The organism is Metabacillus idriensis, from assembly GCF_009674765.1.
GTDB lineage: Bacteria > Bacillota > Bacilli > Bacillales > Bacillaceae > Bacillus_P > Bacillus_P idriensis.
In genome coordinates, this window is the sequence record NZ_WKKF01000009.1 from 57,672 (window position 1) to 115,342 (window position 57,671).

The window sequence follows — 57,671 nt, forward strand, 5'->3', positions numbered from 1 at the left end:
TCACCTGTGGACTTGTATAAATGAGAGTCAAATAGTAAACACGGAAACTGTAGATCGTTGTTTGCAGCTGGGCGTCTATAGTCTCTATTATTTGACCAAAGCTATTTTGCACCAAGAAATAAAAGATATTCTAAATATACGTATAGTATCGAACCTTGCATATAAAATTTCAAATGAAAGCATTATATCTCCAGAAAAAGCACCTATCTTTGGTTTGGCGAAGGTAATATCTCAGGAGCATCCAAAAATTCAATGCTTCGGTCTAGATATTGACACAAATGAATATTCTTCTGAGCAGATAGCTACAACAATTTTAAATGAAATAAATGAAAATAAAACAGATTACTTGGTTGGGATTCGTGATCAACGGTTTGTTCAAGAAATGATTCAATTCAAACCTAATCAATCACCTCGTCAAGACATTTCTATACAGAAGAATGGGGTTTATATTGTCGTCGGAGGTGCTGGAGGATTAGGATTGGAGGTAAGTAAATATCTTGCACAAAAATGTCCTATTAAGCTAGTGATTATTAACAGAACAGAATTACCTAACAGATCAGAGTGGGCCAAACTAATAATTCAACATACTCATAATAAATCTAAGGAATCAGTAACACACAAGCTAAAAGCTTTTTTAGACATAGAAAGTAATGGTTCAGAAATAAATTATTATCAAGGGGATGTCAGTGATTTTAATCGAATGAACTTCATTTTTGATGATGTGCGAGACAAATATGGACAAATTAATGGAGTCATTCATTGTGCCGCAGCCTCTGGAGAGACAAGTAAACCCCTAGCGAATCAATCGATTGACGATTTTAGGAAAGTCCTTTTGCCTAAGATTCATGGGACAATAGTTATGGACAGACTATTAGAGGAAGAACAGTTAGACTTTTTTGTTTTATATTCTTCAGTCGCATCCCTTTGGGGAGGAGCTGGGGGAGGCGACTATGCTGCTGCGAATGTGTTTATGGATGTATTTAGTGCTTATCGCAACATGCAAGGGAAAAACACATTATCAATAAATTGGTATGCGTGGGAAGGATTGACAGGTCCTGGATGCATGGCTTACATGTCTCCAGCTGAAGCATTAGAAGCATTTGACATGAGTTTAACACATGAAATGGATCAAATTGCAATTGGAAAGTTTAATAGGGACCTCTTAGCTGAGTGGGCTCCTATGATGAAAATTCAAATTGCAGATGACATTTTACAAACTGAAATCATTGAGACAAAGATGCCTGATCAGGATATTAATCACTTAAGAGGATTCTCTAAAGTAGATGTGATTTTAAAAGGGAAAAAACTTGAAAACGTATCTGATTTAGAAAGAAAAATAGCTCAAGTTTGGGCAGAAGTATTAGGATATGAAGAAATCAATGTATATGATAATTTCTTTGAGATTGGCGGAGACTCACTACTTATTTTAAAAGTGCTAAATTTGCTTAATGATCGAGTTGATGCAGAGTTGGAGGCTGGTGATTTGTTCTCGTATGGAACGATTGATAAATTAGCAGCATTCATTGAATCTAAAAGAAATGAAAATGAACTCACTAATTCAATAGGTATTAGTGAAAATGAGAATGACGATGATTTGAAAAGATTGATTAAAAGTGTAAAGGAGGATGCAATATCTATAGAAGAGGCAATGAAAGGATTTGAAAAACATGAACGATAAGTTTGTTGAACATATACTAAAACTTGTATCAAAGGGTGAAATATCTGAGAAAAATGCATTTACTCTCATCAAACAGTATCAATCTACTTCAAAAAGTTCTTTAACATTAAATTCAGAAAAAAATGAGAAGAACCATAAGGATATTGCAATAATTGGAGTAGCTTGTCGCTTTCCTCAAGCAAACAATAAAGATGAGTATTGGACAAACTTAGTTAACGGTTATGACGCAATTAGAGAATTTCCTGAGTCACGTATGAAACGTGTTCGACAGTATTTATCTAAAAAGCGAGAAGGAACTTATATATCGGCAGGATATCTTAATGATGTGGAAACTTTCGATGCTGAGTTTTTCAACATACTACCTGGCGAAGCAAAATATATGGATCCCCAACAACGAATTTTTATGGAAACTGGATATGAAGCTATTGAAGATGCAGGCTATGGAGGAGAACGTATCAAAGGCTCAAGGGTAGGCATATATACTGGATTTAGCGAAGCAAGGTACAGGGAATTAATTGAAGACAATTCACCAGCAGCTTTCGTAGGGAACTTTCCACCTATCATTGCAAGCCGTCTTTCATATGCTCTTAATCTTTCTGGTCCAGCTTTAAGCGTTGCAACTGCTTGTTCTTCATCATTGGTAGCACTACATTTGGCGTGTAAAGGAATCTTCTCAGGTGATTGTGAAATGGCGCTCGTTGGGGGAGTGGCAATTGGTTCTTTACCTGGAGAATTAGAAGAGGGCAACCTTGGCATAAGTTCTTTAGACGGTAAATCACGCAGCTTTGATGCTAAAGCTAATGGTACCGGATGGGGAGAGGGATGTGGGGCTGTTCTCATCAAACCACTTAAACAAGCTATAAAAGACAACGATTGTATTTATTCAATAATTAAGGGTAGTGCGGTAAACCAAGATGGAACCTCAAACGGAATTGCTTCTCCTAATGCGCTGGCTCAAGAAGAGGTTCTTTTAGCAGCGTGGAAGGACGCAGGAGTCGATCCTAAGAGTATTTCTTATATAGAAGCTCATGGTACAGGGACCAAGATAGGTGATCCAATTGAAGTGAAAGGCATTACTAATGCCTTTCGCAAGCATACTAATCATAAACAGTTTTGTGGTCTTGGGTCAGTTAAGAGCAATATTGGACACCTTGATTCAGCTTCAGGTATGGCGGGCTTAATCAAAACTATCCTAGCTCTTAAGAACAAACAGATTCCACCAACGTTACACTTTACCAATCCTAACCCTTTAATGAATTTATACCAATCTCCTGTCTATATAAATACAGAACTAGCAAAGTGGAAAAGGTCAGGTGATTTACCACTGAGGGCAGGTGTAAGTTCTTTTGGTCTTAGTGGAACCAATTGTCATGTGGTTTTGGAAGAATACCGAGACAATCGATTAATTGATTCCGTATCAACATCAACACAGGGAAGAGTTTTTACAATCTCCGCTAAAACTAAAAATGCTCTCCATCGTTTGATTAGGAAATATATAGAATTTTTGAAAGGGAACAATAAATATCAAATAGATGATATTTGTTACGTTCTTAATACAGGTAGGGAACATTTTAGGCATCGATTAGCTATACCTGTCTATAACCTAGATGAACTATTAAAAAAACTTCAATTAACATATGATTTCTTTAACAATCAAAACGGTGCACGCTTAGAGGAACAAGGAATCTTTTCTTCACTATTTAATGTGGATGGTGAGGTCCCGGGTGAATTGGATAGGAGTCATTATCACGGTCATACGTCTTTAAAAAGTCTGGAGAAACTAGCTCAGAACTATGTTGAAGGCCAAAAAATCAGCTGGTCTGCTCAGTATCAAACAGGAACATTTGTTAAAATCCCTCTTCCTACTTATTCTTGGGAAAAAAAGCATTTTTGGATTGAACCATCTGCTCAAAGAACCAATACTCTTTTATTAAAGGACAGACAAGAGTCTAACGATAACGCAAACAACTTTTCCTCTTCTATGGATAATCTAAATGATACTGAATTGCGTATTGGATACATATGGAGTGATGTGTTGGGTCTTGAAGAAATAGATGTTTATGCTGATTTCTTTCAACTGGGTGGAGATTCATTACTAGCGACAGACCTTATTACTCGAATAGAAAAGGAATTCAATGCAAAAATAACGCTTACCGAATTCTTTGAAAAACCTTCTATACGAGAACTCTCAGTCTTACTTGGAGAAATGAAAAATATCCAGAGGGGCGAGATCATATCAGTTGAAGCTAAAGATTTTTATCCTGTATCTAACGCGCAGCGTCGGCAATTTATTTTAAATCAAATGTCAAAAGATAACCTAAGCTATAATATGCCTGGTTCAGCGACTATCTCTGGAAAAATTGACTTGAAACGATTTGAAAGAGTTTTCAATATGCTTGTTGAACGTCATGAATCATTTAGGACTGTTTTTGACATTGTTAATGGGGAAATTGTTCAGACAGTACTTCCTATGAAGAAGTTTGAAATTGAATATTGCGGAACCGGCATATCAAATATAAACGATTCATTTAAAAAATTTATTCGTCCGTTTAAGTTAGATGAGGGCCCACTTTTACGAGTTAGACTCGAAAAGATAATTGAGGATCCTATCTCTGATAACAAGCACTTGTTTATGTTTGATATGCATCACATTATTTCAGATGGTGTTTCAATGGAAGTTCTCTTAAAAGAGTTCGCCGCCCTCTATGCTGGGGAGCAACTAACTCCATTAATAATTCAATACAAAGATTTTGCTAATTGGCAGAACCAATTATTGAACAGTGAAGTCATGCAAAATCAAGAAGTATTTTGGCGTGAAGTATTAAGACAAGAAAAAGAAACAGATCTTCAGGTACTAGATATTCCTGCGGATTATCCACGCCCACCAAAAATGACTTTTGAAGGAGGTGTTCACTCTTTAAGTATTGAAAAGGAAATAGTACATCAGCTTAAGGCAATTGGTCAAAAGCAAGGAGCTACGTTGTATATGACACTTTTAGCTATCTATAATATATTTCTTCATAAATATACTGGAAAAGAGGATATTATCGTTGGTTCTCTTGTTGCTGGCAGGCGAAATTCAGGAACAGCGAATACTATTGGTCTTTTTACTAATTATTTGCCTATGAGAAATTTTCCAGATGGTAGAAAGAAGTTTATAGATTTCTTAAATGAAGTCTCACAGCGGACCGTAAAAGCTTTTGATAATCAAGAATTTCCATTTGAAAAAATGGTTGAAATTTTTGATAAAAAAAGAGATATTTCACGAAACCCGATATTTGACAGCATGATAATTTTGCACAATCAAGGGTTTCAAAATAATCAAATGCAAATACAAAATTTGAATTTAGAGATGATCGATTGGGAAAGTGAAAGCTCAACAATGGATTTGAAATTTGATATTTTTCAGCGGCCGAATGGTGAACTGAACCTTAAAATTGAATATTATTCTCAGTTGTTTAAAAAACAGACGATTATTAAAATGGCAAATCATTTTGTTTCACTTATCAAACTCATTGTAAGTGAACCAAATAAGAAGATCGATGAATATAATTTTTTCACACCGAAAGATGTGGAAGAACTTGAGAAAAGGAAAAAAATTACTCAAAGTTATTCTGTTTTATCCAAATCTATTACAGCTCTAAACGAAAATCTGTATCCCCTATCTGCATTTCAAAACTACATTTGGAATAACAGAGATAGAGTAAATAATTGTATTATCCAAGCAAAAGTACAAGGCAAGATAGAACAAGTCAAGCTCATTAAAGCCTTAAAAGAAATGCAATCCTTAGATAGTTCTCTAAGAACAAATTTTGAAAAAAAATCTTCATTTTTATACCAAAAAATACATGAACAACTTCCAATAGACTATGTTTTTTTAGCTTTAAAAGACATGAATATGGGAATTGAATTGTCTGAAATAATAGCTTCTGAATATAGCAATCCCTTTAATATTTATCAAGGATCTTTATACCGAGTACGATTAGTATACATTGGAGGTGATATCTATCATTTAATAATTACTATTGATCCGTTGATTTCAGAGTTACTGGAAATGAACAATTTCTTGTCACATTTGTTTAACATCTATTCTTTATTAACAACAGGTGAGGTTGTTAATTATAAAAGTTACAAAACATTGTCGATTCCCGAATCAGCAGTTAGACAAGATAAGATGGTTAAAGAAGAAACTTTTGAATACCGAAATGATTATTGGAATAAAACATTATTAAAACCTTATCCGCAGGTTAACTTTCCAATTAAACAGACAACAGAGACAAATAGTAATCAAATTAATAGTTCTTATCATTTTTCTCTGAAAGATGAAGAGGTAAGATACCTGTTGAAATTCGCTGAGAATAATAATTCAAGTCTGGTAGAAGTTATTATGGCATGCTATTTTCTTCTATTAAAACAAGTAACTAATTCTAAAGAAATAATAGTAAGTATCATAGATCTTCCGATTAAAGAGAATAGTAAGCAGTTAGTGCCTCTGAGCGTCAATTACCCAATTCCTTTAAGGATTTCAATGGAAGATATGACATCTTTTAATCATTTATTAAACGCTGTTAAAAACAGTTTTCGGGAACTTAGTCAAATGAGCATGTATCCTTTCAATCATTTATTTAATCAAAGTATACTCGAAGATGACGAATTACATTCCTCTATATATAGTGTGCTTTTTGCAGAGGAAGACTGGACATCCAATTTACCTGAGCTTGATATTCTTGACATTCATCACTACCGTGCTAAAAATTCACTTTTAAAATTATCATTGGTGAGAGAAAACAGTGGTAGGGGCTGTGTATTTTCTTGGGATTCAAACTTATTAGAAACGACCTATGTGAATTCTTTGATAGAGAGGTTTAAGAAAATTATTCAGACAGTTGTGAAAAGTGCGTCCAACTATAAGGAGGAATTATAAATGCAATTGAGATCAGATATTAAATTTTACGAAAACCGATTTTTAATGTTCGTTTTGGATCAAATGGCATATGAATATGAACAGAATGGTTCAACAGAAGTTATACGTATGACCTTGGGAAAATCAGAATTACCTTTACATGAAGAAATTATTGAATCAATGAAAGATGCTTTGGATACATTTGAAAAGAGTTCACTTGTCTTTCCACAAGGTCTGCCTGAACTGAGAGAAGCCTTAGTCCAGGATTATAAGCAAGCTTATGATTTAGATATCAACCCTAACAACGTAGTAATAAATGTAGGAACCAGTGCTCTTTTTAGAAACTTATTTTACTTGCTGGCCAAAGAAGGAGATGAAATTCTTCTCCCTCATCCATACTACTCCCTTTATAACTTTTGTGCTCAATTGGTAGGAGCTAAGGTACGTTATTACAATATTAATACTGATACTTTGAGGTTGGATTTAGATTCTTTTAAAGAGAATTTCAATGAAAAAACAAAAATTGTTGTCATTAATTCTCCAGGAAATCCACTAGGAAATATTTTGACTGAAGAGGAACTATACGCTATTGACGAAATTATTGATGGCAAAGCCGTTGTTATCAACGACGAAATTTATGCGAATGTTTGTTTCGATAAGAGAAGTACTTCTGTATTAGAACTGCAAAACACAAAATCCACATTTATAACGACGAATGCTTTTTCAAAAGGATATCGTATGTATAGTCGACGAGTAGGTTATTGTATTGTACCTGAGGAGCTAGTTACACCCCTGACTGTAATTCAACATCACACTTTATTAACTGCGGATCCAGTTGTGCAATTTGGAGCTATAGAGGCTTTACGCCATCAAGAAGAAATTGACAAACTTGTAGAACTCTATCGTGACAGACGTGACTATACAATAGAACAATTTAATAACGTCCCACTTGTCCGTGCACTGCCAGCAGAGGGAAGTTTCTATTTTACATTAGACTGCGAAAAGTACATGGATGAAAATGGGATTTCGTCGAGTCTAGAACTAGCAGAACAAATAATGAAATCAAAACAAGTTGCTACCGTTCCAGGTTCTGACTTTGGTCTTCCAAAAATGTTACGTCTTTCATATTCCAATACCCGATATAAGGAAGGTATTGATAGAATGGTAGATTTTTTCACTTCTAAATCACCATCTCTTCTCGTGTCTGCATCAACTGATTCAGTAAACGAATAAATGAAAATTCTGCATTAAATATATCTGCTTCCATGATTGGTCTATTATGCTTTGAAAAATTAGTAAAGTAGGTATTGCGAATGGAACTAGACTTTCAAGCATTTGAAATTTTGTCCCAAGATGATCAAGAGTTAATAGATGAGATAAATAGAACTGAAATAAAATATGAACAATTTACTACGTTACCTGAGTTATTTTCAAAACAGGCTGCAACTACTCCTGAGAGAATTGCAGTAAAAGAATTATCAAATACTTTAAGTTATTCTGAACTAGACAACAAGTCAAATCTTATTGCACGAGTCTTACACTCAGCTGGAATAAATGGAAATGAATTAGTTGGTATTATGCTTGATAGAAGTATTGATTTTTTACCCTATGTCTTTGGGATTTTAAAAGCAGGTGGTGCATATGTACCAATTGATCCTGGATACCCTAAAAAGCGTATTAGATATATGTTGCATGATAGCGCCTGTCGCGTTCTAGTGACAGATACTCCTAAATTAAAAACAATGCTGAACGATTTACCAGAAAGTATTAGAGTAATTGTTTGTATTGATGAATTAGATTCTATCGATTCAATACCTGAAAATTTGACAATTTTTCAGCGATCAGATCTTGATTGCCAGAGTAGTGAACCATGGAAAAGCCCAACTAAAGAAAATGACATTGCATATGTTGTATATACATCTGGTTCTACCGGTGATCCTAAAGGGGTAGTCATCACTCATAAGGCAATACTGAATACACTCTTTTGGTTGCAAGATACTTTTCCACTAAATGAACATGATGTTATTGCTCAGAAAACATCAATTAGTTTTACTGATTCTGTATGGGAGTTTTTCTGGCCCATGATTCAGGGAGCTAAACTTTCCATCTTTAGTCCTGATACGGTGAGAGATCCAAATAAACTATTAAGGCAGTTGTGTGATGATGAAATTACGATAACACAATTTGTACCTGCTCAAATGAGTATTTTTTTAGAGGCAGTGAGAACAGAGAGAAAGAATGATCCACTTCCAAGATTGAAATGGGTTTTTAACGGTGGAGAGGCTTTACTCGTAAATACAGTTAGAGATTGGTACAGCATTTTTACAAATGCTAAAATTGCAAACATTTATGGCATGACTGAATCAGCCATTTATGCAACAAATTATATCATTGATGAGAAACCGGCCGAACAAGAGTTAAGTATTCCACTTGGTAAGCCTATTGCTAATACACAAATATATATACTCAATGAAAGTGGAAAAATATGTCCGCCAGGGGTTAAAGGCGAAATTTGCATTGGTGGTATAGGATTGACAACTGGTTATTGGAATAAAAAAGAACTTACAGACAAGGCTTTTATTACTCAACCTACTACAGGTAAAAGACTATATTGCACTGGTGATTTAGGCTTATTACGCACTGACGGGATCATAGAATATTTAGGCCGGAAAGATGATCAAGTTCAAGTAAGAGGATATAGGGTTGAACTAAAAGAAGTTGAGAGAGCGGTATCCAGTTATCATTTAATTAAAGAAACTGCAGTTATCGCTCAGAAAGATGCTTATGAAGTAACTAATCTTCTATGCTATTTTATTTCTTCAGAAAAAGGACTTGAAATAGACGAGTTAATAGATCATTTAAAAGAAATTTTACCAAACTATATGATTCCTGGATTGTTCATGGAATTGATTGAGATGCCCTTGACTCCAAATGGAAAGATCGATCGCAAAAATCTTCCAAAACCTTCAGTAAGAACAAAGCGGTCAACAAATTATGTTGCACCTCGAAATGAAAAGGAACAAGGATTAGCGAGAATTTGGGGAGAGATTCTAAATATTCCTGAAAATGAAATTGGAATCCATGATAGTTTTTTTGAAAGTGGAGGAAACTCCATTTCAATTATACGATTACAACGGAAAATGAAAGCTATGGGTTGTGAAGTGACTGTAGCAGAACTCTTTTCATATCCTACTATAGCTACGTACATGAACCAATTTGAAAATCAAAACAGAAATCAGGATAAATTGGATGGAGATTTAATGAGTTTGCTTGATCAAATTGAGGACGGCTCTATAGATATAGCCCAATCTATGAAGGCTTTAAATGACTTAAGGGGGGGAAATTAGTGAAATTATTACAAAATTATATTCTTTCTCAGGCAGCTGCTAAAAACCTATCAAAAGAAGAGGCAGTACCTCTTTTAAAAGAACTATTTGAAAATCAATCAAAGACAGTTAAAACGGATGATATTGCTATTGTTGGTATGTCCTGCCGCTTTCCAGAAGCGGATAATTTAGATCAGTTCTGGATGAATATGGTTAATGGAGTAGATTCGGTTAGAGAATTTCCTGAAAGTCGTAAAGCGGATGTCGACATGCCTATTAGGGATTACTTTAAGAGCAAACGCAATGCTCCTGAAATAAATTATAGAAAGGGAGCTTATTTAGATCGAATTGATCTTTTTGATGCTGAATATTTCAATATAACACCAGCGGAAGCACGTTGTATGGATCCTCTTCAGCGAATATTTCTTGAAGTAACCTGGGAAGCTTTAGAGGACGCCGGGTACGCTGAAAAAGAGCTTTATGGATCTCGAACAGGAGTTTATGTGGGTGATACTGATGCAGATTATATACAATTGATGCAGACTATGGAGCCATATGCACTTCCAGGGAACACAATTTCAGTTATAGCAAGCAGAGTTGCATACCTTCTAAATTTGGCTAGTGGAAGTCATCTAATAGATACCGCTTGTTCAGCTTCTCTTGCTGCTGTCCACCACGCAGTTAGAGGGTTAATGACTGGAGATTGTGAAATGGCTGTAGCTGGGGGATTAAACCTTACTTTGTTTCCTATAGATGAGGGTCTAACAGACATTGGAATTGCTTCACCTGATTCTATAGCTCGAACTTTTGATTCAAGTGCAAACGGTACAGTTTGGGGAGAAGGATTTGGTGTAATTGTTCTCAAAACCTTGGAAAAAGCCAAAAAAGATAATGATCATATCTACGCGGTAATCAAGGGGAGTTCAATGAATTCTGATGGGAAATCAAATGGGATAACTGCACCAAGTGCATTAGCACAAACGGAGCTGATTAAAGAGGCTTGGCGTAATGCAGGAATTTCTCCCAAAACAGTATCATACATTGAAGCACATGGAACAGGCACTAGATTAGGAGATCCTATTGAAATAGAAGGGATTACAAATGCATTTCGTAGCTTTACTGACGAAAAGCAGTTTTGTGCATTAGGAGCAGTAAAAACAAATTTGGGTCATCTTGATACTGCTGCAGGAATCGCTGGCCTAATCAAAACGGTATTGTTATTGAAAAATAAGGAAATACCAGCTACTTTGCATTTTAATGATCCAAATCCTCATATTAATTTCATGGAATCTCCGGTATATGTTAATACAGAACTGATACCTTGGGAAACAAAAGAAGGAACTTTGCGGCGAGCAGGAGTAAGCGCTTTTGGTCTGGCAGGGACGAATTGCCACGTAATATTGGAAGAATATGAAGAGAGTTCGGAAGTAAAGATAGCAGAACAATCCGAACAAGAAAGATATATTTTCACTTTGTCTGCAAAAAGCCAAGAATCCTTTAAAAAGCTCATAAAACGGTATCTCGCATACCTTCCTAACACCAAAAATGCACTAACTGATATTTGTTATACGAGTAATATTGGTAGAGGTCATTATGCATACAGATTAGCAATACCTGTTTCAAGTGTCAGTGAACTGCAAGAATGCCTAGAGCAATTTAGCAAGTTTAGTGAAGAAAAACTAAGTTCTTCAATTGAAGATAGTGTTTATTACAATTATTTATCTAAAAGAATAGAAAGAAGCTTTGAGATTGATAAAACGACAGAACATAAGACCATTTTACAAGAGTACATTGCTGGAAGCGAAATAAATTGGGAAGCGATGTATGATCGGAATAATAGGAGGCGAGTTCCTTTACCGGTTTACCCGTTCTCTGGAAAAAGACACTGGATAAACTATACGCCAGAACAAAAACTCCCCCAAGAATCTTCTCAGAAGAATATAGACCAGTGGTTTTATCAACTTAATTGGGTAGAAAAACCTTTAGATAACTTAAAAGAGAAATTCACTAAGAAAAAAAGGTGGTTTATCTTTGCAGATGAAGAAGGTGTGGCTGCTGCATTATGTGACCTAATGAGGAAAGAAGGACACGCGCCTATTCTTATAGAAAAATCAAATTGTTACAAAAAAATTAATTCTGATCACTATCATATTAGACCTAGTGCACAGGAAGATTATTTGGAGTTATTAAACTTATCTAAAGAGGACTCGACAGAGCTTGACGGTATAATACACCTCTGGACGACTACGGAAATTAGGAGCAGTCTTCGAAACCTGAACGATCTTAATAATAGTCAGGATGAGGGTGTGCTTAGTTTATTGCTTCTCCTTAAAGCCTTAAAATCATATGATGTCAGTCAATCTATAGAAATAAAGGTTATCTCTAATTATGTGAATTTAGTTGCTCCTGAGGATTCTTACATATATCCAGAAAAATCAACATTGTGGGGACTTATGAAAGTAGTGGCACAGGAATTTAGCACTTATCGTTGCAGTTGCTTGGACATTGAAACAATTGGACGTGAGGTTTTAGACGTTGCATTTGAAGTATATCAGGAATTAAAGGATGATACTGCTTTTAAAGATCATGTCTCTGCATGGCGAAATGGCAAAAGATATACGCAACAATTAGATAGAATGAAAATTTCCGATTTTCCCAAAAGAGATATAAAAGTGAGAAATGATGGTGTGTATCTTATTGCAGGTGGAGCAGGTCACGTAGGCTTTGAAACATGTCGATATTTAGCAAAACAAGCTAAAGTTAAACTAGTTCTTATAAATCGTTTGCCCCTTCCAGAACGCAATAAATGGGAAGAAACTTTAATACAACATACGGATGATAAAACTGTTAATAGAATTCGGAGCTTGATAGATTTAGAACAAACAGGAGCAGAGGTATATTATTATTCATCAGACATTTCTAATCTTGATGAAATGAAAGAAATTGTAAAAGACATTGAGGTACGACATGGGCAAATACACGGAATAATCAATGCCACAATGGATCTTGATGAATCTTTCCTTGAGCATCAAGAAAAAACAAGGTTTTTACAAACTATGAAATCGAAAATACACGGTACGTGGGTCTTAAATGAAGTTACAAAAGAACAGGAACTAGACTTTTTTCTGCTTTTTTCATCCGTTTCTTCTTTCTTAGGGGGAGAAGGGCTTGGTAGCTATGCGGCTTCTAATGCTTTTATGGATCAATATGCAAAGTATCAAAGTCTTCGTGGACGTGACATTATGGCTATTGATTGGTCTTATCTTGAAATGGGTGCCACTACAGAGCAGCTCGCTGCTACTAATGCTCTATCTAGACCAATATCTTCTGAAGAATATGGGCAGGTCCTAAACAGAATATTTAAATACCATTTGACTCAGCCTGTAATTGCAAATATAAGAAGTCATGATCTTGCACAAGTCCTCACTCTTTTGAATATACGTTTCTCTGCTAGTTTGACTCAAGAATTAAATCAAAGTGAAAGTATGCTATTAGATGCCGAAACAGCTACTAAGATACTCGCATCATTTCATGAATTAAAAAAATTAATAACTTCAAATGATGAAATAAACGATATTCTCAAACGGAATATTGAGTTGGGAGCAAGTTTAGTTTCATTTGAAGAAGATTTGCATAATAGTTTTAAAGCAGAATCAGCATCCTCAAAAGAGATAGGAAATGAACGTTTAAAAATAAAGGTGACTTTAAAGGGTAGCGAAAACGGAAAATATAATGAAACAGAGAATAGGTTGGGCCAAATATGGGCAGAAGTCTTAGGTTATGAGGAAATAAATATACACACTGATTTCTTTGAAAATGGCGATTCTTTAATGTTAATGAGTGTAATAAACCAAATCAAAGATCAATTTGACATAGAAATACCAATTCAAGTCTTCTTCCAAGAACCAACAGTTTTTGGGTTGAGTCAATGGATAGACGAATTAAATGAAAATGATAATAGTGAAGAAGATGAAATTACAATTTTGCCACGCGAATTTGCAGAAAAATAATAACCATAATTAAAATTGGTCAGGAGTGGCATTGATATGTTAATTTGTGGACTTAAATTAACACATGATGGTTGTGTAGCATTGATAAAAGACAATCGTCTTATTTTTAGTTATGAAGTTGAAAAATTTAATAATAACAAACGATATAGTGAAATTCCAGACTTAAACTTCGTTAAGGATGCTCTTTACAGTGAAGGATACATTCCTTCTGATGTAGATCACTATACTATTGACGGCTGGGCCGGTCTAAAAGAAAGTGAAGTTGAAACAAGGTCAAATGGTAAAGAGTATTCTATAGCTGTTGCGCCTTACCGTGAGACTTCATTATCTGCTGATTCACTTAAGACGTTTGAAGGACAAGGATTATTGATTGCAGATAAAAGTTTTAATTATACTAGCTATCTGCATTCTACCACCCATATCTTTAGTGCTTATTCAGCCAGTGAATTTTCAGAAAAAAAAGAACCTTCATATGTGCTCGTTTATGACGGGGGAATGTATCCTAGATTGTATTTTTTTGATCCTAGTAGAAATTTTCTGGAAAATTTAGGTCCTCTCTTTATGTTTATAGGAAATATATATTCACTTTTCTCATTGCATTTCGAACCATTCTATTCTGCTGGCAAAGGACCAAGAGTTGATGACTTGTCGGTAGCCGGAAAAGTGATGGCTTATATCGCCATGGGAAAGGTAAGGCCAGAACTATTGGCTCAATTTGATATTATTTATCAAGAGCATTTTTCTCCATCTATGGAGTTCAATTGGAAATTCTCTCAAGCTGTTAAGGTTTTTGTCGAAAACCATAATATTCCTCATGAGGATGTACTTGCATCTTTCCATCAGTATATTGAGAACCTACTTGTTTCTTCTCTAAAAACTCGTGTTAAGAAGCATGGTCAAAAATCCAATAATTTCTGCTTTGTAGGCGGATGTTCGCTAAATATCAAATGGAACAGCGCTATTCGTCAAAGCAAGGTATTCGAAAATGTATTTATCTCACCATTTACAAATGACACAGGTTCAGCCATTGGTGCAGCTTGTTGCGAGATGTACAAACAGACAGGGAATTTACACCTAGAATGGTCCGTTTATAGTGGTCCTAAGATAATTAAAAATCAGCCTGCAGAAGGTTGGTCAACTAAAAAATGTTCTATTAAGGAATTAGCCGAACTGCTTCATTCTAAGAATGAACCTGTGGTTTTCTTAAATGATAAAGCGGAATTGGGTCCTCGAGCTTTAGGGAACAGAAGTATAATTGCAACTGCAATTCAGCCAGAAATGAAAGATCGGTTAAATCGTATTAAACGCCGCGAAAGCTATCGTCCGGTCTCACCAATTTGTATAGAAAATCGTGCAGCAGAAATCTTCTCGCCCGGAACTCCAGACCCATACATGCTTTTTGATCATAAAGTCCGAGAGAATTGGAAAGAACGCATTCCTGCTATTAGACACTTGGATGGTACAGCTCGCCTGCAGACTATTAGTAGAGAAGAAAATGAAGTTGTTTATGAGTTATTAAGCCACTATGAACAACTAAGTGGTATTCCTGTTCTATGTAACACTAGCGCCAATCTGCTTGGAAGTGGATTTTTTCCTGATGTCTTATCGGCGACAGAGTGGGGTGAAACAAAATATGTATGGTGTGATCATCTATTATATGAAAAAAAGTAGATTTGGAGGTTAATTGATGGGGGAGAAGCAGACTTACGAGCTGTCTCATGGACAAAAACGATTCTGGATCCAATCACAATTAGACCCTAATAATAGCGATTTAAATCAACCAGTAGCAGTTCAAATTAGACAAGAAGTGGACACTCATTATTTACATTTGGCTCTTCAAAATGTTATTGAACGCCACTTCATTCTTCGTACAGTATTCAAAACATTTCAAGGTGAACCCAGACAGATTATCTTAGAGAAATTACACTTAGAAGCACCTTTAATTGATCTATCTGATTATCTTCCTCCAGAAAAAAAATGGGAGAAAATGCTTAAGATGATGGATATTGAAACGAATATCCCTTTTAATCTGGAAGAAGGACCATTATTACGTGCCCGAATATACAAAATATCAGATGAAGATTACGTTTTTTATATTTGCATGCACCATATAATAGAAGACGGACTATCAATGGATATATTCTTTCAAGAATTATTTTTAACTTATCATTCATTAAGAAAAGGTTTAACTCCTAATTTACCTGAGCTTCCTATTCAATATATTGACTATGCTCATTGGCAAAATCAATTAGTTAATAAAGAAAAGTTAAAAAAACAGGGGCTATATTGGAAAGAGAAGATGGATGGAGAATTACCAACTTTAAATTTACCTCTGGACTTTATCAGACCTGTAATTCGCGAATCATCTGTTGCTGTAGAGAAAATTGTTTTGGATGCAGAAATATTTATACAGCTTGAGCAAATGAATCGAAAGCATGGGACAACGATGTTTATGTCCCTTGTTGCATGTCTCAACATATTTTTGGCTAAAATCTCGAATCAAGACGAATTTGTAGTGGGGACCCCTATTGCTGGGAGAAATAATAAACATGTCAAAAATTTAATTGGATTTTTTGTAAATACGCTAGTTCTTCGTAATAAATTGACTCCAGAAATGAGCTTTACTGATTTCTTATATCAGGTAAAGGAAAACTGTATTGAAGCTTATACAAATCAAGATTATCCATTTGATAAATTATTGGAAGATTTAAATTATCACCGTGAACTTAATAGAGCACCTCTTTTCGATGTTCTTATCAATTATGCTTCGGAATATAGCGGTGATATTGACTTTGATGGAGTGAAATTTAATAAATTTCGGATAAATAACGGTGCAGAATCTAATGAGTTTGATTTAACTGTAAATGTAGAAATAATTAATAATCAGTTAGAAATTCAACTTAATTATCAAAGAGATCTCTTTACAGAAAATACTATGCAAAGATTGACACAAAATTTTAAGAACATTATTACAAGCGTAGCTAAAAATCAAATGCAAAAAATTAGTGAGATTAACTATTTATCTAATGAAGAGTTAGCTGTAATTAATGACATCAATAATACACACGTTGGGTATCCAAATGAGACAATTCCATCCTTATTCTTTAAACAGGTAAAAAGAACACCTAACGCAATTGGAATTCATGATAATGGTTTATTTGTAACCTATGAAGAACTTCATCAACGGTCTAATCAAATTGGAAACTTGCTTAGAGATTATGGAGTAATTCCAAATCAATTGGTTAGTGTCATGGTTAACAGAGGAGCTATGCTAATTTCAACTGTATTAGGCGTTTTAAAAGCAGGGGGTGCATATGTTCCTATTGATCCACACTATCCTGAGGCAAGAATTGAGTATATGTTACATGACTCCTCTTGTCATGTTTTAATAACAGATGCTTATTTTCTGAATAAATTTAAAAATCTTCTCCCCCAATCTATAAACACAATTATTTGTTTAGATGATACAAGTGCTATAAAGGTTATGAAACGAACACCTGATAACATTTTTGTGGATTTTATAGAGAAGGACATTTCAAAGAGTAACATGGAAGCAAAACCTTCTAGTAATGATCTGGCATATGTTATTTACACTTCTGGTTCAAGTGGTAAACCTAAGGGAGTAATGATCACACACAAGGCAGTTCTTAATACTATTTTTTGGATGCAGGAACAGTTTCCGCTTAGTATTACTGATGTTGTGGCACAAAAGACTTCTGCCAGCTTTACCGATTCAGTTTGGGAGTTTTTCTGGCCCCTACTTACGGGAGCCAGGCTTACAATTATTCCTACTGATTCAGTCAAAGATCCTGCTAACTTATATCGAAGTCTTAAAGAAGAAAGAGTAACAGTCACTCAGTTTGTACCATCGCTTATGAACCTATTCTTAAACGCTGTAAGATCAACTGAAGAGGATAATCCACTCCCAAACTTAAAGTGGGTATTTAATGGTGGCGAAGCCTTACCAGTAAATTTAGTGCAAGATTGGTATGCTCTTTTTAAATCAGCGAAAATTGCAAATACTTATGGTATGACAGAATCTGCAATATATGCGACAAACTACTCTATAGATGATAAGCCCAAGAATGGTGAGTTAAGAATACCAATAGGAAGGCCTATTTCTAACACTCATGTTTATGTACTGAATCGATTTGGAAACATTGCTGGTTTCAATATTCAAGGCGAAATATGTATAGGTGGTATTGGAATCACAAGTGGATATTGGAATCAGCCCGAATTAACTGACTTAGCTTTCACGACTCACCCAGTTACAGGTGAGCTTCTATACCGAACTGGGGACCTTGGTTCTTTAAGACCAGATGGAATATTGGAATATATGGGAAGAACAGACGACCAAGTGCAAGTACGGGGATTTCGAGTGGAAATGAAAGAAGTCGAGCGAGCAATGGTTAGCAATCCTGCGATTAAGGAAGCAGTAGTAGTATCTCATATGGAGAAATCTGGAGTAACAGCATTGAGTGGCTATTATACAGGAAAAGATAAAGTTCTTAAACCAGAGTCTGTTCGTGAAAATTTAAAAAGAATTGTACCAGATTATATGTTACCTGCCTATCTCATACAATTGGAAGAATTTCCTCTTACACCTCACGGCAAAATAGATCGTAAGAATCTTCCGGTAATTGAAAGGAGAAATCTCGCTTCCACTGATTATCAACCACCCAAATCTCTTTTGGAGAAAGAATTAGTATCTATTTGGGAGGATATATTGGAAGTAGATAAGGTGGGAGTGCTTGATAATTTCTTCTCACTTGGAGGCCAATCATTAAAAATGGCCAGAGTAATGTATCAAATCCAGCTTCGTCTAAAGGTTACAGTATCATTCAAAGAGCTATTTGAATTTCAAACTATTCGTGAACTTGGAAAAATACTTGAAGGTAAATCAAGCACTTATTTCTCAGATATTAAACCAATAGAGAATCAAGAGTATTATCAAGTTTCTTCAGCCCAGAGACGTTTATTTGTTTTGCATCAGTTAGAAGGAGACAGTATGAGCAATCATATTTCTTCCGCATGGATTATAAACGGGGAAGTCGAGAGAAGTAATATCGAATTAATCTTTAGAAGGTTAATTAATCGACACGAAGTTTTTAGAACCAGTTTTACCCTGTTAGAAGGAAATATTGTACAAAAAATTAATCAAATAGAAGATTGGCATATAGAATATAGCAATGGATCAGAAGAAAATATTCCTTTAGAATTTCAATCTTTTATCCGCCCATTTAACTTAGAAAAGTCACCTCTGTTGCGAGTCAAGTTGCTGCGTCTTAAAGACAAAAGACATGTTCTTATGATAGATGTTCATCATATTATTTTTGATGGGATTTCTACTAACCTATTAATTAATGAGTTTATTTCCTTATTTAATGGCAAAACCATTGAAAGTACAAGGATTCAATATAAAGACTATGCAGCTTGGCAAAATTCTTTATTTGAAAAAAGAGTATTTAAAGATCATGAAAAATTTTGGTTGGGAGAGTTTGACCAAAATCTAACAGGAAAAGATATCCCACTTTTAAATTTACCTACAGATTTTCCGCGTCCTAAACAAAAGACCTTCTCTGGAGGTTCGCTAAGTTTAAACCTATCAAAAGAGCATACGTCCAGAATTAAAGATTTTGTTTCGGAAAATGATGTTACTTTATTTATGGTGATTTTTGCTGCTTACAATGTATTTTTAAATAAGTATACCGGCCAAGAGGACATAGTTATAGGAACACCTGTTGCAGGAAGACACCATGCACAGATAGAAAAAATGATAGGAACATTTGTTAATACTTTAGCAATACGTATTAACTCCTCTCAAAAGAAGAATTTCAGACAGTTCCTTGAAGAAGTTAAAGAGAAAACATTAAAAGTGTTGGAGTATCAGGACTATCCATTTGACCATTTAGTTAGTCAACTAAACCTTGAGAGGGATATGAGCAGGAATCCTTTATTTGACACTATGTTACGGGTACAAAATTTTATGGAAGGTGAAAAAAATATACAAGGCTTAGATGTCGAACCCTATCCCATTGATAATGGCTATATACCCGTTGACTTAATGCTAACTGTGCATGACGTACCAGAGGGACTCAACTTCATATTTAATTTTAATAGTGAACTTTTCCAAGAGGAATCTATTCATTTGATGGCCAAACATTTTATGGAACTCTTGTTAAATCTTATTTCACAATCTGATCGACTTCTTTTTAAGGTTAATATGCTTACAGAAGAAGAAAGAGATATTCTTGTTAATACCAGGAATTCTACCAAGGTAATTTTACCTGAAGAAAGACTTTTTCATCAGATGTTTGAAGATAAAGCAAAGAAAATTCCTAATGACATTGCGGTAGTTTGTGGGGAGGTAAGCCTGACCTACGGTGAACTTGATGTTTTATCAAATCGTTTAGCTAGAACTTTACGCAGCAGAGGTGTTGGACCAAATAAAGTTGTGGCTATCCTTATAAAACGATCAGTTGAGTTAATCACTTCAATTCTGGCAGTTTTAAAGGCGGGTGGAGCATATCTACCTATTGATAATGAGTACCCCGAGGAACGAATTACATATATGCTTAACGAAAGTGATGCAGACTTATTATTGACTAATAATGATATGATCCAGAACATTGAATTTAATCGGTCGGTTATTTATTTGGATAGTATGCATGCGTATCATCAGGATGGGGAATCTTTATCTCCTGTTAATAGCACCACTGACATGGCATATATGCTTTTTACTTCCGGTTCAACGGGGAACCCAAAAGGCGTAATGATAGGACAAGAATCTGTAACTAATTTTATTTATGGTATAACAGAGAAAATCCCATTTAACGCAGGAGATTCTATTTTTTCTCTAACTACTGTAACCTTTGATATCTTTTTATTAGAAACCCTACTCCCATTAACTCAAGGATTAAAAGTCGTTTTATCCACTACAGAAGAACAAAAGGATTTTGACGCTCTTTTGTCTTCAATTCGAAAACATAACACAAAAATGATACAAATCACTCCATCGAGGTTACAACTTTTGCTTTTACATCCTGATTTCAAGGAAAGTTTAGAAACCGTTCAAGTTTTAATGGTTGGTGGAGAAGCATTCCCTGAGTCATTGCTTTATGAATTAAAAGAAGTGTCTAATTCACGTATCTTTAATATGTATGGTCCAACAGAAACGACTGTTTGGTCAACTATTCAAGAAGTAACATTCAAAGATAAAGTGACTGTTGGAAAGCCAATATCAAATACACAAGTATATATATTGGACCAATATTTAAATCCTGTTCCAGATACTGTGGTAGGTGATCTTTGGATTAGCGGTAAGGGTCTTGCATTAGGATATCACAATCGACGAGAATTGATGAACGAGAGGTTTGTCCAAAACCCATTCCGACCTGATGAATTAATGTTCAAAACAGGTGATTTAGCGCGTTGGCAACATAATAAAGAGATTGAAATCTTAGGCCGGACTGATCATCAAATTAAAATACGGGGATATCGTGTTGAGCTTGGAGAGATCGAACATAGTCTTCTCTCGCATAAAGATATTCATGAAGCTGTAGTAATACCAGTTATGGAAAACAAAAACGTTTCATTATGTGCCTACTTAGTTTGTCATACAAACTTAACAGTTAAAGAAATTCGTGAGTATATAATGAAAAAATTACCGGATTTTATGATACCATCGCATTTTATTAACTTGAAAGAAATGCCTTTAACTCCTAACGGAAAGGTTAATCGAAATGAACTCCCAACACCAAAGGAGAATCGGCCAAACCTTGGAGTAGAATACAAAGCCGCTTCCTCAAAGGTGGAGCTAGAAATCAAACAGATTTGGGAAGAGGTGTTAAATAAGAAAGAAATCGGTCTTTATGATAACTTTTTTGATTTAGGTGGCAACTCACTTCTGCTGATCCAAATGAATTATCGTATAAAAACTAATTTTTCAATCCAACTTTCTTTATCAGACAGCTTTTCTTTTCCAACGATAGCTAAGTTAGCTGAATTTATTGAAGGACAGATTGATGAAACTCGACTGTGGTCTTTAGATGAGAGGAATCGGTACGATAGTCAAAAGTCTTATTGGGAAAATAAGTTAGTGGAGTCACATTTTTTAATTCCTCTTATGAATGGAATGAAATCCAACGAAGCAAAAGCTTCCCAAACTTCTTTTGTAATAAATCTGCCAATTAAATTAACTAAAACATTGAATCATCATTTAGAAAGTCAATCCTATAATTTAATTGATCTTCTATTATCTGTTTATATGTACGCCTTATCTCAGGCAATTAATAGAAAAGAGCTGGTTGTGTCAGTTGGTGAGGAATTCAGCCTTAAATCTTCCGTTAATAAGGGTGAGAGATTATATCCTATTAGTGCGAATTTCAGTAAAACGAATGACGTAAGTAAGCTCTGTATAGAAATTTTAAATCAGCGCAAGTATGCCAAGCAGACAGACCTTTACCAAATTCCTAAATTGCCTGATTTAGTTCAGCAAAATGACAAATCTATTTTCTATCCTTGCATTATAATTAATAGTCCATCTTTTGAAAGAAATATGATTAGAAACTTTGATTGGCGGTTGTATTTAGATGTGAATGAACAGAATATAAAAATCTTATGTGAGTACAATGGTGCTAAGTTGAAAAAGGCTTGGATTGAACACGTAATGAATGGTTATATCCATTTGCTTCAGCAATTAGCCGTACAATTATAAAGGAGGACAAAAAGTATGAAAAAATTGGGATTATTGTTCCCTGGACAGGGTTCTCAATATATTGGGATGGGGAAAGAGTTATACGAAGAATTTGAAGTAGTAAGGCATACATTTGAGGAAGCTAGTAATGTTTTGAATTTTGACTTGAAGGAGTTATGTTTCAATGGCGATATTAATACATTGACAATGACTGCTAATGCGCAGCCTGCTATTTTGACTGTTTCTGTGGCTGCATATCGAGTGTTAATGCAGGAACTAAATCTTTTTCCGGAATTTGGAGCAGGACATAGCTTGGGAGAATTCTCAGCTCTTACATGCACAGGCGCCATTTCATTTTCTGATGCTGTAAAGATTGTTCATCATAGAGGTACTTTAATGCAAGATGCTGTAGCACCAGGCGAAGGGGCCATGGTGGCGATAATGGGATTGAACGAATGGGATATTGAGTCGATTTGTTTGAAAGCCTCATCAAATGAAAGAAAAGTAGTGATAGCAAATTACAATTCTTCTAATCAAGTTGTTATATCAGGCCATGCAGATGCAGTGGAAAGAGCTAAAGTAGATCTTGAAAAAATGGGAGCTAGGACAATCCCTCTTAATGTTAGTGCCCCATTTCACTCACCATTAATGACAACTGCTGCTAAACAATTTGGTGATGAACTAACTAGTTACAATTATAGTCAATTTCAATGGCCAGTCATTTCAAATTATACTGGAACTCCATATAAGGAACCAAGATTTATAGTTTCAAATTTAACATCTCAGATGGCTCAGCCCGTGCAGTGGCAAAAAAGCATACAATACATGGTTAACAAGGGAGTTGCGACGTTTATTGAAATTGGACCAAAATCTGTACTTAAGAATCTAATGAATGATATTTCCAAGTCGGCAAAAGTTTTCTCATTAGAATATCCTACTAGTATTAAGAATCTTAAAGAAACAAAAATAGAAGCTAAACCTGATGGATTGGCACTAATTACTTCTTGCATTGCCGTCGCAGTCTCCACCCAAAATAAGAATTGGAATAACGATGAATATGACAAAGGGGTTGTAGTTCCTTATAAACAATTAGAGGAATTACGTGAACAGCTAATCGCTGAGAGAAAAGAACCTACTAAAGAGCAAATGCATTATGCAATTGACTTATTAAAGACCATATTTGAGACAAAATTAACTCCAATTGAAATTCAAGAAGAACGATTCAATCAGATATTTTACAGTACTCATACCCGTGACCACTTTTCTGAATTTAAAGTAGGAGTAGTAGCATTAGAGAAGAGTTAAAAGGAGCGAAGTAACATGTCTAAGTTGGAATTCAGTTTTGATAGCTTTAAGTTCGATAATCATGATCTTCAAGCTGATGATACGGTTTCTATGAAGGAAATACGAGATGCTGACATAGCGGTTATAGGTATTGATTGTAAGGTTGCAGAAAGCCAAAACTCGATTGAGTTTTGGCAACATCTTCGTGATGGAAAAGATTTTATACGTCCTTTTCCAAGCAAAAGAAAAAAAGACCTTCTCAGCTTGTTTGAATCTGGGTTTATTAGAGAAGATGTACAATTAAATGAAGGTGGATTTTTAGAAGAAATAAATACATTTGATTATAATTTCTTTCAAATTTCTCCTGCCGAAGCTAGACTAATGGATCCTAATCAAAGAATATTTCTAGAGTCAGCCTGGACAGCTATAGAGGATGCAGGTTACGGAGGAGAAAAGCTATCTGGAAGTAGAACTGGGGTTTACGTAGGCTATAGTAATGATTTTAGTGATGAATATAAAAGGCTAATTGCTGAACTGGCTCCTTCTTCAATAAGCGCTTCTATTCCAGGTAATATCCACTCAATTATTGCCAGTCGAGTCGCCTATTTGCTGAATCTTAAAGGTCCAAGCATGTTGATAGATACTGCATGCTCTTCGTCTTTAGTCGCCGTTCATTTAGCTTGTAGAAGTTTGAGAGAAGGTGATTGCGAATATGCTATTGCAGGGGGGATGAAAATAACGCTATTACCGGTGAAGCAGGGGAAAGGGGGAGGTCTTGGCGTTGGCTCGTCGGATGATCGGACTCGTACTTTTGATAATTCATCCACTGGTACAGGTGGAGGTGAGGGAGTGGTGTCAGTACTCCTAAAACCTTTGAAAAACGCTATTAAAGATAATGACCATGTGTATGCCATAATTAAAGGGAGCGCTGTTAACAATGATGGGACTACAGTAGGGATAACGGCTCCTAATTCTCTTGCAGGAGAAGATGTAATAGTAAGGGCATGGGAAGACGCAGATATAGATCCTGAGACAATATCTTATATAGAAGCACATGGAACTGGTACTAAATTAGGAGACCCTATTGAGATTGACGGCATTGAAAAAGCTTTTCGACAATTTACTGACCGCAAACAATTTTGTGCAATTGGGTCAGTTAAAACAAATGTAGGTCATTTAGACAATTCTGCAGGTATTGTAGGTTTATTGAAGGCTATACTAGCTCTGAAAAATGAAGAAATACCTGCGAACCTGCATTTTACTAATCCAAACCCTGAGATACAATTTATAGACTCACCAGTATATGTAAATGATAGATTACAAAACTGGGAGACTAATGGGCATCCTCGTCGCTGCGGAATTAGTTCTTTTGGACTAAGTGGTACAAATTGTCATATGGTCCTTGAAGAAGCACCGAAAATGAATGAGATACAAGAAGAGTTGCCTGAGAAATTTAAAAAGCAACTAATACCACTAACTAGTGATTCCAACAAGGAATCGAAACCCCATAATCTCTTCACAATTTCTGCAAAAAGTGTATCTGTTCTGTCGATATACATAAAAAAATATAGAAATTATTTCAAGAAGATGAATCCTCACTCTTTGGAAGACATATGTTTTACTGCCGGAACAGGTCGTGGACATTATAACTACCGTATATCCGTCATTTGTGAAAATGTATTTGATTTAATTGAAAAACTAGAAAAAATTCATCCTGATATTTTGGACTGGGAGAATGGGCTACAAGAATTAAGTTCAGATCATATTTATTTCGGACGTCATAAGGTTGTTTCCTCACATAAACAAAAAGAACCAGGTGAACTCTCAATTGAAGATTTAAAGGAACTCAATGGTAATGCACAAACCAGAGTAGAAAATATAGCATTTGAATTAGAAACAATTAAAGCTATTTCGAAACTTTATGTTCTTGGGGCAAACATTAGTTGGTTCGATATGTACAAAGGGAGAGATTTTAAAAAAGTTAGCATTCCCACATATCCTTTTGAACGAATCCGTTGTTGGGTTGACTTCGAGAATGATGCTTTAGTGCATCATAATAATAAAGCTCTAATGAAAACACAAGAGGGTGCACATCCCCTAGTCGATGCCTGTTTAGCAGAAACAGAAGATCAAGAGATTTATATAACTCGTTTCTCTTCTGAAAGACATTGGGTACTTAGAGAGCACGTAATTATGGGGAATCCGATAATACCCGGTACTACTTATTTAGAAATTGCTAGAGAAGTATTAAAAAAATATCAGCTTCCTGGAACATCACTAGAATTGAAAGACATACAATTTATTTCACCACTAATGGTGAATAATGGAGAAGAAATAGAAGTACAGACGGTAGTGCAACGTAATGGTAAGGAATTTAAGTTTACTATTTTGAGCAAGTCAAATATTTCTCAAAATCCCTGGGAACAAAATTGGGTTAGGCATACAAAAGGACAAGCAGTTTTTGTACAGAATTCCAATCCATCAAAGATTAATTTAGAAGAAATTATTAAGAATTGTAATTCTCAGGAGTTTTTAGAAAGTGAGGAGCAACAAGAGTTTATCGAAGCTTTTGATTTTGGTCCTCGCTGGAAAACATTGAAAAAGATTCATGTTGGAACAGATCAAGTATTAGCTGAGTTGGAATTAAAAGAAGATCATGTTAATGATTTAAGGCAATTTGTGTTACATCCAGCTCTATTAGATGTTGCAGTTGGAGTAGCGAGCCAAAGTATGGGTAATGGATTATTTTTACCTTTAACTTACAAAAAAATTAGGATTCACAATTCTCTACCTGGAAATTTTTATAGTTATATAAAGAAAAGGAACAGAGCCAAAGAAAGTGGAGAAGTTTTAACTGTTGATATACAAATTTTTGATACTGATGGAAGCTTATTATTGGAAATTGAAGATTATTCAGTAAAGAGAGTCCACCAAGCAGAAATGAAGTTTTCAAAATTTACTGAAGAACACAAATATCATCGTGTAGTTTGGAAAGCAATTGAAAGTCATTCACCCTCTATTACGTCAGTCTTAAATGAATATACGGAAAACAAAGCTTGTGCAATTGTCTTCTCAGACGAGAGTAATTTGAGCAAAAGCACGTACGAACAACTTATATCCAAAGGATACGAAGTAATTGAAGTTAAACAAGGAGAAGCTTTCGCAGAACTTGGTTCGAACTTATTTACTTCCAGTAATTCAGAAGAAGACTTGGTTAGGATTATTGACTCTCAACACAAAAAAATTGAGCATGTAATCTATTTATGGAGTTGCAAACCAGAAAGAAATAGAGAAATTGACAATTATTCAGACTCGAAGAACTTAGAACAAAATATTATCGGATTATTTAACTTGTCTAAAATTTTGGGGAATAAAAAAATCACCTGTGATCTCACAGTAATTGCAAAGCAAGCATACGAAGTAACTGGTGAAGAAAATACAATCTATCCCGAAAATGCTAGTATTTTTGGGTTAGTTAAAGTAATTAATCAGGAGAATGTCAATATTTCTTGCTACTGTATTGATGTTGATGATAAAACGGATTCACTACAAATTAATCATGAAATTGAATTAAAAGAAAGGAGATTTTTAATAGCTTTACGTGAAAATACACGTTATATAGAACAAATTGAAAGATTTGACCTAGCTAAAAAAGAGGATGATACTGCTTCTATTGTTTTAAAAAATAGAGGTGTATATGTAATTACTGGAGGTACAGGTGGGCTAGGGTTAGAGGTAGGTAAGTGGATTGCAAAATCAAATAAGGTAACTCTTGTTCTTATCTCCCAGACTGAAATGCCACCAAAAAGAGAATGGGATTATATTTTGGATTCAGGTGAAAACAAAAGGTTAATTAAAAAAATAGAAAATATTAAGATGTTGGAATCATTGGGAGCAACAGTGGATTCCTTCGCATGTGATATATCAAATGAACTTGGTATGACTAAGGTATTCAGTGAAGTTCGTAAAAAGTATAAAGAAATCAATGGTGTAATTCATGCTGCAGGAATCGCAGGAGATGGTTTAATTGCTCTTAAAGATCAAAATAGTTTTACAAGAGTACTTTCACCTAAAATTAATGGACTAAATCTTATTGAAAAATTAACAACAAATGACTCATTAGATTTTCTAATTTTGTTTTCTTCAATAACCTCGTTTATTGGTGGGGTTGGGCAAAGTGATTATGCGGCAGCTAACGCCTACTTGGATTCATTCTCAACACTGCGAAATCGCAAAGGTAAGCGAACAATTTCAATTAATTGGGCTGCCTGGAAAGAAACTGGTATGGCATTAGACTATGATGTTAATTTTGACGAAGCACTATTTAAGCCATTAATGAATAATGAAGCTAAGGTAGCATTTGAAAATGTATTACTGAATCCTCAATCAAATTTAATTGTCGGTGAAATACACTATGCTTATGTTGCTAATTTAGAAAATACTCTTCCAATGGAGCTATCTGAGGACATTAAAATATCACTAAATAAGCATAGGCGTTTCCTCAACACGAATATTTTAGACAGTAGTCCAAAATCAATCGAGATAATGGGGAGACCATCAGGGGAATATAGTAATACTGAAAAAATTGTAGGGGAAATTTGGGCTGAAGTATTGGGTTTTAACAAAATAAATATTTTTGATGATTTTTATGAGCTGGGTGGAGACTCTCTGATTGCAAGCAATATAGTTAGTAAAATCAACCAAAAAATATCTGATAATTCGGATATAAGCGACATTTTTAATTATCTGACTATAGAAGAGCTTGCGAGAAATATAGATAACGGTCAAAGGGATAACTTGGAGAACGAGGAGAGCAATAACTCTCAAGAGTTGACTTCTTTCGGATCAAATTCTATAACCCCTGTAAAGAAAAGTCCGTTCTATCCTGTCAGTTCTGCTCAACGACGTTTTTATATGATGCGTCAGGTTGCAGGTGAAAGTACACTAAACAATCTCTGCAGTGCTATGACCATTAGAGGTTTAGTCGATAAGAGTCGTCTTGAAAGAGCAATTCAACTTGTAATTAGTAGACATGGATCTTTACGAACAGCTTTTGAATTTCAAGACAATGAATTGGTTCAAAGAATATACGAAGATGTCCCTTTTGAATTGGAATATAAAAATGGTGACGGAAGTGAACTTAGCGAATACACTGAAGCTTTTGTACGTCCGTTTGATTTGCATCATGCTCCCTTAATTAGGGCAAAATTAATAAAAGTTTCTGATGAATTACATTTTTTTCTGTGTGATGTTGATCATATCGCTGTTGACGGCTCTTCTATTGGTATATTGATGAACGAAATAATAAGTGGTTATACAGGTAACAATCTTCCGGAAATAAAAGCACAATATGTAGACTTTACTATCTGGCAAAATCAGAGGATAAGAAGTAAAGAAATGAAAAATCAGGAAGATTATTGGTTGAACGTTTTTCATGATAATCCAACAGCACTTGATATGCCTACAGACGTTCCTAGAGCAGCACAAATGAGTAATGAAGGTGATGCATTCTCTTTTGAGTTAAGCGAAGAGTTAACAGCATTAGCAAAAGAAGCAGCTGCGGAACATGGCGTTACACTTTTTATGCTCCTATTTAGTGTGTATAACATAATGCTCGCCAAATATGCAAAACGAGACGATATCGTTGTTGGAGTACCTAGTGCTGGAAGGAAACTAGAAGAAGTACAAGATACGATTGGTCTTTTTATTAATACTCTGGCATTGAGAACTGCTCCAAATCAAGATAAAATCTTTTCCGATTATTTAAAAGAGGTAAAAGAGCATGCTATAGAATCATATAAGCATGAGGAATATCCTTTTGAAATGTTATTAAACAAACTAAAGTTGCCTATAGATCGAAGCAGAAATCCACTTTTCGATGTGCAATTTATTTCACAGAATTTCTCAAATGAGACCGTATCGGCTGGAGAGCTTCAATTCACTCCGATTGAACCGAAAATGGAAGCTGTTCAAGTTGACCTTACGGCTATCTGGTATGAGCAATATGGTAAATTGAAATTCCATTTTGAATATTCAACCCAGCTCTTTAACAGAGATACTATTAAGCGGTTAGCAACATATTATGAAAATATTCTCAGTGAAGTTATAAGTGATGGTGCAAGGCCAATCGCAAAAATACCGATGATTACCAATGAGGAAAAACAACAATCCGTTTATAGCTGGAATAATACAGTTGTCGATTTTAATAAAGGAAAACTCATTCATGAGTTGTTTGAGGAACAAGTAGAAAGAACCCCAGAAAAGATTGCAGCTGTGTACAACAATCAATCTTTAACCTATCGAAGTTTAAATAATAAAGCTAATCAGTTAGCAAGGTACATGTTGCATTGCAATTTAGAGCCGGAACAGATTGTAGGTATTTCTGTGGATCGATCTTTGGAAATGCTTATAGCTATGTTGGCAGTACTAAAAACTGGAGCAGCCTATATTCCTATAGATCCTAGTGATCCGATAGATAGGATATCTTACTTTATTAAAGACAGTGGTCTAAAGTTGCTTTTAACAGATCATAAGCAAGAAATAAATCTTGTAAATATACCTATAATCAATGTAACGGATGAGAAGGTGTATATTGGTGATGGCAGTAACCTGATGCTTACATTAAATCCAAATAGTTTAGCATATATCATTTACACATCGGGGACTTCAGGAACACCAAAAGGTGTGATGGTAGAGCATACAAATGTAGAGAATTATATCAATGCATTTAAGAAAGAATTCGTATTGACCGAGGACGACGTGGTATTGCAACAAGCATCTTATACTTTTGATGCATCTGTTGAGGAAATTTTCCCTATCCTGACCATAGGCGGAAAACTTATAGTTGTCTCTCGAAATAATCTGCTTGATATTAATCTGCTTGAAAGTGTGATAAATGAACATCAAGTGACGCTAATTAGTACTTCACCTTTAATACTAAACGAATTAAATAAATTTCAAACGTTCCCTACCGTCAAGACTTATATAAGTGGTGGAGATGTGTTGAGAGAAGCCTATGTAACAAATCTTATGAATAATTCTAAAGTTTATAACACATATGGTCCGACGGAAGCGACGGTTTGCTGCACGTATTACCAGTTATCTGAATCTAATGCCAATCCATTACCTATTGGACGACCAATTGCTAACGTCGCTGTTTATATCTTAGATGATGACATGAATGTCATGCCTATAAACGTACCAGGAGAAATTTGCATTTCTGGTAAGGGTGTTGCACGAGGCTACCTAAATAACCCAGACTTAACTAACAGCAAGTTTGTGTTGAATCCATGGAAAAAGGAAAGTTTAATGTATAGGACTGGGGATATAGGTAAGTATTTACCAGATGGGAATATCCAATATTTAGGTAGGGTTGATGATCAAGAAAACATTCGCGGCTATCGTATTGAACCAGCTGAAATTGAAGTTCAACTGCTAAAGCATGAGAATATAAACGATGCAATTGTAATAAATCAAGAAATTCATTCGGGCTTGAAGGAACTTTGTGTATATTTTGTAAGCGAACAAAATCTTAGCGCTTATGAACTGACTGCTTATTTGTCTAGAACATTGCCTAAATATATGATTCCCACATCTTTTATTAAAGTAGATACGCTGCCGTTAACATCGAATGGTAAAGTTGATCGAAAATCTTTAATTAATGTTGGTGAAAAAGTAGAAACTGGGTTAACTTTTGTAAAACCTACGACTCCTTTAGAAGTACGCATTTCTGATTTTTGGTCACAAGTATTAAAAAAAGAAAAAATTGGTATTTTGGACGATTTTTTTCTTATTGGTGGACAATCTTTACTTGCGACTAAACTGGTGTATTTAATCAATCAGGAATGGGCTCTAAACATGACTTTGAGAGATTTCTTTCAAGCAGGAACCATAAAAGGTCTAGCTGATATTATTGAAAAATCTCAATTTGAGAGAAAAGAACAAGGAGATATTACTGAAGAGGGAATTGTTAAACCCTTTAATCTCCGTGAAAATCCTTTATTTAGGATAAAACTTATTCACTTACCTGAAAACCGTCATTTACTCTTTATTGACATGCACCATATTATTACAGATGGCATTTCACAAGGAATAATAATTAATGAGTTCGCAAATCTTTATCAAGAAAAGGAGTTACCACAGCTGCAAATACAATATAAAGATTATGCAGTATGGCAGGAAAGTTATACAAAAAGTGAGGATTATCGAATTCAGGAAAGATTTTGGTTAAATCAATTCCAAGGAGATATTCCTAAGTTGAATCTTCCGTGTGATTACCCACGGCCTGAAGTAAGAAGAGGAGAAGGTAAGCCTTGCCTGTTTAATCTCGGGTCGGAGTGGAGCGCAAAATTGAAAAGATTTTCAGTTGAGCAAGATGTTACACCTTTTATGGTTTTATTAGCTGTTTACAAAATAGCATTATTAAAATTTAGTGAAAAAGAAGACATCATCATAGGAGTACCTGTATCAGGAAGAACAAATTCAAGTCTTAATCCAGTGGTTGGTATGTTTGTAAATACTGTAGCAATACGTACTCAACCGAGAAAAGATATGACTGCTCAAGATTTTATTATGGTTTTAAAGGAAAGTATCCTTTGCGCTATGGATAATCAAAATTATCCATTTGATAAATTAGTTGAAAACTTAGATTTAGCAGGAAGTCATTCCCAAAACCCTCTTTTTGATACAATGTTTACTTTAAATAATGAATCTTTGCTTTCGCCCATTGATATACCGGGGTTGAAAATCATTCCTCACAAAGAAATGGAATACGGGGGAGCACAATTTGATTTGACGTTAATTTCTACTATATCGAAAGAAAATATTGAATTTAATTTTCAGTACGATATCAGTTTATTTAAAGAAGAAACTGTAAAACGAATTGGTGAGAATTATCTTTTTATCCTTCAATCGATTTTAGATGATTCTTCTCAATTAATTAGAAATGTTTTATTGGACGAATATGTAAACATCGATGGAAAGTTGAAAAATTTTACAGATGAAACAACTGCTCATTGGGAGGAAAAAGAGTGGAATAATAAAAATAAACAGCTAGATAAAAACTTTTTGGTCAATGGATTAAGCGAATCTGAAATTGAAGTTGACTCACCTGTTTTTATTCACCAACTATTCGAGAACCAAGTGAATTTAAATCCAGAGAAGATAGCAATTGTCCATGGACAAAAAGAAATCACATATACTGAATTAAACAATAAAGCTAACCAAGTCGCTCAAACTATACTTAATTGTGGAATAAAACCTGAACAAACTGTTGGAATTGTAATGGAGCGTTCGTTAGAAATGGTAATTTCATTATTAGGAACCCTAAAATCAGGTGCAGCGTACCTTCCAATTAACCCTTTAGATCCTATGGAAAGGAACCAACATATTTTAACTGATGCTGGGGTTAAATTAATTCTTACTCACAAGATGTGTCATTCTGCTTGGATGGATGAAAAAATGGATTTGGTAATTGATGTAGACGTACTTTGTGAAACGCAGAATGAGTGTAAAAACCCTAATTTGGAGCTGAATCCTGAATCTTTGGCATATGTTATATATACTTCGGGATCAACTGGAGCACCCAAAGGGGTTATGGTAGAACATAAAGCTTTTACTAGTCGAATGATTTGGTTCTCTAAGAAACTTGATTTAAAAGACAGCGATACTGGCTTGCAAAAAGCATCTTATAATTTTGATGGATCAATGATAGAGCTTTTTAGTTGGTTTATTAGCGGAGGACGATTAGTGCTTTTAGAAAAAGGTGCTGAAACTAATATAGGAAAGATAATTGCAACTATTGAAGAGCAGAAAGTAACTTATTCTTTCTTTATACCTACTATTCTGAAGATATTTATTTCATCATTATCCAATAAAGATAGAGAAAGAATTTCATCGCTTCGCGTAGTTGTTTCAGGAGGAGAGGCTCTTCCGAAAAGATTGGTAGATTCATTCAATGAAAATCTTCCGGGGGTATTATTATTAAATTTCTATGGACCTACGGAAGCAACTATCTTTGCTACAACCTATACATGTTCATCAGTTACAGAAAACATTATTCCTATTGGAAAGCCAGTTGGAAATACACGGACATATATATTAGACGATAAACATGAAATAGCTCCTATAGGTATTGAAGGAGAATTGTATATCGGAGGTCCGAACTTAGCTCGTGGTTACTTGAACCTTGATGAATTGACAGCAGAAAGTTTCATTCCTAATCCTTTTATCCCTGGAGAACGTATATACCGTACTGGAGACCTTGCAATTTTATTAGCAAATGGCGAGATATCCTATTTAGGACGTAAAGATGAACAAATTAAAATTAGAGGTTATCGAATTGAAATTGGTGAAATTGAATCAACAATAATGAAATTCCCAAAAATTGATCAAGTAGCTGTACTAATTAATAAAGATAAGGAAGACACTAAATATCTGACAGCATATCTAGTTACCAGCAGTCCTACTACTGTGAAAGAATTAAGGAATTATTTAAAAGAACAATTACCGGATTATATGATTCCTTTGATTTTTAAGAGGCTAGATTCTATGCCTCTAAATTCAAATGGAAAGTTGGATAGAAAGAAAATTAAAGAACAAGGTACTGATCTTCCATCAGGATTAACAATATCATTGCCACGTAATGAAATAGAAAAAAAATTAACTGCCATTTGGGAGGATGTATTGCAAACTAGCTCTATAGGAATTGATGATCATTTCTTTGAGCTTGGAGGAGACTCATTATTAGCCAATCAATTAGCATATCACATCTATCGCGAATTTTATATTGATTTATCATTAGCGGATTTGTTTAAAACTCCTACTGTTAGAGCATTAGCAGAAAGAATCAATCATAAAAATCAATTTGATGAAGTAGCAGCATCGTTTGAAAATAGTCCAAATACTTTAGTTTCAATCAATGAAAAGGGGTTATTTTCTAATGAATATATTTCTAACAAAGGTTACTATCCGGCAGCCCCTTCTCAAAAAAGACTCTTTATCATCCATGAGTTAAACAATGAAGACCTAAGCTACAATTTACCGGGAATTATTTTGTTGGAAGGTAATTTAGAATATACTAAATTGGAAAAAATATTCCGAAAGTTAACTGAACGTCATGAGGCTTTCCGTACTAGTTTTGATGTAGTCGAAGGGGAAATTGTACAGAGAATTCATGATTCTGCACCAATCACGATCGAGACTTTCAATACTGAAGAAAGTGATATAAAGAAAATACTTGAGGGAGAAGCAAAACTTGTAAGAGAGCAACCATTAACCAATAATTACGCCCTATCTTCTGTTAAGGTTGAGAAGAAAATTCGTAGAAGAAAGGAATTTTAAATAATGGAATATAATATGTATGAAACATCATCAGCTCAAAAGCGTTTATACCTAATTAATAATCTGCTCGGCGACAGCATACTTTATAATATTCCAACTATTAAATTAATTGAGGGGCAACTAGATCATCAGAAATTGCATAGAGCTCTATATTTATTAACTGAACGGCATGAAGGTTTACGCACATCATTCGTTGAAAAGGAAGGGGAGGTTCTACAAGTAGTGTGGGACACTCCTAAATTAGATTTTCAAATTAAAGATAAGTCTAGAAAGGTAACGGATGAACTCATAGATGAGTTCATCCGTCCATTCGAGTTTGCCAAGGCTCCCTTATGGAGGGCAGAATTAGTAAAGTTAGACACTCAAAAATACTTATTTCTCTTTGATATACATCATATAATAGCTGATGCAGTTACTGTTAATGTTATCTTTGAAGAGCTGTTAACCTTGTACCAAGGACACACACTTCCCCCATTAGAATTTCAATATGTTGATTATACTATTTGGCAAAATGACCAACTAAGTGAGATTAATATAAATAAGCAAGAAGAATACTGGTTAAAACAATTCTCAGATGGTGTCCCTTTGTTGGGTTTGCCACTAGATGCCGCTAGAAGAACAGAAGATTATTCGGGCGGCATAGTTTCAATAGAACTTGATAAGACATTAGTTAACCAACTACTAGCCTTAAGCTCTAAGTATAATGTTACTTTATATATGGTCCTTCTCTCCGTATATAGTATACTTTTGGCGAAATATTCGGAACAGGATGATGTAGTTATTGGTACACCAATTGCAGGAAGGACACATCCCGAATTTGAACGTATCGTTGGGATGTTTGTAAACACTCTTGCTTTACGTCAAAAACCTGCAGGACATAAGCATTTTACTGAATATCTTGAAGAGGTAGCAAATAATACATTTAACACACTTGACAATCAAGATTATCCCTTTGAAATGCTTGTTGAAAAATTAAACCCAGAACGAATTAGAGGACGTAATCCAATATTTGATGCTTGCTTTGCGATGCAAAATTCACAATCCACAGACATAGAAATAACAGATTTCAAATTATCGAGCTATCCATATCAACAAAAAATAGCTAAATTTGATCTTAGTCTTTATGCTCATCAACAGGATAACAATTTGCGTATTGATATAGAATATCGTAAATCCTTGTTTTTTAGAGAGACCGTTGAAAGAATGCTTCTACACTTTTTGAAAATTGCAAAGGTAGTCTGTGATAATCCTCATATCTGTATTGATGAAATAAATATGCTTAGTGAGGAAGAAGAAAGGACACTAATCTATTCGTTTAATAAAAGTCACATCAAGTCTCCAAAAGGACAGACTATTGACAGATTGTTTGAGCAACAAGTTGAGAAGACACCCGATAAGAATGCAATTATTTTTGAAGGATCTTCCCTAACGTATCGAGAATTAAACGAACGTGCAAATCAACTAGCCCGCATATTACGAAAGAAGGGAGTAAAAGCTGATAGTGTTGTAGGGATTATGGCCACACCATCCATCGAAATGATGGTAGGAATTTTGGCTATTTTAAAATCTGGAGGAGCTTATTTATCTATCGATTCAGCTACCCCGCTTGAACGAGTAGAATACTTATTAAGAGATAGTGGGGCTCTACTGTTCCTTGTACCATCTAATGATACTTGTGAATTGGTAGAGAAAATGCATTCGAATTTTCCAATTAATACCCTTTTTCTCAATGATCCAACTCTTTACTTTGGAGAGACGAAAAACCTCGAAAAAATCAATAATGAAAAAAATTTGATGTATATTATTTATACTTCGGGGTCAACTGGAATGCCTAAAGGAGTAATGGTTGAGCACCAGGCTGTTACTCGTTTTGTAAAGAATCCTGGTTCTTTTACCGTCTCTCAAGAAGATAGGGTTCTACAAACGTGTTCATTAGCATTTGATGTATCTGTATATGAAATCTGGGGGACTTTGCTTCTAGGTGCTACACTTTACCTTATAACAAAAGAAGAACTTCTTAACGCTCGGCAACTTGACAATCATATAAAACGTTATGATATTACCATAGCATGGTTTACAGCTCCCCTATTGAACCAACTAGTTGATGAAAATCTATCTATCTTTGAGAATCTGCGACTGTTGATTTCAGGTGGTGATACCTTGTCTCCACGCCATATTAATCTATTACGTTCCGAGTATCCAAATTTAACAATTATTAATGGGTATGGTCCATCTGAGAGTACTATATTCACAACGTTCCATACTATTCAAAAAGAATATGAAAAGAATATTCCTATTGGAAAACCATTACCAAATACAGAAGTCTATATTTTAAACAGTTTAAATCAGCCTCAACCAATTGGTGTACCTGGCGAGCTTTGCATTGGAGGAGAGGGTCTAGCTAGGGGATACTTATCACAGCCAGACTTAACGAAAGAAAAATTCGTTCCTAATCCTATAAATGGACAGCGCATGTATCGATCAGGAGACCGTGCTAGATGGTTAGCTGACGGTACTATTGAATTTTTGGGACGTATGGACAAGCAAGTTAAAATAAGAGGTTATCGTATCGAAATAGGGGAAATTGAAACGGCTATTGGTAATGTATCCAATGTTAAGGAAGCAATTGTAACTGTACATATAGATGAACAAGAAGGGAAAAACCTCTGTGCGTATATAGTTGGAGAAGTATTACCTTCAGAACTTCGCAAAGAAATTTCAAAGACCTTGCCTGACTATATGATCCCTACTTACATCATTCCTATGAGTAATTTCCCTTTAAGCACTAGTGGAAAAGTTGATCGTAAAGCTTTACCAGCACCCAATTCAGTCGATAAAGATCATAATAATTATGATCTTCCTGAAACATTAATAGAAAAAAAGTTATCAGAAATGTGGTCCGAAGTTCTAGGTCACACAACGATTGGTGTAAACGAAAATTTCTTTTCACTAGGTGGGCACTCTTTATTAGCAGTCTCTTTATTGGGAAAAGTTCATTTAGAGATGGGAGTTAACTTTACGTTAAGTAATTTATTCGATCATCCAACTATTCGAGAAATGGCTGGTTTAATTGAAAGTTCAGAACTTCAAAAAGTCGACACTATTCCAATTGCTTCAAAGCAGCTTTATTATGAAGTGTCGTCAGCACAGAAAAGTATGTACTTATTGCATGAAATGGGAAGTCAAACAACCTATAATATACCACTAGGTTTTAGGTTTAAAGGTGAAATTAACGTTAAACAATTAGAAAAGGCAATATATGAGTTAGTAAAGCGTCATGAGTCTCTTAGAACTTCCTTTTCAGTAGTTGACGGGAAAATAGTACAGATTATTCACCCACAAGAAGAAGTAATAATAGAATTTGAGGATTTAAAAATTACAAATGTAGATGATGAAAATCTTGATGAAACTGTAATGGACTTATTTATTCGCCCATTTGATCTCAGTAAAACACCCTTGATAAGGATTGGCATAGTTGAGACTGGGGACCAATCCCTTGTGCTCTTCGATATGCACCATATAATATCAGATGGAGTGTCTGTCGATATTCTAATGCACGAGTTTATAAAGTACTATAGTGGTGAATATGTAGAACCATTGCGCAGACAATACAAGGATTTTGCGGTATGGCAGAATGAAATTGCCAATTCTGAAATAATGAAAGAAAAAGAAGAATATTGGTTAAATCAATTTAAGAGTGAAATTCCCGTATTGTCATTGTTGACAGATTCCCCTCGAAATCCAGGATTTTCTTTTGAGGGTGGCACAAGTAGCGTTACCCTTGATGGTGTTCTTGTAAATTCTTTGAAACACTTAGCAAACAAGAATAATGTGTCTCTCTTTATGTTGTTTCTTTCAGCATATAACGTGCTTCTAAGCAAGTACAGTGGACAAGACGATATTATTGTTGGTACTCCTGTTTCTGGTAGAACCCATCCTGATGTAGCTAAAACTATTGGCTTATTTGTAAACACGTTAGCATTGAGGAATTTTCCATCAGCTAATAAAAATTTTGCTGATTTTTTGAAAGAAGTACGATCCAATGTTCTAGACGCACATGAGCACCAAGATTATCCAATTGAAAAGCTAGTAGAAAATCTTAATTTATCGAGAGATAGAAGTTTACATCCACTATTCTCAACTTTATTTGTGATGGAAAGAGCTGCAAAAGTAGATGATGATAATTTAGGTCTGAATATAACGCCAATAGAGCACAAAATGAAGACAGCTAAATTAGATTTAATGTTTGCAATAACAGAGGATGAAAAAGAGTTAACTCTATTCATACAATATAGAAGTGATTTGTTTCTTAAAGACACGATTAATAAAATGGCTAGTAAATTTATTTATCTTCTTGAATTAATTTCTCAATATCCTTATGAAAAGATAGAGAACTTAAGTATTCTTCCTAAAGAAGAGCAGCAGACGATGTTACTTGATTTTAACAATACATCAATAGATTTTCCGCGAGGAGAAACAATTCACCGATTGTTTGAGAAACAAGCTGAAAAGACACCTCATAAAAACGCAATTGTGTTTAAAAACGCTTCATTAACATATGCGGAATTAAACACACGAGCCAATCAACTTGCCCGTATTTTAAAAGCGAAAGGGGTCAAAGCTGATAGTGTTGTTGGTGTTTTAGCTGAACCTTCTTTTGAGATGGTGGTAGGAATATTGGCTATCTTAAAGGCTGGAGGAGCATATTTACCTCTTGATCCTTCTTATCCAAAAGAGCGCCTACGTTACTTATTAAAGGACAGTCAAGCTCATTTGTGCTTAATACAAAGAAACGATTATCATTTTAAAACGAAAATGGAAGAAGTTTCAACTCCTTCATGTGAAACGATTTTTCTAAATGACCAAACTCTATTTACGGGAGACATAAAGAACTTGCAAGGAAGCAGCAGTTCGAGAGATTTGGTGTATATTATCTATACTTCTGGATCAACTGGAAAACCTAAAGGAGTAATGGTTGAGCACCAAGCTATTACTCGCTTCGTACTGGAACCTGGCTCTTTTACTGTATCGCCAGAGGACAAAGTCCTTCAAACTGGTTCTCAGGTTTTTGATATCTCTGTATATGAACTGTGGGGAACGTTGCTTAAAGGAGCGACCCTTTATCTTATTCAAAAAGAAGAACTTCTTAACGCGCGGGATCTTAGTAATTACATGGATAATTATGGTATTACTATCGCTTGGTTTACAGCACCTTTACTGCATCAACTAGTGGATGAAAGTTTATCCATATTTAAACGGTTACGTCTGTTAATTTCTGGTGGTGACACACTTTCACCTCGACATGTCAATCTGTTACGAGCGGAACACCCTAAATTAACAATAATTAATGCATATGGTCCATCTGAGAGTGGTATCTTCACGACATTTCAAGTTATTCAAGAAACGTATGAAAAGAATATACCAATTGGCAAACCGATTCCAAATACAGAAGTATATATTCTAAATCATTTCAAACAGCTTCAGCCAATAGGGTTGCCCGGTGAACTTTGTATTGGGGGAGAAGGACTAGCAAGAGGATATTTGTCGAGACCTGATTTAACGGAAGAAAAGTTTGTTCCGAATCCATTCAAAAATGGAGAGAGAATGTATCGATCGGGAGACAGTGCAAGGTGGTTAGATGACGGTACTATTGAGTTTTTAGGACGTCTAGATAAGCAAGTTAAAATACGTGGGTTTCGTATAGAAATAGCTGAGATTGAAACAATTATTAGTAAGGTGAATGGTATTAAAGAGGCGGTGGTTATTGATCGAGTTGACACGAACGGTGAAAAGTACCTGTGTGCATATTATACAATCATGACTAAATCTGACACTTTAAAAACTAACTTGCGTGAGGAGCTTTCTAAGCTGCTACCTGATTACATGATTCCATCATATTTTGTTAGACTCTTACAATTGCCACTGAACATAAATGGAAAAATAGATCGAAGTAATTTGCCAGAGCCCACTGATGAAAATTGTGTGGGGATTAATTATGTTTCACCAAGCAATAAATATGAGGAAAAATTAGCTGAAATTTGGTCTGAACTTCTTGGCTTAGTCAGAGTTAGTGTTCTAGATGACTTCTTTACACTTGGAGGTAGTTCACTTAAGGCATCTAAAATGGTTTCCTTATTTTATAAAAAAACAGGAGTGGATATTCCTTTAAGTCAAGTTTTTTTGTATCCTACCATAAGGCAGCTAGCAAGTTTATATAGTGCGCAAAATAAGAGTCAGCACTCGTCCAGAGACGAAAAGATCTTACTGCTAAAACCTAGTGGAGGACAAGATGAACATTTCTTTTTTATCCATGACGGAAGCGGTGATATAAGCGGCTATTTAGATATTGTGAAAGAACTTGACAGCGACCGGAATTATTGGGGGATTAAAGCAGATTTTGATGTTCTTAATGATACAAGTATTGAAAAGATAGCTAGTAGTTACATTAAAAAACTGAAAACAGTACAACCTGAAGGACCGTATTTCATTACGGGGTGGAGTTTAGGAGGAACAATTGCATTTGAAATGACCAGACAGTTGGAGATGAATCAAGAAATAGTGGCTTTCCTAACTATAATTGATTCTCCTGTACCTCAAAGAAATAATGCAAATGAGGCTAACTTGGATAAGGAATTGAATATGCTGGAAAATATGAATATCGATTTTTCGTACTGGAAAAAAACATTTCCTAAAGAGGCAATTCCACTCATCCCTAATTTTTATCAATTAACAGAAGAGGAACTCATCTTTAGATTAAGCATATTAAATAAATGGATTAAAGCTCAACAAAAATATTATCCTCAACAAGCTGTTATGTCTAAAATATATCTTTTTAGTACTAAACAATCATTAAAATGCTTAGAAAAAGGATGGGGGTTTCATTGTAACGAAAAAATTAAATCTTTCAAAATATCGGGAGATCATTTTACGATGGTGAAATTTCCAAACTCAATTAGAATTTCTAATGTTATTAATGAGGAGCTGAAAAATTTTAATAAAGTTAAGTCTATTTGATTATCGTAGCATGATTTTAAGAAAAAATTGAATTTTTTATAGAAAAAAGACGAGCAGGATGCTGGCATCCTGCTCGTCTTTACATTTAATGGCCTTGCCAATGTCACAGTTTTCCCCTTTTATTCCAAAAAGGAATACGACCTTGAATATCATCAATTACGGAAGAAAAACCGGGTGCCAAGGAAACGAAAAAACCTGTACAGTGGTGTGCTTTTCTATATTCTTGATCTTCCATTAAGATCAGATGTGCCTTCTTTATATTATAATGTGGCACAGCAGGAAAAAGGTGATGGACTAGATGATATGAATTATGATGTGGATGAAGAAGAAAGCGTTCAAACCAATTTCCAAAGGAATTCCTCGAAGCAAAAATTTCATGTTCATTTTCTAAACCTGCATGTTCTGCCATTTCAGCCCAATATTTTAAAATTTGGAATGAAGTCAAGAACGGAATAACCCAAAACAAAAGAAGTACATCCCAAAAACCAAATATCACTGAGCTAGAAATAATTAATAACCAATAAATGTTTCGTGCATACCTATCAAACCGAGATTCATCTTTAGAATACATACTTACCTTTATCATTCCCAATATGTATCTTGGTACATGAATTAGTAACAATGGTTTTAGAAAGTGAAAAATAAAAAACTTCACTTTGCTTTGCTCAGGCTTATCTAAACCAAATATACGATATCTAATTAAGTCTGGATCATCCTCACTCCATAAATACTTATGGTGCGTCATATGCCCTTTACAATAAGCTTGATAGGAAATCATTATTGGGTAAGCAGCAAAGATACATGTAATCCACTTGTTTAACTTCTTGTTTTTAAAAAGCATGTTATGACTAGACTCATGCATCATGATATCTAGCCCACGCATTCGACTACCAATAATAAATATACTAACTAAATATACCCAAATAGAAGGAAAGATGTAATAGAGTGTCACAACTAATGAAATCATAAACCAATCCAGAGCTATAGCAAAAATGTTATACCAATTATTTTTCTTTTGCAACTTCCGAATCTCTGCGCGAATCTCTTTGGAAAATTGGTATTTTACCAAATGTTGAGGGGGTTTTTCACCAATATGGCTATCTAAATTGTTCATCCAGTATCCTCCTAAATTTGTATCACTTGACACTCATTACTGCAGAGTATTTTGTTTTAATAGCTCATATTAATCACATTCTGAAGATGCTTATTAGTTTTTTTATTGAATATTTAAACTTTTTAAAACGAAAAAATCACCTTATTACCATTATATTACTTTGTTGGAAGTGAAACAATATTTTTTGAATTTATATTCATATCAATCGATAATAATAAAATTCACTTGTCTTTATTCAAGATAGTTAGTAAATCATTGTAATTTATTACTGTTAAATCTTTTGGAAAGTTATTATTGTTACTGCATGCAGCTATAGTATGTAATGGATCGATGTTGTATTGTTTGAAAAAGGGGGTTTGAGAAGTAACACTTTGTTCTATATAAATTCCTTCAGGTTGATTCATAATAGAGAAAGAATTTAATGGAATGGAAAGCCCTTGCCCAACATACTTAATAAAACATTCTTTCAACGTCCAAGTATTATAAAAAGAGATGAGCTTTTCAGAGGTTTTTTTTTCTTGAAGATATGCACTTTCCTTTCTAGAGAAGCAATAATCAGCGATACTTAAATCAATTGGTTTTATTTCTTCAACATCTATTCCCACCTCTGTGTTACCAATAATCGCTACTATCCATTTCCCTGAATGAGAAATATTAAAATAGAATGGATTATTTTCAATAAAGGGTTTCCCGTGTGCAGTAAATTCTATTATAATTTCACTGTTTTCAATATTGAAGGAATCAATTGCAATTTTTCTTATTAATATTTCGGACAAAAGCGTTCGATAGGAGTCGGATATGTTTTTAAATTTAGACAATTTGGCTTTTTTTGTTGGAGAGATATAATCAATTAAAGTGTTATAATCACGTACAAAATCTGGTAATTTTAATGCGTAAAGTTCTAACATATATTTAAGTATCTCTTTCATATTTCTTATTTAAAGTTTTTAGTTCATATTTAAAAGTATGAACTTTATTAAATTCCTTCCAAAAAAAATTCGCAATTTCATCACTTGCAATGTATCCAAATTCGATTTTGTATTTTTCATCGCAATATTCTCGAAACTTTTCTATAATTTCATTTTGATTTGGATAATTGCCACTAATAATCATCACATCTTTCTAGGAATTTCACCTAAATTATATCAAATATACTTAATAAATACAAAATTTCAATTATGAGGAATTCCCCTTGTTAATGACTTGGAAAATACTACTTTAACCACTTTTATTCTGGGAAAAGCTTTTCCTAGTTTATCCTTTTTCAATTTATTGTTGCTCGAAGCAAATTAATTTGCTTTCAATGTGTCTTTGCCGAGATTAATTTTCTATATATTTTGGGGACACGTTTCTAAATTAATAATTGATATTGGGAAACATTATTATTGGTTATACTAACAGGTGAGAAACTTGTACAAAATAGGCAGATTAGAGGGTGTAAATCTTATATTCTAGCAGGATTTCTATTTTACATCGGATTTCGTCTTTGTTATAAGTAAGTTGGTGGGGAAGGGACATTAATTAATTTAATTATGCGTATAATACTAATTTTACGAAGATTCCATTATAGAAAACAAAACAAACGTTTGCTATAATGAAATTTATCAATATGTTGAGGTATTTCCATGGGTTAATTCTTTGCACAGTGAATTTAGTATGAGAAAAATGTTTCTCCCCATTTATATTTTTGGTTCAACTGTTAAATGAACTTTTCATAAAAATAGATTGATATTGTTTTCCTTCAGCTTCATAACTTAATGAATATGAAATTACTAGCACAATAGTTAGCAGAGAAATTCAATATTGAAGTTGATAAAGTTCAAAAGAAAAAAAGATTCCATGGTCCTTATTCATAGTAAATAAACAATAATATTATTATGTAAATAAATATGTGTAAAAATTGTATTATACACACAATATTTTTAAGAGGTGTATTCATGGCTACATCCAGGCAGCATATTACTCATAAACAAAAATATGAAGACATTCTTAAGCTAATGCCAGATTATGTCCAGGAATATGTATTAGCAATGGAGGAAAATGACAGGTCCCCCTCCACCCTGCTTAATTATCTTTTGGATTATGAGGATTTCTTTAATTGGTTACTTACAGAGGGATTTTCTTCTTCACAAACAATCTCTAACATTCCTCTATCAGATTTGGCTACTTTACCCCTTGATGCGGCTAGAGCTTACTTTAACAAAGTTACCAATGAAGAAATTGTTGTATCTAAACATGAGAAAAAAACGCGTGAAAAGACATCAGTTAATCGTAAAAAATCAGCCTTAAGATCTCTTTTTAAATACTTAACAACCCAAACAGAACGCCTTGAAGACGGAGAACCCTATTTTCATCGTAATGTTATGCAAAAAATAAGTGTAAGCAAGCCAAAAGAAACTCTGAATGAACGCAGTAGAAAATTGACAGATACTATATTTGTAGACAATGATGATATCAATTTTCTATCTTACTTAAAGAATGAATATGAAAAATGTCTATCGGATAGACAAAGATCTTATTTTCTAAGAGATAAGGAAAGAGATTATGCAATCTTTTCTCTTTTTTTGGCTAGTGGAATAAGGGTTAATGAGCTTGCTGATATTAGATTGAGAGACATAAATTTTAAAAAGAATAGAATATCAATTATTAGAAAAGGTAATAAACTGGATAGTATTCAAGTGATACCTGACGCTATGAATGATTTGAAGGAATATTTACAGATTCGAAATGAACGGTATGGCGGATCCATTGAAGAATTTGAATATGTATTCTTGTCTAAATACAAAGGTAAGAGTTCTCCCCTTTCAGTTCGTGCAATACAAGACTTAGTTCGTAAGTATACGAAATCCTATGATAAAGGTATGTCACCTCATAAACTTCGACATTCATATGCAACCACTTTGATGGATGAAACCAATGATATTACTTTGGTTATGGATCAACTGGGACATACCTCCACCTCTACTTCAGTTCTTTATGTTCATAACTCACAAGAAAAGGCAAAGATGGCTGCCGAAGCGATGGGATTAAGAAGGACTAAACTAAAGGATAAGTAAATCAGACAAAAAAAGGGTCATACTTGGCCCTTTTAGTAATTCATTCACTGTTTTTAAAGCTAAGTCCTCATATTTTAAAAGCTTTTTATTTGTTAATCCCCCCTAAAAAAATATTCTTTTTTATAATTAATTTTCTGAAAATAAAATAAACTCTTAACCCATTCTCTTATTTATAAATGGATCAATCTGTAATTGATTAATTTTATGTGCTAAGAAATAATAAGGTATTTAACTGTATTACTCGCAAAAAATACCAATGATTACAAGGCTCAGGACGTTTGTAATGACTATACCATATGCTTTGAATATACTCGATTTCATTGTATAATGAAGATAGAAGGAGTTTGATTATGAAACGGCTAAAACCCTTAAATGATTTTGTATTTAAAAAATTATTCGGTGAAAATAAAGATAAAGATTTATTGATTGGTTTCTTAAATACAGTACTTGAAAATGATGTAGAAGACTTATATATAGTTGAGGAAAAGCTCAATAAAGAAAAAATCGATGATAAACAGGGAATTCTTGATATTAAAGCCATTTGCTATACAGGTGAAAAAATCAATATAGAAGTGCAATTGGCAAATGAATATAACATGAAAGAAAGAACGTTATTTTATTGGTCCAAGCTGTTTGCAGAGGATTTTAAAGCAGCAGAAAAGTATTCAGATCTAAATAAAACCATTACCATTAACATACTAGGATTTAATTATTTGGAAGATATTGAGTCATATCACTCAAGCTATAAGATTTATGAAGATAAAACCCAAAAACTTTTGACAGATTTACTGGAAATTCATTTCATTGAAATGCCAAAATTCAATGAAATAGATGTTGATTTGCATAATCCTCTGCACAGATGGTTATTATTTCTAAGAGGAGATTCGGTCAAGCAGCCAAATTTAGAGGAGGTGTTTATCTTGGATCAGTTGGTAGCAAAAGCAGAAGATAAACTACGCCGTTTAAGTGCTGACGAGGAAACCATTCGAATGTATCAGCTTCGAGAGAAATTTATTGCGGATCAAAAAACTCAAATTGATGGAGCCAAGAACGAAAAAGCAATTGAAATTGCAAAAAGCTTACTCAAAATACCGAGTATGTCCGTTCAAGATGTAGCAAATCATACCGGTTTACCGTTGAATAAAGTGAAAGATTTAGAAAAAGAAGTCCGTTAAATACCTTGAGTGCCTTTTGGTACTCTTTTTTAATGATAATGCAATTAACAAAATAAATTTCTCATATAACTGGTAATTTCCATTTAATAATTTTTTATGATTATAAAAAATAGAATTTTATCATTGCTAGAGGAATTTTGATTTTTGTTAAGATTAATTTCTATTTTTGCCGAAACCGTTATCTAAAATTTCAATATTTCTTATAGCAGCTTTACCTTGCTCTTTTGTATGTTGTACTAACTTTATCAAATCATCATGCGCTTGTTTTGCCCCAATTACCAGTAATGGAACACCAATAAAGTCTAATTTTAATCTTCTTGAAAACAAGCCTCCAAGCGTCATTGATAATGGAACAGTTGGTGAGGTATTTGAAAATATGATCTTTTCATCTAGTCTCCCGGTTTCATTAATCATTTCCAAAACACTTTGAATTGAGGGGACGATAAGATTGGAAGAACCACGCCCAAGTGTACAAACTTTATTACCATCTTGGTCAATTCCATGAAAAAACAACTTTCCCATGTCTTTCGTTTTTAATTTATTAAACAATTTTACAGAAAGTATTTCGTGATTAGAGGGTTTTACGTTATCTGTTAGTTTATTTAAATGGTAGGCTGCTGCTAAAGCAGAAGAATGTGTTCCTCCATAGCAGTTATAAATGTATATCATAGAAGTCGCACCTTTCTTTTTTCTCTTCAAATATCAGCCAATAAACTTAATAATTTAAATTGTAAGTACATTGTTTATATTTAATATTTTGGTCAGAAAGATCACTTTATTATGTCCTTTAAAATATTAACTATAACAGACAATGATGTATGTCATTCTTCTTACCATATACACAATTTAAATATCATAGTCATTAATTTATGAGAATTAATATAAAAAACCCTCTCATTATGAGAGGGTTTTCTAAAAGGAAATACAGTTCTTCAGATTAAAAACGATCTTCATTTGATCAGTATATTTTAAGTTTTACTTATTTGCTCCGTAACTGATAAGATTGGTGAAAATTCTATACCCTCCTGGAACTTGGCCTTGAATTTGGCGATAGAATACTAAGTTGGTATAAAGATAGGTTCCTTCACCGTAATCAGCCATAAGAATTCCGCCATCGAATGGTTCCTCGTTAGGGTCAGCCATGCTAACGAAAGTCTCAAAACGATCGTCCCATTTCATTGGATAATAAAGACCTCGCTCTTGAACCCATCCTTCCCAGTCCTTTTCTGTAATTTTGTTAGGATAGTTGAAAAGTGGTGATTCTGGTTGAAGTACATTTACAGTCGCGTTCTCATCTGTAACCCTCCAACGAATAGAAGGATTTCCAATAGTCAATGGATACGGAGCTGTCGTCATGGCATCCCACCCATCGCTTGGCTTATGGTATTGAACGACAAGGTGCCCGCCCTCTTCTACATATTTCATGAGGCGTGCGTTATTGGCTTTTAGGTCTTCTCTTGAAAGGTAAGCCCTGATTCCTGTAACAATTGTATCGTATTGACTCAAATCACCACTTGCAAGGTCTGATTCAGTCAGTTTTGTAATGTTTAACCCTGTATTTGTCAAAGAATCCGCAATGGTGTCAAACCCACTATCAATGTAGCCTATTTTTAGGTTAGGCTGCTGCAGTAGTTCGAAGGCAACTCCATCTATTTGTGCAGGATACTGATAATAGAAAGTTCCTATGTGATCATAGCTTATTTCTTGGATGGTAGAATTGTAAGTTTTTCCGTTCGCTGCTGCTTTTGCCTCAATATCAAATTCATCTTCAGTAATTCCTTTAGGAGGAATTAACTTGAATGCTACTTCTTTTTCCTCAAACTGTTTACTGAAGTTGACTGCTGCTTTATTCGGTGTTGCTCTCCAGCCATCAGGGATGTTTAATGAAATTGATGATTGGATTTCTCCGCTGTGATAGTTTTTAACCTTCACTTTCACGGGCATTTCCTCTGGTACGTCTGCGGTATTCACTACAACGTCTTTAGGGGACATTGTGGGAGAAAGATCTGGAAGAACAGCCACTGTCTCCTCTAACTCTTCTGTATGTTCAGTCTTGGTTCCGCGATTTTTAAAATCAATATTGACGCGTATTGCAGGTTCGTCATAAGCATGAAAATCCTTTGCGTTTTTAGGCACGTCAACTTTGTAGATGATTTTCGCTGTCTTTCCAGGAGAAAGATCCTTCACATTATTTTTCGCCGATGCTTTCCATCCCTTAGGAACGGCTAAAGAAAGATCGATGTCTTTAAGGATTTGTTCTCCTCCATTTTTAAGGGTGATTTCCACAAATGTTTTTTGCCCTTTTGTTAAGACGTTTGATTCTGCTTCAGCAGAAACTTCAAGATTAGAAGAAACAAAACTTACCGTTTCCAGTTGATTTTCTTTAATGGAAAGCTTGTGAAGAAGATCTTTCTTTAGTTTTTCATCAAGCTTCGCTTTCTTTGTTTTCTTTATCAGCTTACGCACATCTTTTAATGCAGTTTGTGTTTTTGTAAAAATCTTGTTTCTATTAGGGTAAGCGGATACGATGGAGTCTAAATTTTTCTGAAGCTTACTTAAATGGACTCCGGTTGATTTTTCTTTTTTAGGAAGGGCAAGTGCCCATTCTGTCAGGTCATATGGGACTCCTGCGAACAATTCTTTGCTATCTTTTGTATCTACTGAAGTTTTAAGTAATTCTAGATGGGTTTGTCTAGGAGCTGCAGGAATGTCATTCCCCATGCCTTGACTCTTATGCATGTAACGAGATTCTTCTCCTAGCTGAGGATAGGTCATGTTGTAGATAGGATCGAACATTCCGATCTCAATAGAGGTAGTAGCTGTTTGTGGAGATTCTGCCGGTAAAAATAATTTTTTCACCTGCCATACAGATAATCCTTCTTTTAACTGTTGTGGATATACTTTAGGATTTGCGGCATCTTCAAAGGCCCGTTCACTTAGAATTTCCATTGCTCTATGATGACCGTGCTGAGTGTGGTCATTTCTAAAAGACGGCATAAGAATATCTGGCTGATACGTACGAATAAAACGAATTAATCGTTCGTAGGTAAGGTCCTCTCCCCATTTTGCTAAGGTTTCTTCAGGTGTTTTTGAGAAGCCAAAATCGTATATAGGGTCTGAAGTCGTTTCACTCAGATGATATGCTTTAACACCCGTAATTTTCGACGCCTCAATCATTTCTCTAGAACGAATAATCCCAAGGGCGTTGTCTAATTCGTTTCCGATTTCATTCTGTCCGCCTTCGCCACGGTTAGCTATGAGACTTGAGGTTGTAACGCCAAGCCCTCTTGATAAGTATGCTAAAAAGTCACTTCTTTCATCATCTGGATGGGCACCTGTATTTAAAAAGGTGACCGTTGTTTCAAGTGGTTTGAGTGTATTCCACAGCTCTACATCCGGCTCTTCTTGTGAGGCACTTGCATGGCCTCTGATTTGCAGTGTGGATATAACAAGGATAATGGAGAGTAATGCTACTATAAACTTTTTCAATGTCCGTAACCCCTTTCATTATTTTGTTTTAACAGTGTAATAAGGTACTCCTTTCTTCATGGGTATTTAGTAGGTTAGTAAGACTACCTAACTAACTTGAGGTGTAAGACCTTACCTAATGATAACCACAAAGGGATAATATTGTAAATACTCTTTATTTTCAAAAAACTTCAAAACGATAGTTTGCCACTTAAAAAACTGGGCGATTATTCCAACATATTTAGTAGGGATAATTTTTGTAAACACGGAGATTTTGAGTTATATTTTAATTAAATAAACTCTATTCAGATAAGTTGAGGCCGTGATGTAATGACTTTTAAGGGAATTCCAATGCAAATGAAATCTTTCAATAAAAAATGTATTCTTCAATGCATTAAGGATCAATCTCCTATTTCTAGAGCAGAAATAGCTGTCAAAACGAAAATAAGCAAGCCCACTGTTTCATTGTTAGTTGACGAACTAATCCAAGAAAATTGGGTTTTTGAAAAAGGTATCGGTGAATCCTCTTCACAAGGTGGCAGGAGGCCGATTCAACTCTATTTTAACGAAAAGGCAGCTTATATCATTGGAACCGATATTGGTGGTACCAATGTGAGAACGGTCATATGTGACCTTGGAGGTAACATAATTGCGTTCAACAGTTACGCAACCCAAAAATATTTAGCCTCTGGATTGCTTAAACAGTTAGCAAAAACAGTTGATAATATGATGAAAAACCATAATATCGACGTTACTCAAGTGTTGGGTATGGGCGTTGGTGTTCCTGGAACTACAAACACTTCTAGTGGGTTAGTAATAGAAGCACCCAGTTTAAATTGGGTTAAGTACCCTTTTATTGAAGAAAGCAAGCAATATTTTTCTTTTCCTGTGTTCGTTGATAACGATGTCAATGTTGCATGTCTGGGAGAACAGTGGCTTGGCAATGCCAGGAACAAAAGGAATGTTCTTTACATATCAGTTGGTACCGGTATTGGCAGTGGGATTATTATCAACAATCAGCTATACCGCGGCTCTTCATGTGCTGCCGGGGAAATCGGATATATGGTCACGGATAAAAACGATTTGAAGGCTGATTTCAAACCTACTTTTAACCATTATGGTTATCTGGAGAGCATTGCTGGGGGGAAATCCATTGGCAACAAATTTACTGATAGAATCAAAGAAATCTCTGACCATCCTATGCATGAGCTGGCTCTGTCTTCTGGATTAACCGGAGAAGACGCGTTTAAGGCAGCTAAATGTGGGGATAAAGTTGCTCTCTCTGTTATAAATGAAGCTAATGAACATTTAGCATATGGCATTATTAATGCTGCTAGTCTGCTGAACCCTGAGGTTATTATTTTGGGCGGAGGCGTGCTAAAATCATCAGAGCTGATCCTGCCAAGACTGAAAGAAATAATAGAGCAGTACCTTCCAAGCACGGTAGAACTGAAGTGCTCCTTTTTAGGTGAAAAATCTGGACCACTCGGTGCTGTATCCCTTTTCTTGAGAGAATTCGATAGTATTATTCAATATTCATAAATATGGTTTTCTATATCTTCAACGTATTAACAAAAAAGAACCTGCTTTTTGCGATCAGTCATCTCAAAGCAGGTTCTTTTTTAAATATCTATATTCGAATTGTTCAACAGCCCTCTCTGAACAATGTACTCAAAGGGTTCCAGGTTGGCCAGAATCAACCGACTATTTGGAAATTGACCTTTCACTTTATCCCCTAACTGTTTTTGGATATATTGATTATGCTTAAGAATGCCACCTTGGAGTACGATAGTAATCTTTTCATCAGCGTCCAATGTTTTATCCATGACAGTATACAGCAATGAAAAGAGTTCATCAGTCGCTGAATCTAGAATGTTTTTGGAAACGGCATCTCCTTCCACTGTACATGCTTCTACGATCTGAGCGATTGCACCTATTGTGTCCACGGAGCTTTTTGTACCATACACCCAGTTATAAAGGGATTCAACTGTTGGCAGGTTGATTGCCTCTAAAACTCTATCTTTTAATAGCGTATTTGGTCCGCGTCCATCACTCATTTTTAAGATTGCACGAATTGCTTCCATTCCAATCCAATAGCCACTTCCCTCATCACCGACTTTATGACCCCATCCTCCTGCGCGGACGTATTCGCCCCTTCCATTATGGGCAAATGCAATGGACCCCGTCCCCGATATCACTAGAGCCCCGGGTTGGTTAGATGTGGCTCCAATCAAAGTAGAAAGGGCATCATTCTCCACAATAAGTTTCTCAAAATAGATGCCGGTTCTGTGACAAACGTCGTTAACCATTCGCTTTACTACATCTCTGTCTTCAGAAGTATCAATACCTGCCAAGGCAAAAACACCCGTTTGAAATTTAACCATTTCTTTCTTCTCGCAGACTTTTAATAACACTTCATTGATAGCCTCAAATAGGGCATTATTAGCTCCTTTAATACCTGCTACCTGATAGTTTGAAGCATGTGATCGACCAATTCCCATTACATTCCCTTTGGAATCAGTTATGACAGCAAGTGTCTTCGTTCCCCCTCCATCTACAGCTAAGAGGGGAAACGCTGCATTATTCACCTTTTTGAGCCCACTGCTGAACATACACTTTTAATATCTGCTCATACTGTTCCAGGGCTTCTTTCTTGCTTTTCATCCAACCTTGTAACTGTTTCTGTTCTTCTTTCTTATTTTTCAAAGTAGTTGTCATTCTGCTAGGCGCAGGTCCTCCAGGTAAAATCCGTACATGGACAAAATAGACGGGATTTAATGCATTCTTAAAGACATCTTCCGTTAGAGTTAATGGTTTTCCAATAACTTGTTCAGCATGCTCGTTCACTAGCGCAAGAGTAAGATCTCTCAGAGAATCTTTCCCTGCTTGAGTGAGCGACGTGACGGCACCGCTAACAATATGGTGTGATTGGCGGAAAGAGAGGCCGTCTTCTCGAACAATGGTATCTGCAAGCTCAGTAACGTTTGCAAAACTTTCTTTAGCTCGGTTTAACAAAAGGTCCTTGTCTACATTCATAGTCAGCAAAACACTTGAGAGCAGATGATATATTCCTTTTAGACGATCCATTGCTTTCCATAGGTATGGCTGCATGTCATCTTCAGTGTCTACAATATCCCCAAAAGGTGTATTGTGCACCATTGTGAGGACAGTCTGTGCATCACCGGCTACACCGGATAAGAGGGCTCTCATATGTTCAATGGAAACTGGATTTCGCTTTTGTGGCATGATGGAACTGATTTGAACATAAGGGGCTGCAAGTCGAAACGCTGCAAATTCCTGAGTACCCCATAACAAGAAATCTTGTGTGGACCTTCCTAGATTTAGTGCGGCAATTTGTACAGCAGTGGCTGTTTCCATAATGTAATCCGCACCTGAAACGGCATCCCAAGCATTATCAATTATATCTTCAAATCCAAGCAGCTCCTGCATGCGGCTGCGGCTGATTGGAAAGCCGGATGTAGTGAGGGCTGCAGCACCCATGCTGCTTCGGTTAACTGTTTTGTATGCCGATTGAAGACGTGTAATGTCACGTGTAAGCATATCAGTCATGGCGTTGAAATAATGTCCCAGTGTTGTCGGCTGAGCCTGTTGTGTATGTGTATAACCAATCATGATGGTATCGATATGTTCTTTTGAGAGTTCGATCAATGATTCCCTTAAATGCAAAGCCCCTTCAAGGAGATCTAAAATTTTCTCTCTAAGGGTCATACGATAAATGGCGATGCCCATGTCGTTGCGGCTCCGTCCGATATGAAGGTTACCCGCAATATCTCCAGCCTGCTCAATCAGGTTGTGCTCCACTTGGAAGAAAAGATCCTCAAACCGTGGATCGTATTCCCCTTTTTGAAGTTTTTCAATTTCTATATCGCCAACTGCCTGACCAATTTTCTTTGCTTCTTCCTCAGTAACTAGACCCTGCTCTTGAAGCATTACTAGATGAGCTGTGTGAATTTGAAGCATTGACTTTAAAAAATTCTGTTTGGCCTCATTGTAAGCTGGTTTTAAAACCATTGATGTATAAGATTTTGAGGGAAACGATTCTCCTTCGAATTCAATAATTTGATTTCTCAATGTTATATCCATGTCAATCTCCTTTCCCGGTTCCGATAAGCCAATTTTCTATCAGCTTATTCATGTTATCGGCCGCTGCTCTGGCAATTACTTCTCCCTTATCCTGACCTGTTTGTCCAATTAATCCTGTATAACCATCCCAATTCTCAGGTCTTCCCTCAACGGTTATATATGGGAGGGTTGAATACTTGTTTGTCTCATTGAACTCATTATCTTCTTGTTCCACGTTTACTAGATCAGGCCTGAATGCCTTTACCACAGACATTTCAAATGGACCTCCATGTCCTCTTCCACTCGTGCCTATAAATCCTAGTTCTTCAGCTTTCTCAATTTCAACCATTTGCCACCAGTTTATCAATAGAAACTTTGCGTTTGGATGACGAATAGTTATATATTCCGCGACCGATCGGGATAGTCCCATGTTAGCATCATGCGCATTTAGGAGAATAATCCTGTGTATACCAAGTTTGAGTATTCCCTCTAATATATCCGATAAGTATTCAAGCATGATGGATGGCCGAATGGAAATCGTTCCTGGATATTTAGCCGTTTTTCCTGGACAGGATGAGTATGGAACTGCTGGATAGACAATACCACCAAGGTCCTTTTTAATTAAATTTCCAAAGCTTTCAGCAAGAATAATATCCGTACCATAGGGCGAATGAGGGCCGTGGTATTCAAAGCTACCAAGTGGCAATACCATAAAGGAAGCTTGTTTCAATTCATCAAGTTGCCTTCCATGTAACTCAAGTGCTTTCATTTTCTTTCCCCCCTTACATTGCAGATCCAGCTTTTCCATTAGTCAACTTTTGCGAGACGAACAAAACGATAAGAATCAATAGGATCTGCAACACGCCGTATGCACAGGCCGTCCCAAATTGAAAGGCGTACATTTTTTGGAATATTGCAACAGATAAGGGCATAGTCGATGTGCTATATATTAAAATGGAAGCGACAAATTCACCGATACCCTGTACAAATGCGAGCAACGTGCCTGCAAGAATCCCAGTCATGGTCATTGGCAGGACAATTCTTCTAAATGAAGTAACCCAATTAGCTCCAAGACTCCGTGCAGCTTCTTCAATCGACTGATCCATTTGCATCAAACTTGCAGATGTTGATCTAAAAATGAGTGGCAGATGCCTGACAAAGTAAGCAAGTGGTAAAATCCAAAATGTCCCGATCAGCACTTGATTGAAGCTGAATACAGTTGGTTCGCTGAATGCGGCAATAAGATTAACCGCTACAACTGTACCGGGCAGCGCCCAAGGGACCATTATCAAAATGTCTAAAACTGTTTTTCCTTTAAATTTAGTCCGGACCATAACATAAGCTGCTGCTACACCGAAAATGATATTTCCTATGGTGGCTACAAAGCTCATTTGAATTGAATTCCAAATTGGCCGCCACGTTCGTTCGTCTGTAAAAAGCGCTACATAATGTTCAAAGGTATAAGCAGGTGGTAAAACTTGAATCGTCCATGTTCCATCTACTGAAAAAGAGATAAGAACTAAGACAAGAATTGGTAATAAGAGAACGATTACTCCTATAATTGAAAGTATCATAGAGAAATACTTCATAAAGGAGGAGCGTACTTCTGTCCGGTGGACGCTGATCCCTTTACTTTGATTTTGGTAGTTTCGTTTGTTTTGATACCATCTCATCAAAATAAGAAATGAAATCGAAACAAACGATAGAATGGTAGACTGAGTGGCAGCCATATCAAGGTTCCCATTAGTTCTAGATAGATAAATCTGCATCGTCATTGTGCGCTCAACACCGAATATCAATGGGGCAGTATAAGAAGCCATTGCTATCATAAAAACAAGCAAGGATGATGCAACCAGAGCAGGGGTAAGCATTGGCAAAATGACCTTTAACCAAATCCGAATTCGTCCAGAGCCCAAGCTTGTAGCAGCCTCCTCTAAGGAAGGATCAAGACCTTTAATTGCGGCTGAAGCCGTTAGGTAGAAATAAGTGTACATTGTGAATGTATGGACGACAATTACTCCCGTAATTCCTTTTAAAGAGAAAGGCACACTGTCTAAATTGAACAGCTCTTGAACGGCACGAGGGAAAATTCCGCTTTCTCCATATAAGAATGTAAACGAAAGTACCCCCACCAAAGGCGGTAATGCCATAGGAACAAGTACAAGCACTGATAAAATCTTTCTACCTGGAAATTCATATCGTTCCAGTAAGAAGGCCATCGCTACACCGACGACAGCACACGTGATGACGCTTAAAACGGATATGTACACACTGTTCCACAATGCTTCCAGATTCGCTGTGCTTTCAAGGCTGAAAAACTTTTTATAGTTAGTAAATGAACCATCAGTGCTTGAGAAGCTCTCCATGAACGTTTGATAAAATGGATAAATAACATATGCCAGCAGAATTAAAAAGAGGGGAGATATCAAAACATAAATAAAGTATTTCGAACGTGTAAGCCGTGACCATGAGGTTTCTTTTTTCGAAAAATCTCCGATGGATGCCATGCGTTGTCACCTCCTATT

At 35.3% G+C, this 57,671-nt stretch carries 23 protein-coding genes (2 of these 23 cut by a window edge); 13 read left to right on the top strand and 10 right to left on the bottom strand.

Annotation, left to right across the window (positions count from 1 at the left end):
• The 10 genes from GJU41_RS19625 to GJU41_RS19670 form a co-directional block, all read left to right on the top strand.
• Positions 1–1,678, top strand: partial view of a non-ribosomal peptide synthetase gene (locus GJU41_RS19625; protein ID WP_154319317.1) — the final stretch only. It extends 5,828 nt beyond the left edge of the window; only the last 1,678 of its 7,506 coding nucleotides appear in the window; the start codon falls outside the window, past its left edge; the stop codon is at positions 1,676–1,678.
• Complete coding sequence (locus GJU41_RS19630) at positions 1,668–6,602, top strand: condensation domain-containing protein (RefSeq protein ID WP_154319318.1); 4,935 nt, start codon at positions 1,668–1,670, stop codon at positions 6,600–6,602. Before GJU41_RS19625 ends, GJU41_RS19630 begins: the two co-directional genes overlap by 11 nt.
• Entirely contained in the window at positions 6,603–7,814 is a 1,212-nt protein-coding gene (locus GJU41_RS19635) for a pyridoxal phosphate-dependent aminotransferase (protein ID WP_154319319.1), read from the top strand. It begins immediately after the preceding gene.
• Between the two features lie 80 nt (positions 7,815–7,894).
• Complete coding sequence (locus tag GJU41_RS19640; RefSeq protein ID WP_154319320.1) at positions 7,895–9,928, top strand: non-ribosomal peptide synthetase; 2,034 nt, start codon at positions 7,895–7,897, stop codon at positions 9,926–9,928.
• Positions 9,928–13,917 carry a type I polyketide synthase gene (locus tag GJU41_RS19645; RefSeq protein ID WP_170292846.1) on the top strand — a complete coding sequence of 1,330 codons (3,990 nt, stop codon included), beginning with the start codon at positions 9,928–9,930 and terminating at the stop codon, positions 13,915–13,917. Before GJU41_RS19640 ends, GJU41_RS19645 begins: the two co-directional genes overlap by 1 nt.
• A gap of 36 nt (positions 13,918–13,953) precedes the next feature.
• Positions 13,954–15,588: a carbamoyltransferase N-terminal domain-containing protein gene (locus GJU41_RS19650; protein WP_154319321.1), complete on the top strand. Its 1,635-nt coding sequence runs from the start codon at positions 13,954–13,956 to the stop codon at positions 15,586–15,588.
• Between the two features lie 16 nt (positions 15,589–15,604).
• The gene (locus GJU41_RS19655; protein WP_154319322.1) at positions 15,605–22,633 is read left to right on the top strand and encodes a non-ribosomal peptide synthetase; all 7,029 of its coding nucleotides are present in this window, start codon (positions 15,605–15,607) and stop codon (positions 22,631–22,633) included.
• Between the two features lie 15 nt (positions 22,634–22,648).
• Positions 22,649–23,917: an ACP S-malonyltransferase gene (fabD, locus tag GJU41_RS19660; RefSeq protein WP_154319323.1), complete on the top strand. Its 1,269-nt coding sequence runs from the start codon at positions 22,649–22,651 to the stop codon at positions 23,915–23,917.
• Positions 23,918–23,932: 15 nt separating this feature from the next.
• Complete coding sequence (locus GJU41_RS19665) at positions 23,933–35,236, top strand: non-ribosomal peptide synthetase (protein ID WP_154319324.1); 11,304 nt, start codon at positions 23,933–23,935, stop codon at positions 35,234–35,236.
• A gap of 3 nt (positions 35,237–35,239) precedes the next feature.
• Positions 35,240–42,250 carry a non-ribosomal peptide synthetase gene (locus GJU41_RS19670; RefSeq protein WP_154319325.1) on the top strand — a complete coding sequence of 2,337 codons (7,011 nt, stop codon included), beginning with the start codon at positions 35,240–35,242 and terminating at the stop codon, positions 42,248–42,250.
• A gap of 103 nt (positions 42,251–42,353) precedes the next feature.
• Here the strand turns inward: GJU41_RS19670 and GJU41_RS19675 are convergent, their stop codons facing one another.
• The 3 genes from GJU41_RS19675 to GJU41_RS24760 all read right to left on the bottom strand — a co-directional run bounded on the left by GJU41_RS19675 (position 42,354) and on the right by GJU41_RS24760 (position 44,477).
• A complete protein-coding gene (locus GJU41_RS19675) occupies positions 42,354–43,364 on the bottom strand; it encodes a fatty acid desaturase family protein (RefSeq protein ID WP_154319326.1) in 1,011 nt (336 codons plus the stop codon).
• Positions 43,365–43,585: 221 nt separating this feature from the next.
• Positions 43,586–44,272: a 4'-phosphopantetheinyl transferase family protein gene (locus tag GJU41_RS19680; protein ID WP_170292847.1), complete on the bottom strand. Its 687-nt coding sequence runs from the start codon at positions 44,270–44,272 to the stop codon at positions 43,586–43,588.
• 4 nt (positions 44,273–44,276) lie between these two features.
• Positions 44,277–44,477, bottom strand: coding sequence for a hypothetical protein (locus GJU41_RS24760; RefSeq protein WP_170292848.1), 201 nt, complete (start codon positions 44,475–44,477; stop codon positions 44,277–44,279).
• An 824-nt stretch (positions 44,478–45,301) separates the two neighbouring features.
• Between GJU41_RS24760 and xerS the strand changes: the two genes are divergently transcribed.
• Positions 45,302–46,420: a tyrosine recombinase XerS gene (gene xerS / locus GJU41_RS19685; protein WP_154319328.1), complete on the top strand. Its 1,119-nt coding sequence runs from the start codon at positions 45,302–45,304 to the stop codon at positions 46,418–46,420.
• Between the two features lie 350 nt (positions 46,421–46,770).
• A complete protein-coding gene (locus GJU41_RS19690) occupies positions 46,771–47,595 on the top strand; it encodes an Rpn family recombination-promoting nuclease/putative transposase (RefSeq protein ID WP_154319329.1) in 825 nt (274 codons plus the stop codon).
• A 153-nt stretch (positions 47,596–47,748) separates the two neighbouring features.
• Here GJU41_RS19690 and GJU41_RS19695 read toward each other — a convergent pair whose 3' ends face one another.
• Together GJU41_RS19695 and GJU41_RS19700 are read right to left on the bottom strand one after the other, a co-directional pair.
• Positions 47,749–48,264 carry a DUF3189 family protein gene (locus GJU41_RS19695; RefSeq protein WP_154319330.1) on the bottom strand — a complete coding sequence of 172 codons (516 nt, stop codon included), beginning with the start codon at positions 48,262–48,264 and terminating at the stop codon, positions 47,749–47,751.
• A gap of 306 nt (positions 48,265–48,570) precedes the next feature.
• The gene (locus GJU41_RS19700; protein ID WP_154319331.1) at positions 48,571–51,084 is read right to left on the bottom strand and encodes a PIG-L family deacetylase; all 2,514 of its coding nucleotides are present in this window, start codon (positions 51,082–51,084) and stop codon (positions 48,571–48,573) included.
• Between the two features lie 330 nt (positions 51,085–51,414).
• Here GJU41_RS19700 and GJU41_RS19705 point away from each other — a divergent pair, with 330 nt between their 5' ends.
• Positions 51,415–52,605 carry an ROK family transcriptional regulator gene (locus GJU41_RS19705; RefSeq protein WP_154319332.1) on the top strand — a complete coding sequence of 397 codons (1,191 nt, stop codon included), beginning with the start codon at positions 51,415–51,417 and terminating at the stop codon, positions 52,603–52,605.
• A gap of 80 nt (positions 52,606–52,685) precedes the next feature.
• On the opposite strand, the gene GJU41_RS19710 is transcribed toward GJU41_RS19705, so the two are convergent.
• The 5 genes in view from GJU41_RS19710 to GJU41_RS19730 are tightly spaced (at most 13 nt apart) and all read right to left on the bottom strand, a layout consistent with a single transcriptional unit that may run on beyond the window.
• Complete coding sequence (locus GJU41_RS19710) at positions 52,686–53,651, bottom strand: BadF/BadG/BcrA/BcrD ATPase family protein (RefSeq protein WP_170292849.1); 966 nt, start codon at positions 53,649–53,651, stop codon at positions 52,686–52,688.
• On the bottom strand, positions 53,644–55,167 hold the full coding sequence (gene argH / locus GJU41_RS19715) for an argininosuccinate lyase (RefSeq protein ID WP_154319334.1): 1,524 nt from the start codon (positions 55,165–55,167) through the stop codon (positions 53,644–53,646). Before argH ends, GJU41_RS19710 begins: the two co-directional genes overlap by 8 nt.
• 1 nt (position 55,168) lies before the next feature.
• On the bottom strand, positions 55,169–55,915 hold the full coding sequence (locus tag GJU41_RS19720) for a creatininase family protein (RefSeq protein WP_154319335.1): 747 nt from the start codon (positions 55,913–55,915) through the stop codon (positions 55,169–55,171).
• Positions 55,916–55,928: 13 nt separating this feature from the next.
• Positions 55,929–57,653, bottom strand: a complete 1,725-nt coding sequence (locus GJU41_RS19725) for an ABC transporter permease (protein WP_154319336.1) — start codon at positions 57,651–57,653, stop codon at positions 55,929–55,931.
• Positions 57,654–57,666: 13 nt separating this feature from the next.
• Positions 57,667–57,671, bottom strand: the 3' end of a protein-coding gene (locus tag GJU41_RS19730) for an ABC transporter ATP-binding protein (RefSeq protein ID WP_154319337.1). It continues 1,066 nt past the right edge of the window; the window shows 5 of its 1,071 coding nt (coding positions 1,067–1,071); the start codon falls outside the window, past its right edge; the stop codon is at positions 57,667–57,669.

What these genes read in the sequence shown, in the direction of transcription:
- GJU41_RS19630 (WP_154319318.1), top strand. Translation starts at nt 1,668, where the DNA reads ATGAACGATAAGTTTGTTGAACATATACTAAAACTTGTATCAAAGGGT.
- GJU41_RS19670 (WP_154319325.1), top strand. Translation starts at nt 35,240, where the DNA reads ATGGAATATAATATGTATGAAACATCATCAGCTCAAAAGCGTTTATAC.
- GJU41_RS19720 (WP_154319335.1), bottom strand. Translation starts at nt 55,915, where the DNA reads ATGAAAGCACTTGAGTTACATGGAAGGCAACTTGATGAATTGAAACAA.
- GJU41_RS24760 (WP_170292848.1), bottom strand. Translation starts at nt 44,477, where the DNA reads ATGATTATTAGTGGCAATTATCCAAATCAAAATGAAATTATAGAAAAG.
- argH (WP_154319334.1), bottom strand. Translation starts at nt 55,167, where the DNA reads ATGGATATAACATTGAGAAATCAAATTATTGAATTCGAAGGAGAATCG.
- GJU41_RS19650 (WP_154319321.1), top strand. Translation starts at nt 13,954, where the DNA reads ATGTTAATTTGTGGACTTAAATTAACACATGATGGTTGTGTAGCATTG.
- GJU41_RS19635 (WP_154319319.1), top strand. Translation starts at nt 6,603, where the DNA reads ATGCAATTGAGATCAGATATTAAATTTTACGAAAACCGATTTTTAATG.
- fabD (WP_154319323.1), top strand. Translation starts at nt 22,649, where the DNA reads ATGAAAAAATTGGGATTATTGTTCCCTGGACAGGGTTCTCAATATATT.
- GJU41_RS19640 (WP_154319320.1), top strand. Translation starts at nt 7,895, where the DNA reads ATGGAACTAGACTTTCAAGCATTTGAAATTTTGTCCCAAGATGATCAA.
- GJU41_RS19705 (WP_154319332.1), top strand. Translation starts at nt 51,415, where the DNA reads ATGCAAATGAAATCTTTCAATAAAAAATGTATTCTTCAATGCATTAAG.
- GJU41_RS19665 (WP_154319324.1), top strand. Translation starts at nt 23,933, where the DNA reads ATGTCTAAGTTGGAATTCAGTTTTGATAGCTTTAAGTTCGATAATCAT.
- xerS (WP_154319328.1), top strand. Translation starts at nt 45,302, where the DNA reads ATGGCTACATCCAGGCAGCATATTACTCATAAACAAAAATATGAAGAC.
- GJU41_RS19725 (WP_154319336.1), bottom strand. Translation starts at nt 57,653, where the DNA reads ATGGCATCCATCGGAGATTTTTCGAAAAAAGAAACCTCATGGTCACGG.
- GJU41_RS19695 (WP_154319330.1), bottom strand. Translation starts at nt 48,264, where the DNA reads ATGATATACATTTATAACTGCTATGGAGGAACACATTCTTCTGCTTTA.
- GJU41_RS19680 (WP_170292847.1), bottom strand. Translation starts at nt 44,272, where the DNA reads ATGTTAGAACTTTACGCATTAAAATTACCAGATTTTGTACGTGATTAT.
- GJU41_RS19690 (WP_154319329.1), top strand. Translation starts at nt 46,771, where the DNA reads ATGAAACGGCTAAAACCCTTAAATGATTTTGTATTTAAAAAATTATTC.
- GJU41_RS19675 (WP_154319326.1), bottom strand. Translation starts at nt 43,364, where the DNA reads ATGAACAATTTAGATAGCCATATTGGTGAAAAACCCCCTCAACATTTG.
- GJU41_RS19655 (WP_154319322.1), top strand. Translation starts at nt 15,605, where the DNA reads ATGGGGGAGAAGCAGACTTACGAGCTGTCTCATGGACAAAAACGATTC.